Source organism: Streptomyces sp. TSRI0281, assembly GCF_001905125.1.
GTDB lineage: Bacteria > Actinomycetota > Actinomycetes > Streptomycetales > Streptomycetaceae > Streptomyces.
The window spans coordinates 1-57,671 of record NZ_LWLE01000020.1 but is presented as its reverse complement, the minus strand read 5'-3'; the positions used below and the strand labels follow the sequence as shown (position 1 = coordinate 57,671).

General features: G+C 70.9%; 47 protein-coding genes and 3 pseudogenes (1 of these 50 running past the window's edge). 29 read left to right on the top strand and 21 right to left on the bottom strand.

The features are described 5' to 3' along the window. The 4 genes and pseudogenes from A6A29_RS43365 to A6A29_RS24470 all read left to right on the top strand — a co-directional run. Positions 1-336: pseudogene (locus A6A29_RS43365) on the top strand (GNAT family N-acetyltransferase) (its annotated part extends 45 nt beyond the left edge of the window); the annotation flags it as partial. Between the two features lie 255 nt (positions 337-591). After that, complete coding sequence (locus A6A29_RS24480; RefSeq protein WP_107468315.1) at positions 592-1,512, top strand: DUF5829 family protein; 921 nt, start codon at positions 592-594, stop codon at positions 1,510-1,512. Between the two features lie 300 nt (positions 1,513-1,812). After that, positions 1,813-3,285, top strand: a complete 1,473-nt coding sequence (locus A6A29_RS24475; RefSeq protein ID WP_073722854.1) for an AlkA N-terminal domain-containing protein — start codon at positions 1,813-1,815, stop codon at positions 3,283-3,285. Between the two features lie 20 nt (positions 3,286-3,305). Then, the gene (locus tag A6A29_RS24470; protein WP_073722852.1) at positions 3,306-3,824 is read left to right on the top strand and encodes a methylated-DNA--[protein]-cysteine S-methyltransferase; all 519 of its coding nucleotides are present in this window, start codon (positions 3,306-3,308) and stop codon (positions 3,822-3,824) included. A gap of 236 nt (positions 3,825-4,060) precedes the next feature. On the opposite strand, the gene A6A29_RS24465 is transcribed toward A6A29_RS24470, so the two are convergent. Further along, positions 4,061-4,645 (bottom strand): TMEM165/GDT1 family protein, encoded by a 585-nt coding sequence (locus A6A29_RS24465; protein ID WP_073722850.1) that lies wholly within the window; start codon positions 4,643-4,645, stop codon positions 4,061-4,063. 336 nt (positions 4,646-4,981) lie between these two features. Here A6A29_RS24465 and A6A29_RS24460 point away from each other — a divergent pair, with 336 nt between their 5' ends. Further along, the gene (locus A6A29_RS24460) at positions 4,982-5,386 is read left to right on the top strand and encodes a (2Fe-2S) ferredoxin domain-containing protein (RefSeq protein ID WP_073722847.1); all 405 of its coding nucleotides are present in this window, start codon (positions 4,982-4,984) and stop codon (positions 5,384-5,386) included. A gap of 92 nt (positions 5,387-5,478) precedes the next feature. Here A6A29_RS24460 and A6A29_RS24455 read toward each other — a convergent pair whose 3' ends face one another. Together A6A29_RS24455 and A6A29_RS24450 are read right to left on the bottom strand one after the other, a co-directional pair. After that, positions 5,479-6,762, bottom strand: coding sequence for a hypothetical protein (locus A6A29_RS24455; RefSeq protein ID WP_073722845.1), 1,284 nt, complete (start codon positions 6,760-6,762; stop codon positions 5,479-5,481). A gap of 197 nt (positions 6,763-6,959) precedes the next feature. Next, entirely contained in the window at positions 6,960-7,454 is a 495-nt protein-coding gene (locus A6A29_RS24450; RefSeq protein WP_073722843.1) for an NUDIX domain-containing protein, read from the bottom strand. Between the two features lie 134 nt (positions 7,455-7,588). Between A6A29_RS24450 and A6A29_RS24445 the strand changes: the two genes are divergently transcribed. Next, positions 7,589-8,704, top strand: a complete 1,116-nt coding sequence (locus A6A29_RS24445) for a glycerate kinase (protein ID WP_073722841.1) — start codon at positions 7,589-7,591, stop codon at positions 8,702-8,704. A gap of 19 nt (positions 8,705-8,723) precedes the next feature. Here A6A29_RS24445 and A6A29_RS24440 read toward each other — a convergent pair whose 3' ends face one another. Next, entirely contained in the window at positions 8,724-9,551 is an 828-nt protein-coding gene (locus A6A29_RS24440; RefSeq protein WP_079182993.1) for a PucR family transcriptional regulator, read from the bottom strand. A gap of 503 nt (positions 9,552-10,054) precedes the next feature. Between A6A29_RS24440 and A6A29_RS24435 the strand changes: the two genes are divergently transcribed. From A6A29_RS24435 to A6A29_RS24415, 5 genes are all read left to right on the top strand, one after another. After that, positions 10,055-10,852: an ABC transporter ATP-binding protein gene (locus A6A29_RS24435; protein ID WP_073722839.1), complete on the top strand. Its 798-nt coding sequence runs from the start codon at positions 10,055-10,057 to the stop codon at positions 10,850-10,852. Next, positions 10,849-11,661, top strand: a complete 813-nt coding sequence (locus A6A29_RS24430; protein WP_073722880.1) for an ABC transporter ATP-binding protein — start codon at positions 10,849-10,851, stop codon at positions 11,659-11,661. The genes A6A29_RS24435 and A6A29_RS24430 overlap by 4 nt, the downstream gene beginning before the upstream one ends. Continuing rightward, positions 11,658-12,548 carry a branched-chain amino acid ABC transporter permease gene (locus tag A6A29_RS24425; RefSeq protein ID WP_073722837.1) on the top strand — a complete coding sequence of 297 codons (891 nt, stop codon included), beginning with the start codon at positions 11,658-11,660 and terminating at the stop codon, positions 12,546-12,548. Before A6A29_RS24430 ends, A6A29_RS24425 begins: the two co-directional genes overlap by 4 nt. Before the next feature lie 157 nt (positions 12,549-12,705). Then, positions 12,706-13,749: a branched-chain amino acid ABC transporter permease gene (locus A6A29_RS24420; RefSeq protein ID WP_073722878.1), complete on the top strand. Its 1,044-nt coding sequence runs from the start codon at positions 12,706-12,708 to the stop codon at positions 13,747-13,749. After that, entirely contained in the window at positions 13,746-14,999 is a 1,254-nt protein-coding gene (locus A6A29_RS24415) for an ABC transporter substrate-binding protein (RefSeq protein WP_073722835.1), read from the top strand. The genes A6A29_RS24420 and A6A29_RS24415 overlap by 4 nt, the downstream gene beginning before the upstream one ends. A gap of 257 nt (positions 15,000-15,256) precedes the next feature. Here A6A29_RS24415 and A6A29_RS45415 read toward each other — a convergent pair whose 3' ends face one another. Next, a complete protein-coding gene (locus tag A6A29_RS45415; RefSeq protein WP_158074462.1) occupies positions 15,257-15,433 on the bottom strand; it encodes a hypothetical protein in 177 nt (58 codons plus the stop codon). Between the two features lie 81 nt (positions 15,434-15,514). Then, the gene (locus tag A6A29_RS24410; RefSeq protein WP_073722833.1) at positions 15,515-15,760 is read right to left on the bottom strand and encodes a hypothetical protein; all 246 of its coding nucleotides are present in this window, start codon (positions 15,758-15,760) and stop codon (positions 15,515-15,517) included. A gap of 115 nt (positions 15,761-15,875) precedes the next feature. Here A6A29_RS24410 and A6A29_RS24405 point away from each other — a divergent pair, with 115 nt between their 5' ends. Further along, positions 15,876-16,649, top strand: coding sequence for a PIG-L deacetylase family protein (locus A6A29_RS24405; RefSeq protein ID WP_073722831.1), 774 nt, complete (start codon positions 15,876-15,878; stop codon positions 16,647-16,649). An 89-nt stretch (positions 16,650-16,738) separates the two neighbouring features. On the opposite strand, the gene pssA is transcribed toward A6A29_RS24405, so the two are convergent. From pssA to ccrA, 7 genes are all read right to left on the bottom strand, one after another. Beyond that, a complete protein-coding gene (gene pssA, locus A6A29_RS24400) occupies positions 16,739-17,602 on the bottom strand; it encodes a CDP-diacylglycerol--serine O-phosphatidyltransferase (RefSeq protein ID WP_385730684.1) in 864 nt (287 codons plus the stop codon). Beyond that, a complete protein-coding gene (locus A6A29_RS24395) occupies positions 17,589-18,236 on the bottom strand; it encodes a phosphatidylserine decarboxylase (protein WP_073722827.1) in 648 nt (215 codons plus the stop codon). The genes pssA and A6A29_RS24395 overlap by 14 nt, the downstream gene beginning before the upstream one ends. Positions 18,237-18,416: 180 nt before the next feature. After that, on the bottom strand, positions 18,417-19,622 hold the full coding sequence (locus tag A6A29_RS24390) for an acyl-CoA dehydrogenase family protein (RefSeq protein WP_073722825.1): 1,206 nt from the start codon (positions 19,620-19,622) through the stop codon (positions 18,417-18,419). A 27-nt stretch (positions 19,623-19,649) separates the two neighbouring features. Next, a complete protein-coding gene (locus A6A29_RS24385) occupies positions 19,650-20,153 on the bottom strand; it encodes a MaoC family dehydratase (RefSeq protein WP_073722823.1) in 504 nt (167 codons plus the stop codon). 2 nt (positions 20,154-20,155) lie between these two features. Then, on the bottom strand, positions 20,156-21,130 hold the full coding sequence (locus tag A6A29_RS24380; protein ID WP_073722821.1) for an HpcH/HpaI aldolase/citrate lyase family protein: 975 nt from the start codon (positions 21,128-21,130) through the stop codon (positions 20,156-20,158). After that, positions 21,127-23,139 carry a protein meaA gene (locus A6A29_RS24375; protein ID WP_073722819.1) on the bottom strand — a complete coding sequence of 671 codons (2,013 nt, stop codon included), beginning with the start codon at positions 23,137-23,139 and terminating at the stop codon, positions 21,127-21,129. The genes A6A29_RS24380 and A6A29_RS24375 overlap by 4 nt, the downstream gene beginning before the upstream one ends. Positions 23,140-23,149: 10 nt before the next feature. Next, positions 23,150-24,523 carry a crotonyl-CoA carboxylase/reductase gene (gene ccrA / locus A6A29_RS24370; protein ID WP_073722817.1) on the bottom strand — a complete coding sequence of 458 codons (1,374 nt, stop codon included), beginning with the start codon at positions 24,521-24,523 and terminating at the stop codon, positions 23,150-23,152. A gap of 307 nt (positions 24,524-24,830) precedes the next feature. Between ccrA and A6A29_RS48200 the strand changes: the two are divergent. Next, positions 24,831-24,926: pseudogene (locus tag A6A29_RS48200) on the top strand (hypothetical protein); the annotation flags it as partial. Here A6A29_RS48200 and A6A29_RS46915 read toward each other — a convergent pair. The 3 genes from A6A29_RS46915 to A6A29_RS24355 form a co-directional block, all read right to left on the bottom strand. Continuing rightward, the gene (locus A6A29_RS46915) at positions 24,881-25,678 is read right to left on the bottom strand and encodes a GNAT family N-acetyltransferase (RefSeq protein ID WP_073722815.1); all 798 of its coding nucleotides are present in this window, start codon (positions 25,676-25,678) and stop codon (positions 24,881-24,883) included. The pseudogene A6A29_RS48200 and the gene A6A29_RS46915 sit on opposite strands and share 46 nt — an antisense overlap. Positions 25,679-25,800: 122 nt before the next feature. Continuing rightward, positions 25,801-26,619, bottom strand: coding sequence for a TetR family transcriptional regulator (locus A6A29_RS24360; protein ID WP_073722813.1), 819 nt, complete (start codon positions 26,617-26,619; stop codon positions 25,801-25,803). A gap of 91 nt (positions 26,620-26,710) precedes the next feature. Further along, the gene (locus A6A29_RS24355) at positions 26,711-28,492 is read right to left on the bottom strand and encodes a 3-hydroxyacyl-CoA dehydrogenase family protein (protein ID WP_073722811.1); all 1,782 of its coding nucleotides are present in this window, start codon (positions 28,490-28,492) and stop codon (positions 26,711-26,713) included. A gap of 372 nt (positions 28,493-28,864) precedes the next feature. Here A6A29_RS24355 and A6A29_RS24350 point away from each other — a divergent pair, with 372 nt between their 5' ends. Continuing rightward, on the top strand, positions 28,865-29,437 hold the full coding sequence (locus A6A29_RS24350; protein WP_073722876.1) for an adenylosuccinate lyase: 573 nt from the start codon (positions 28,865-28,867) through the stop codon (positions 29,435-29,437). 82 nt (positions 29,438-29,519) lie between these two features. Here A6A29_RS24350 and A6A29_RS24345 read toward each other — a convergent pair whose 3' ends face one another. Together A6A29_RS24345 and A6A29_RS24340 are read right to left on the bottom strand one after the other, a co-directional pair. Next, the gene (locus A6A29_RS24345; protein WP_073722809.1) at positions 29,520-31,112 is read right to left on the bottom strand and encodes an alpha/beta hydrolase; all 1,593 of its coding nucleotides are present in this window, start codon (positions 31,110-31,112) and stop codon (positions 29,520-29,522) included. Between the two features lie 158 nt (positions 31,113-31,270). Continuing rightward, on the bottom strand, positions 31,271-32,311 hold the full coding sequence (locus A6A29_RS24340; protein WP_073722807.1) for an Rv2578c family radical SAM protein: 1,041 nt from the start codon (positions 32,309-32,311) through the stop codon (positions 31,271-31,273). Between the two features lie 150 nt (positions 32,312-32,461). On the opposite strand from A6A29_RS24340, the gene A6A29_RS24335 reads away from it, so the two are divergent. The 3 genes from A6A29_RS24335 (at position 32,462) to A6A29_RS24325 (ending at position 36,621) form a co-directional block, all read left to right on the top strand. After that, a complete protein-coding gene (locus tag A6A29_RS24335; protein ID WP_073722805.1) occupies positions 32,462-32,905 on the top strand; it encodes an SRPBCC family protein in 444 nt (147 codons plus the stop codon). A 224-nt stretch (positions 32,906-33,129) separates the two neighbouring features. Next, on the top strand, positions 33,130-35,577 hold the full coding sequence (locus A6A29_RS24330) for an MFS transporter (protein WP_073722803.1): 2,448 nt from the start codon (positions 33,130-33,132) through the stop codon (positions 35,575-35,577). A 318-nt stretch (positions 35,578-35,895) separates the two neighbouring features. Next, the gene (locus A6A29_RS24325; protein ID WP_073722801.1) at positions 35,896-36,621 is read left to right on the top strand and encodes a class I SAM-dependent methyltransferase; all 726 of its coding nucleotides are present in this window, start codon (positions 35,896-35,898) and stop codon (positions 36,619-36,621) included. A gap of 3 nt (positions 36,622-36,624) precedes the next feature. Here the strand turns inward: A6A29_RS24325 and A6A29_RS24320 are convergent, their stop codons facing one another. Beyond that, on the bottom strand, positions 36,625-37,515 hold the full coding sequence (locus A6A29_RS24320; RefSeq protein WP_073722799.1) for a LysR family transcriptional regulator: 891 nt from the start codon (positions 37,513-37,515) through the stop codon (positions 36,625-36,627). A 126-nt stretch (positions 37,516-37,641) separates the two neighbouring features. Here A6A29_RS24320 and A6A29_RS24315 point away from each other — a divergent pair, with 126 nt between their 5' ends. The 10 genes from A6A29_RS24315 (at position 37,642) to A6A29_RS24270 (ending at position 51,641) form a co-directional block, all read left to right on the top strand. Continuing rightward, positions 37,642-38,649: an aldo/keto reductase gene (locus A6A29_RS24315; protein ID WP_073722797.1), complete on the top strand. Its 1,008-nt coding sequence runs from the start codon at positions 37,642-37,644 to the stop codon at positions 38,647-38,649. Between the two features lie 470 nt (positions 38,650-39,119). Then, positions 39,120-39,953 (top strand): M55 family metallopeptidase, encoded by an 834-nt coding sequence (locus A6A29_RS24310; RefSeq protein WP_073722795.1) that lies wholly within the window; start codon positions 39,120-39,122, stop codon positions 39,951-39,953. Continuing rightward, the gene (locus A6A29_RS24305) at positions 39,946-41,289 is read left to right on the top strand and encodes a M20/M25/M40 family metallo-hydrolase (RefSeq protein WP_073722793.1); all 1,344 of its coding nucleotides are present in this window, start codon (positions 39,946-39,948) and stop codon (positions 41,287-41,289) included. Before A6A29_RS24310 ends, A6A29_RS24305 begins: the two co-directional genes overlap by 8 nt. Before the next feature lie 42 nt (positions 41,290-41,331). Then, positions 41,332-43,356, top strand: a complete 2,025-nt coding sequence (locus A6A29_RS24300; protein WP_073722791.1) for a S9 family peptidase — start codon at positions 41,332-41,334, stop codon at positions 43,354-43,356. Further along, entirely contained in the window at positions 43,353-44,342 is a 990-nt protein-coding gene (locus tag A6A29_RS24295; RefSeq protein WP_241838639.1) for a S66 peptidase family protein, read from the top strand. The genes A6A29_RS24300 and A6A29_RS24295 overlap by 4 nt, the downstream gene beginning before the upstream one ends. Before the next feature lie 204 nt (positions 44,343-44,546). Beyond that, entirely contained in the window at positions 44,547-46,337 is a 1,791-nt protein-coding gene (locus A6A29_RS24290; protein WP_073722789.1) for a CocE/NonD family hydrolase, read from the top strand. A 167-nt stretch (positions 46,338-46,504) separates the two neighbouring features. Beyond that, a complete protein-coding gene (locus A6A29_RS24285) occupies positions 46,505-46,744 on the top strand; it encodes a LapA family protein (protein ID WP_073722787.1) in 240 nt (79 codons plus the stop codon). A gap of 131 nt (positions 46,745-46,875) precedes the next feature. Further along, positions 46,876-47,430, top strand: a complete 555-nt coding sequence (locus A6A29_RS24280) for a GNAT family N-acetyltransferase (RefSeq protein ID WP_073722785.1) — start codon at positions 46,876-46,878, stop codon at positions 47,428-47,430. A gap of 343 nt (positions 47,431-47,773) precedes the next feature. Continuing rightward, complete coding sequence (locus tag A6A29_RS24275) at positions 47,774-49,666, top strand: LamG-like jellyroll fold domain-containing protein (protein WP_073722783.1); 1,893 nt, start codon at positions 47,774-47,776, stop codon at positions 49,664-49,666. A gap of 163 nt (positions 49,667-49,829) precedes the next feature. Further along, positions 49,830-51,641, top strand: coding sequence for an acyl-CoA dehydrogenase family protein (locus tag A6A29_RS24270; RefSeq protein WP_073722781.1), 1,812 nt, complete (start codon positions 49,830-49,832; stop codon positions 51,639-51,641). A 137-nt stretch (positions 51,642-51,778) separates the two neighbouring features. On the opposite strand, the gene A6A29_RS24265 is transcribed toward A6A29_RS24270, so the two are convergent. Next, complete coding sequence (locus A6A29_RS24265; RefSeq protein ID WP_073722779.1) at positions 51,779-52,762, bottom strand: helix-turn-helix domain-containing protein; 984 nt, start codon at positions 52,760-52,762, stop codon at positions 51,779-51,781. 364 nt (positions 52,763-53,126) lie between these two features. Between A6A29_RS24265 and A6A29_RS24260 the strand changes: the two genes are divergently transcribed. Both A6A29_RS24260 and A6A29_RS24255 read left to right on the top strand, forming a co-directional pair. Beyond that, positions 53,127-53,939 (top strand): DUF6801 domain-containing protein, encoded by an 813-nt coding sequence (locus A6A29_RS24260; protein ID WP_073722777.1) that lies wholly within the window; start codon positions 53,127-53,129, stop codon positions 53,937-53,939. Between the two features lie 261 nt (positions 53,940-54,200). Next, the gene (locus A6A29_RS24255) at positions 54,201-56,411 is read left to right on the top strand and encodes an NACHT domain-containing protein (RefSeq protein WP_158074461.1); all 2,211 of its coding nucleotides are present in this window, start codon (positions 54,201-54,203) and stop codon (positions 56,409-56,411) included. Positions 56,412-57,350: 939 nt separating this feature from the next. Here A6A29_RS24255 and A6A29_RS47870 read toward each other — a convergent pair. After that, positions 57,351-57,671: pseudogene (locus tag A6A29_RS47870) on the bottom strand (hypothetical protein); the annotation flags it as partial.

Sequence of the window (57,671 nt, the reverse complement as noted above, 5' to 3'; positions counted from 1 at the left end):
CTGTCGGTACGTGACCTGACGCACGAGGACCTGGCGTCGTGCGGATGGTCGGGGTCCCCCCACCATCTGACCGGCGTGGCGAAGCAGATCGAGCGTGCCCGGCTGGGGGAGGTCGACTACCTGGCGATCTGCCCGGCATCGGACGTCCCTGTGGCGAAGGGGGGCATCGACTATCTGGTCAAGGAGGGCGCCGGGACGCTCCGGCAGCTCGCTGTGCACCCCGCGTTGCAGTCGTGCGGCATCGGTACGTTCCTCGTCCGAGCCGCGGAACTGCGGATCAGGAACCGCGGTCTGCGGCAGAGCGAACTGGCTGTGGAGGAGAGCAACCCCCGTAGCTCCGGCGGCCGACAGTCAGGGGGGCTGGCGGCCAGGAGGGTAGGGCGGCAGGGCGGGCAGGCACGCGGGGCGGGGCGACGTGCTGGGCGGGCGGCGTGCGGGGCGGGCCAACAGGCAGGGCAGCGGCGGCGGCCCGGAGCCGCCCTGTCGGCGCCACTCGCCACGCGCCCCGGGCTTCCGCGAAAATATCGGCGGCCGTCCACCGCCCGCCCTACGATTCCCCGCATGCTGCTTCGCCAGATGTTACGGATGACCATGGTTCTCGCGGTGGCCCTCGCGGTGACCCTTCCAGGCGTGATCGAGCACGGTACGGGGACCGCGCGCGCCGAGGGGAGCCGACAACTGCACGACCGGCAACTGCTCTTCTTCAACCACGCCTACGGGGTCTTCGACAGGGAGACCGCCGACGCCATCGAACACTCCGACTACCTCAGGAACTTCGCCAACTTCCAGGTCCGCACCACCACCGGTGCCGATGGACAGACGTGGACCGGCCGCTATCTGATGGGCCGTGAGACATATCTCGAACTGTTCGGAGTGGGCGATCTGCCCGGCCAGGACGGCACCCTCGGATCGGCCGGGATGGGCGTCTCGACCGAGCGGTCCGGAGACCTGACGACGGTGATCCAGCGGCTGCGGGACCAGGGGATCACCGACCCCGTCGAGTTCCGTCAGACACGTGACTTCGGCGACGGTGTCCCGGTGCCCTGGTTCGACGCCGTCTTCACCTCCGCCCAGTACGACGCGTTCGGGGCCTGGGGGATGGAGTACCTGCCGGAGTACTTCGCCGACCCGCGCGGCAACACCGAGCCGGCCTCCTACCCCGGTGACGTCGGCCGGGAGCGCTATCTCTCCGACGACTACCGCGGCCATCTGATGCGTGACGTGGTGTCCATCCGCCTCGCGGTCACGGAAGGGGACCTTGCCCGTACGGTGCCGTTGCTGCGGGCCGGCGGGTTCGTCGTCCGGACCGAGGCGGGCGGGGGAGCCGTGGCCGTACGTGGCGGCACCGAGATCCGTCTCGACGCCGTCGCGCGCGACCGGGCGGGCCTGCGACAGGTCGAGCTGTCGCTGAACCGGTCCGTGGCGGAACCGCACACCGAACAGATCGGCCGGTCGACCCTCGTCGTCGGCCCGGGAAGCCGTGCCGTGTGGACCTTCGGCGACGGGACGTAGGGGGCTCGCGCCCCCTGAACCCGGAGGCGTAGGGGGCCCGCGGGCCCCGCACCAGGAGGCGCGGGGCCCGCATCCGCCCCGCATCCGCCCGGAGGAGAACATGGCAGGCGCCCGCGGTTTCGCGGGCGCCTGCCATGTCACCGTTCACACGCCTGCCATGTCACCCTTCACACAGCCGTCGTGTCCCCCTTCAGACAGCTGCCATGTCACCTTTCACACAGCTTCCGTGTCGCATTTCCGCGCAACCTTGATGTCGGATTTCCGCCAGCCCTGCCCTTGCCGGTGACCGATGCTTGAACCATGCACACCGACACCGAGCGCTGCGTGCGGGCCGTCCAGTCCAAGGACGCCCGCTTCGACGGCTGGTTCTTCACCGCGGTCCTCACCACCCGGATCTACTGCCGTCCCAGCTGCCCCGTCGTGCCGCCCAAGGTCCGCAACATGACCTTCTACCCCAGCGCCGCCGCCTGTCAGCAGGCCGGATTCCGGGCCTGCAAGCGCTGCCGGCCCGACACCAGCCCCGGCTCCCCGGAGTGGAACGCCCGCGCCGACTCGGTGGCCCGTGCCATGCGTCTCATCCAGGACGGGGTCGTCGACCGCGAGGGCGTACCGGGTCTCGCGGCCCGGCTCGGCTACTCCGCCCGGCAGATCGAGCGCCAGCTCCTCGCCGAGCTGGGTGCCGGACCCCTGGCCCTGGCCCGCGCCCAGCGGGCCCAGACCGCCCGCCTGCTCATCGAGACCACCGCGCTCCCCATGGCCGAGGTGGCGTTCGCCGCCGGTTTCGCCTCCATCCGCACCTTCAACGACACCGTCCGCGAGGTCTTCGCCCTCGCCCCCGGCGAACTGCGCACCCGGGCCGCCCGGGGGCCCAAGGCGCCCGCCGCCCCCGGCGTCATCGCGCTGCGCCTGCCGTACCGGGCCCCGCTCAACCCCAGCAACCTCTTCGGGCACCTCGCCGCGACCGCCGTACCCGGCGTCGAGGAATGGCACGACGGCGCCTACCGCCGCACGCTCACCCTCCCGTACGGGCACGGCATCGTCGCCCTGGCCCCGCAGCCCGACCACATCGCCTGCCGGCTTTCCCTCACCGACCCGCGCGACCTCACGCTCGCCATCAGCCGCTGCCGCTGGCTGCTCGACCTGGACGCCGATCCGGTCGCCGTCGACGAGCAGCTGCGCACCGACCCGCTGCTCGCCCCGCTGGTCGACAAGGCCCCGGGAAGACGTGTGCCGCGCACCGTCGACGCGGGGGAGTTCGCCGTACGGGCGGTGCTCGGCCAGCAGGTCTCCACCGCCGCTGCCCGCACCCACGCGGCCCGGCTGGTCACCGCACACGGTGTCCCCGTCGAGGACCCCGAGGGGGGCCTGACCCACCTCTTCCCCACCCCGGAGGCGCTGGCGGGGCTCGACCCCGAGTCGCTCGCCCTGCCCCGCAGCCGCCGTACCACCCTCACCACGCTCGTCACCGCCCTCGCCGACGGATCGCTGCGCCTGGGCAACGACAGCGACTGGGGCCGGGCCCGAGCGGAACTCACCGCACTGCCCGGCTTCGGCCCCTGGACGGTCGAGGTGATCGCCATGAGGGCACTCGGCGACCCGGACGCCTTCCTGCCCACCGATCTCGGCATCCGCAGGGCGGCGGAGCAGCTCGGTCTCCCCGCCACCCCCGCCGCCCTCACCGCACGCGCCGCGGACTGGCGGCCCTGGCGGGCGTACGCGGTCCAGTACCTGTGGACCGTTGACGACCACCCCATCAACCACCTGCCCGCCTGACCGCGAAAGGACCCCCACCCATGTCTGCCGACCACGCGGAGACCAAGCAGCACACGGTCACCGACAGCCCGTACGGCCCCCTGACGCTCGTCGCCACGGACGGCGTCCTGTCCGCCATCTATATGACCGGGCAGCGCCACCGCCCCCCGGAGGAGACCTTCGGCGAGCCCGACCCGCGCCCGTTCCCCGAGGTGAACCGCCAGTTGGACGCGTACTTCGCGGGCGAGCTGACGGAGTTCGACCTGCCGCTGCGGCTGGCCGGAACCCCGTTCCAGCAGAGTGTCTGGGCCGAGCTGCTGAAGATCCCGTACGGGGAGACCCGCTCCTACGGCGAACTGGCCGAACAGCTGGGCAAGCCCGGCGCCTCCCGGGCGGTCGGCCTCGCCAACGGCAAGAATCCGGTCTCGATCGTCGTCCCGTGCCACCGGGTCATCGGTGCGTCGGGAAGCCTCACCGGATACGGCGGCGGGCTCGACCGCAAGCAGCGGCTGCTCGCCTTCGAGAACGGTACGGAGAACGACGTACCGGCGCTGTTCTGACCGGCCCCCCACGGGACCACGGTCCGGGGCCGCGCGGCCCATGACGGGTCACTGCCCACGACCCGTGACCCACGACCCGTGACCCACGACCCGTGACCCACGACCCGTGACCCACGACCCATGGCCCAAGTGCAGAAAAGCCCCAAGCCCCCCACGGCTCAGGGCCGGAGAGGCACCCACGGCCCGGCGGCGGGAGCCGGGCCCCTCGGCCCCGGCTCCGCCGTACGTACGCCGCGTCAGGCGGTGAAGATCTCCACGACCGACCAGATGGCGAGGCCGAGCATGCAGAAACCGCCGATGCGCTGAACGGTCTTCAGCGGCACCCGCTTGGCGATGAAGCGACCCGCCAGCAGTGCCAGCGCGGAGACGGACATCAGGGCGGCGGCCGAACCGATCGCCGTGGACCATGTGCCGTTGCTCGCCGCGAGGTTGGCGGTGGTGATCTGGGTGAGGTCGCCCCATTCGCTGATGAAGACCGCCATGAACGCGGTCGAGTAGACCGGCCAGAAGCCCGTGACGGTCTTGACCTCGCCGTCCTCCTCGTCGTCGCCGCTCCCGCTGCGCAGCAGCATGAACGCGCCGAACGCGAAGAGCGAGGCCGAGACCAGCTTGACGATCCAGTCGGGCAGCAGCCCGATCAGGCTGCCGGCACCGACCGCGATGGCCACATGCACGATGAACGCGGACGACGTGCCGAACCAGACATAGAGCGGACGCATGCGCGTGCCCATGGCCAGCGAGGCGAACATCGTCTTGTCGGGGAGCTCCGCGAGGAAGATCAGCCCGAAGGCGGTAAGGATCGCCAGTGGGTCGAGATGCATTCCGGGTGGCTTTCTGTTGAGAGCCGGGCCCCGGGTCTCGCGAAGCGCCGTTCGGGCTTTTCGGAGGACCACTCGGCCCGGCATGACGGCAGCGCCCGCAGGGCACGGGCGTGTCATACCTGACCGAAGGTCTCGCCCGCCCGTAAGCATCTACGAGCCCGGCCACCGGGAACCCGAGGGCTCCAGTGTGTCGACGACCGGTTTGCGGGGCTACTCCCCTTCGCAGCCATCAACATTACCCCACCCGGTCCGCCGGGGGTGCAGCTGTTCGAGGCGGAGGGCGCTCGGTAGAGTCGCCGGTGATCATCAGCGCCGCCACGACCGGAAGTGCCCCGCATGAGCCGCCGCCCCCGCAAGGCCGCCCCCGCCGAGGGCCCGCCCCGGCCCACCGTCAGTGTCTGCCGGGGCTGCTGCTGCGGGACGGAGAAGATCCCCGGCGTGGACCATGCCGGGCAGCTCGCCCAGTTGCGGGAATCCCTCGGCCCCACCGCCACGGTGCGTGCGGTGGAGTGCCTGGACGCCTGTGAGCAGGGCAATGTCATCGTCGTCCAGCCCTCGTCCGACGGCCGGCGTGCCGGGGGCCGCCCGGTCTGGCTGGGTCTGGTCAACGACCCGGACGCCGTGGCGGACATCGCGACCTGGGCGGCGGCGGGCGGTCCGGGGCTCGCGGACGCTCCGGAGATCCTCGACCTGTACGTCTTCAAGCCCTCGCGCCGCGTCCAGGCGGAACTCGACCACTAAGCCGCATCCGAGAGCCGTATCCGAAAGTCGTGTCCGCAGGCCGTATCTGCAGGCCGTGTCCGCGATGCCCCGGTCGCTGCGCGAGGCAGGTGTCAGACCGCAGGGACAACCGGGCTGAACGGCGACGGGGTGCGCCCGGTCCAGGTGTTGAGCACGGCGGTCGCGGTCTGCTTGGTGACCCCGCCGTCCTGAACCGTGCCGCTGCGCGCCACGTAGAAGCGTCCGTCGTCGAGCGAGACCAGCCCGTACTGGCCGTACTGTCCCGGGGCCGGCCAGCCGTACGTCCCGGTCGGTGCGTCGTGCAGGCCCCCGCGCAGCAGCGGGAGCAGCAGCCCGCGCTCGGGCTTCTGCTGCCCGCGGACGGTGCCCCGTACCGGCTTCTTCGAGCCGTCGAGAGCGAAGACCGTGTAGTTGGGGAAGCCCGGCTTGGTGCCCTTGTAGGCGGCCAGCAGCCAGTTGCCGCTGTACCCGTCGAACTCCAGATTCTGCACGCCGTACGTGGTGTTCCCGGTGTACGCGAAGTACTTGCCGTCGACCCGGGCGGGGCCGCTGGTGTGCGGGGCGGCCTCGGTCAGCGGACGCTCGTACTTCTTCCACCGTCCGATGTCGTACTGGAGCAGGACCTGGTGGTCGTTGTCCGTGCGCGCGGTGTTGGCATACACGCCGTACGCGACGGTCAGCCGCTGCTTCCCGTGCTTCCTGCCGAACTCCGGGCCGAAGGCCACCCCGTCGATGCCGCTGCAGCCGTACCGGTGGTCGGGGGTTTTTCCGGTGTCCCCGTCGAAGACCCCGTCGCCGTTCATGTCGGCCGTGAAGTCCCGTACGACCTCCTTGAGATAGACGGTCGAGACGACACCCGTGGCCTGGGCGTCCATGCCCATGCGGTTGATGCGGTCACCGTCGAGGATCGCGATGTAGAACGACTTCGCGGCCTTGTACTCCAGCGAGCCGTAGACCCTGCCGTCCCGCGCGTTGAAGTCCAGATCGCCGAGGTGGCCGGTGAACCCGGTGACCGAACCCACCGGCCTGCCCCTGAGATCGGTCTTGACCAGCAGATTCGTGAACGAGAAGTACACGAAGCCCTTGCGGCGGTCGATGGCCATGCCCTGGACATGACCGGACTGCCAGGCACCGCCGTCGACCGACGACGGCAACCGGCGCGGAAGGCGCACCCGTTGCTCGTCCGGTACGCCGGTCCGCGCGGCGGTCGAGGGGGCGGGCGCCGGAGCGGATACGGAGTTGAGTGCGGGTACGGGTGCGGGGACGGATGCGGCAGCCGCGGCCGCACCCCCCGCCGTGCCGACAACCGCCGTACAGGCCAGTGCCGTTGTCGCCGTCTTCCACAGGCCGCCGAAATGTCCCTTGAGTCTGCGCATGACCCCTCCGCTGTCGTGGAGCTCGGATGATGCCGGGCGTGGATGCACGACGGACCAATGGCGCGTGAACGAGCGAGTCCGGCGCCCGGCAGCACTCCAGGAGATTGGCATGGGCATGCTGATCGAAGCGAGAGGGCGTGCTGCGTGCGTGTGCTGCGTGCGCGTACCGCGTGCGGGTATCCGAGGTGGGTTCAGGTTCAGGAGACGACCGGCTTGCCGTCCTCCAACTCCACTGTTCCCGCGCCGGAGTTCACCGCCTCCAGCCCCGCCCGTACCCGCAGCCGCAGGGTGCCCGGCAGGTGGTCGTCCAGTTCGGCGGGCTCCACCAGCTTCCAGGACAGGAGTTCCTCCTCCTGGAGCCGGATCGCCGCGAACTGCACCTCGGTCAGCACCCCTCCGTCGTAGAGATACGCGGCGATCGGCGGTCGCGCCGTGCCGCGTGCCCAGTCGACGGCGAGCAGCCGGCCCGGTTCCAGGTCGAGCCCGATCTCCTCGGCCGTCTCCCGGCGCGCCCCCTGCCGAGGGCTCTCGCCGGTATCGGACTCGACCGTCCCGCCGGGCAGGGCCCAGCCGTCCCGGTAGTTCGGCTCGACGAGCAGGACCCGGCCCCGGTCGTCCCGGAACAGCGAGGCCGCGGCTGCCAGGACCCGGGGGAGTCCGGCGATGTACGTGGCGTAGTCAGTGGTGGTCACCCCACGCAGCGTAGTGGGGCGGCCGGGTGCGCTTCCGGACGCCCATGGGCAGATCAGGGGTCCTGCGGATAGGGTCGGGGCGGCGCGACTGCCTGTTCGAAAGCAAGGGATGCAAGGTGACGGACGGAGCAGAGATGGAGACCGCGCGCGTGCTCGTCGCGGCGGACAAGTTCAAGGGCTCGCTCACGGCCGTACAGGTCGCGGAGCGGGTGACGGCCGGGCTGCGGTCCGTCGTCCCCGATGTGCGGGTCGAGACCCTGCCCGTCGCGGACGGTGGCGACGGCACGGTCGCGGCGGCGGTGGCGGCCGGATTCGAGCGCCGCGAGGCGCGGGTGACCGGTCCGCTCGGGGAGCCGGTGACCGCGGCGTACGCGCTGCGCGAGGGAACCGCGGTGGTGGAGATGGCCGAGGCGTCGGGCCTCCAGCACCTCCCCGCAGGGGTGTTCGCCCCGCTCACGGCCACCACGTACGGCTCCGGCGAACTGCTGCGGGCCGCGCTCGACGCGGGCGCCCGGACCGTGGTGTTCGGGGTCGGCGGCAGCGCCACCACGGACGGTGGCGCGGGCATGCTGGCCGCGCTCGGTGCCCGCTTCCTGGACGCGGACGGCAAGCCCGTCGGCCCCGGCGGGGGCGGCCTCGCCGATCTGGCCGAGGCCGATCTGTCGGGGCTCGACCCGCGCCTCGCGGACGTCGACCTGATCCTGGCCAGCGACGTGGACAACCCGCTGACCGGGCCGAAGGGCGCCCCCGAGGTGTACGGGCGGCAGAAGGGCGCGACCGAGGAGGACATCGCGGTCCTCGACGCGGCCCTCATCCACTACGCCTCGGTCCTGGGCCCCGAGTACGCCGTCCTGCCCGGCGCGGGCGCGGCCGGAGGCATCGGCTACGGAGCGCTGGTCGCCCTCGGCGCCCGCTTCCGGCCGGGCATCGAGGTCATGCTGGACGTCCTCGGCTTCGCCCCGGCGCTCGCCCGGGCCACGCTGGTCATCACCGGCGAGGGCTCGCTGGACGAGCAGACTCTGCACGGCAAGGCCCCGGCGGGCGTCGCCGCGGCGGCCCACGCCGCCGGAATCGAAGTTGTCGCGGTCTGCGGCCGGCTCGCCCTGTCGCCACAGGCGCTGGGCACCGCGGGCATCCGGCGCGCCTACGCCCTCACCGAGCTGGAACCGGACCCGGCGGTCTCCATGGCCCAGGCCGGGCCGCTGCTGGAGCGGGTGGCTGCCTCGATCGCCCGGGACTTCCTGAGCTGACGGCGGGCGGCACGTTCGGTCACGGGGGTTCGGGGGCGCGGTCACGGGTTCCCGGGCCCCCGTCCGCGTATGCCGCGTACGCCGCGGGCCGTACGTATCCCGCGGGTCGCGCCGATGGTGGTGGCGGCAGCCGGAACGCGTCCAGCGCCAGCATGACCTCGATCAGTTCGCGCGGCGTCGACAACGAGCGCGACGTCAGCCGCTCCAGCCGCCGCAAGCGGTTGAACACCGTGTTCCGGTGGCAGCGCAGGCGTTCCGCGGTCCGCCCCACCGACCCACCGCACTCCAGCCACTCCTCCAGCGTTCCCACCAGCAGTTCCCGCTCCGCCGGAGCCAGGGCCAGCAGCGGTCCGAACACCTCGGTGACCAGTCGGGTGCTCAGCTCCGGCCGGCTCACCACCAGGGCGGAGGGCAGCCGCTCGTCCAGCCGGACGATCTCGCGCGTCCGCGGGGAGCAGGTCAACAGCGCGAAACCGGCCAGCCTGCGGGCCAGGGCGAGTTCGGCCAGGCCGCCCACCACCGGGCTGATACCGCCCGGACCGGCGTCCCGCTCCGTCAGCAGCGCGGCAGGCCCGGCGAGGCTCCCGTCCCCCAGCGCGACGACGGCGATCTCACAGTCCGCCCGCGTCCGCCAGCACCACCGCATGCCGTCCGCGTCCCCGGCCCACCGCACCGGCTCGTGCCGGGTCGGCCCGCCGTGCCCGGTGCCCAGGACGGCCACCGCGTAGCGCCCCCGCTCGGGCAGCCCCAGGCCCGCCGCCGCGCGCCGGGCGAGGCCCGGCGACGGGCGGCCCTCCAGCAGCGCGTCGAGCAGCGCCCGGACCCGCTCGTCACTGCGCCGCTGCATCCTCTGCTCCGTTCCGCGGGCTCTGCGGCCGCTCATGCCCGGTGAGGATGCCACCGGCGGCGGCGGGAACCAGCCCGCGTCACCGCCCTCTGTGCACGTGCACAACGACGCCCTTCGCTCGCTGGTCACCCGCATCGAGTCGGTCCCGTGCCGTGGACGCACGGCCCGCCCGGTGCTGGTCTGTGGCACCACACGACGCACACCGGCGACGCGACACGTGACATGGCACAGCGCATCGCACACCGCGCACCACACACAGCGCACCCACGACGCGACACGTGACATGGCACCGCGCGACGCACACCCCGCAACGCGACACGTGACATGGCACCGCGCACGAGCACCACGCGAGCACGAGCACCGCGCACGAACGCGACGCCACCACGAGCACCAGCATCAACACCAGCACGAGCACCAACACCAGCACGACGCGACACCAGCACAACATCACTCGAACACGACACGGCATGACACGACACGACAAGGCGGAAGGAGGAGGACGCATGGCAACGCTAGAGATCCGCGCGCTGTCCGTGGGCTACGGCCCGGTACGGGCCCTGCGCGATGTCTCCGTCGACGTGCCGGCCGGCGCGATCACCGCCGTACTCGGTGGCAACGGCGCCGGCAAGACCACGCTGCTGCGGGCCGTATCGCGGACCCTCGGCTTCCACCGCGGGACGGGCACGGGCACCATCCGCTTCGACGGCCGGCCCCTGGACGGGCTGCGGCCCGCCCAGGTGGTGGCCGCGGGAGTGGTCCAGGTGCCGGAAGGGCGACAGGTGTTCGCCCGGATGACGGTGGCCGACAATCTGCGGGCGGGCGCACTGGGGGCCCGCGGCGGCCGCAAGGACGTGACCGCCGCGCTGGCCCGCGTACACGAACTGTTCCCGGTGCTCGCCGAACGCGCGCACCAGCGGGCCGGGCTGCTCTCCGGCGGCGAGCAGCAGATGCTGGCGATGGGGCGGGCGCTGATGGCCGGGCCCCGGCTGCTCCTGCTGGACGAGCCTTCCCTCGGCCTCGCCCCGCTGATGGCGGCCAGGATCGCCGAGACCATCCAGGAGATCAACGCGGCCGGCACCTCCGTCATGCTCGTCGAGCAGAACGCGTCCATCGCCCTGCGGCTCGCCTCGACCGCGTACGTCCTGGACGTCGGCGAGGTCGCCCTGTCCGGACCGGCCGACGAACTCGCCGCGTCCGACGAGGTGCGCCGCCGCTATCTCGGCGTCGTGGACGAGACGGCCGCCGAGGACGCCGACCCGGCGGGCCGGTCCGCGCGCACCCTGAGCAGGTGGTCCGCGTGAGGACCGCACCGTCCGCCACCCCGGCGGCCACCGGGGCACCCGCCCCCACCGCGCTCACCGTCCGCGACGTGACCGTGCGCTTCGCCGGGCTCACCGCCCTCGACGGCGTCTCGTTCACCGTCGAGCCGGGCAGTGTGCACGCCGTCATCGGCCCCAACGGCGCGGGCAAGTCCACCTGCTTCAACGTGCTTTCCGGTGTCTATCGGGCCACCTCGGGCAGCGTCCACCTGGGCACCACCGAGCTGACCGGCCTCCCGCCGCACCGGATCGCCGGACTCGGTGTCGCGCGCACCTTCCAGAACCTGGCGCTGCCACCGCACGCCACGGTCGCCGACAGCCTGCTGCTCGGCCGCCACCGCCTCACCCGCTCCGGGTTCCTCGCCACCGGTCTGCGACTGCCGTCCGCCGCCCGCGAGGAGCGACGCCATCTGGACCGGGTCCGTGAGATCGCCGAATTCATCGGCCTGGAGAAGGAGTTGGAGCGTCCCGCCGGGGCGCTGCCGTACGGACAGCAGAAGCTCGTCGAGTTCGGCCGCGCCCTGTGCATGGAGCCACAGGTGCTGCTGCTGGACGAACCCATCGCCGGGATGACCGCCGACGAACGGCGCCGCACCGCGGCCGTCGTGGCGAATGTGCGCGACAGCCTCGGCATCTCGATCGTGCTGGTCGAGCACGACATGGGGGTGGTGATGCGGCTCGCGGACGCGGTGACCGTACTCGACTTCGGACGCAGGATCGCGGGCGGTACACCCGCCGAGGTCCAGAACGACCCGGCCGTCGTCCAGGCCTACTTGGGGGCACCGGAATGACCACGTTCATCGAACTCCTCCTCGGCGGGCTGTCGATCGGTTCGGTCTACGCGCTGATCGCGCTCGGCTTCGTCGTGATCTTCAAGGCCACCGAGGTCGTCAACTTCGCCCATGCCTCCCTGCTGCTGGCGGGCGGCTACGTCACCGCGGTCCTCCACGACGACATCGGCTTCTGGCCCGCGCTGGGCGTCGGTATCGCGGGTGCCGCGGTCGTCGGCGCCGCGATCGAGTTCTTCGTGATGCGTCGCTACCGGGGCAGCGACCACAGCGTCCTGGCCATCGTCACCATCGGCGTCGACATCCTGCTGACCACCGAACTCACCCGCCGCATGGGCACGGACGTACTGGCGCTCGGCGACCCGTGGGGCGACGAGGTCGTCACCGTCGGCGGGGTCACCCTCGCCCAGACCCGCATCGCCGCGTTCGTCGCGGCCGGTCTGCTCATCACGGTGTTCCTGCTCGCCTTCCGCTACACCTCGTGGGGTGTGTCGATGCGGGCCGCCGCCGAGAACCCGCAGACCGCGGCCCTGATGGGGATCAAGCTCGGCCGGGTCTCGCTCGCCGCGTGGGCGGTCGCCGGAGCCCTCGCCGCCGTCGCCGCGCTCTTCCTCACCGTGTTCCCGACCCCCGGCCTCGAACGGGCCACCTCGCTCGCCGCGCTCAAGGCGTTCCCCGCCGCGATCCTCGGCGGCCTCGACTCCACGACGGGGGCACTCGCCGGCGGACTCATCGTCGGTGTCACCGAGTCGCTCGCCACCGGCTACCAGAGCGATCTCTCCTTCCTCGGCCGGGGCATCGGCGATCTCGCGCCCTATCTGGTGATGGTGATCGTGCTGCTCATCCGGCCCGCGGGACTCTTCGGTACGAAGGAGCTCGCCCGTGTCTGACGCCACCACCGGACCTGCTACCGGACCCACCACCGGACCTGCCGCCGGTCCCACCGCCGGTCCCACCACCCCGACGTCCGTCCTCCCCGCTGCCGAGTCCGAGGCCGCTGCCGAGGCCACGACCGGGAGCGGGACCGCGGGGACCTTCGCCGACCGGCTGCGCCGCCCCCGTACGTACCTCCTGCTCATCGGTTCGGTCCTGCTGCTGGCCTTCCCGTTCTACCTGGACCGCTTCTGGCTCCAGGCCGGGCTCTTCGCGATGGCCGCCGCGATCGGGGCCATCGGTATCAACCTCCTCACCGGAGCCACGGGCCAGCTCTCCATGGGCCACGCCTTCTTCCTCGCCGTGGGTGCGTACAGCTACTGCATCCTGGCGGGGGAGAGCGGCACCGAGAACGGGCACGCGCTCAGCGGCCTCGGTCTGCCGACCTGGCTCGCGGCGATCCTCGCCGTGCTGCTCGCGGGAGCCGCGGGCGGGGTCTTCAGCCCCATCGCGGGGCGGCTGCGCGGCGCGTACCTCGGTATCGCCACCCTCGCGCTGATCTTCATCGGCCAGCATGTGCTGTTCAACGCGGGCTCGCTCACCGGCGGCTTCAACGGCCGCGCCGTACCGCCGCTCTCGGTGTTCGGGTTCACCTTCGACGACAGCGAACTCGTCATCGCCGCCGTACCGTTCCAGTCCGCCGAGAAGCTCTGGTACGTGGCCCTGCTCGCGCTGCTCGTCAGTGGGCTGTTCGCCCGCGGAGTGCTGCGCGGCAGGCCGGGCCGGGCCATGAACGCCATCCGGGACCACCGGATCGCCGCAGGCGTGATGGGCGTGCCGGTGGCCCGCTACCGGGCCGGGGTGTTCGTCCTGTCCTCGATGTACGCGGGCCTGGCGGGCGTCCTGCTCGCCCTGCTCTTCCAGCGGACCGTGCCCGAGTACTTCGGCATGATCCTGTCGCTCGAATACCTCGCCATGATCGTCATCGGCGGGCTCGGCAGCGTCGCGGGGGCGGTCGTCGGCGCGGCCTTCGTCTCCCTGCTCCCGCAGGTGCTCACTCACTACAGCGACTCCCTCCCGCTGGTCTCCGCCCCCGGTACGGGCGGACTCGCACCGGGTGAGGCGTCCCGCTATCTGTACGGCGCCGCGGTGGTCGCGGTGGTCCTGTTCCTGCCCGGCGGCATCGCGCGTCTGAAGAAATCTGGGGAGAAGAAATGAAACTGAGAGCACTTACGGCCGTGGTCGCGGCCCTCACCGTCACCCTTGTGGGATGCAGCGGGAAGGCCACCGAGGGGGACGGCAACGAGAAGGACAAGAGCGGGGTCAAGACCGGCGAGGGGGTCACCTCCTCGAAGATCTCCCTCGGCGCCCTGACCGATATGACCGGGGTGTACGCCTCGCTGGGCAAGAGCGTCACCCAGGCCCAGCAGCTGTGGGTGAAGGAGACCAACGCCGCGGGCGGCATCTGTGACCGGAAGATCGAACTGACCGTCCGTGACCACGGCTACGACCCGCAGAAGGCCATCGCCGCCTACACCGAACTGGAGCCGGAGGTACTGGGCTTCACCCAGTTCATCGGCTCCCCGTTCGTCGCCGCGGTCGAGCAGCGCATCGACGGCCAGGACAAGGGGCTCGTCCTGCCGCAGGCCTGGTCGGCGAGTCTGCTCGGCTCGAAGTACGTACGGGTCATCGGCGCCACGTACGACATCGAGACGATCAACCTGCTCGACTATCTGCTGACCGAGAAGCGCATCGCCAAGGGCGACAAGATCGGTCATGTCTACTTCGAGGGCGACTACGGCGAGAACGCCCTGGCCGGCGCGAAGCACGCGGCGAAGGAACTGGGCCTCAGCGTGTTCGAGCAGAAGATCAAGCCGACCGACAACGACATGACCGCCCAGGTCGCCGCGCTCAAGCAGGCCGGTGTGAAGGCGGTCATCGTGAGCGCGGGCCCGCGCCAGGCCGCCTCGCTCGTCGGTGTGGCGGCCGCCACCGGGTTCGACGTACCGGTCGTCGGCAACAACTCGGCCTTCGCACCGCAGTTGTTGAAGACCCAGGCGGGCCCGGCCCTGCTCAAGGACTACTACGTCGCGGCCTCCACCCTGCCGATCGGTGACCCGGGCGCCGGCCCGTCGAAGCTCGCCAAGGACTATGCGGCCCAGTACCCGAAGGACGGGCTCGACAACGGCGTCGTCGCCGGATACACGGCGGCGTCCGTCTACGGCGAGGCGCTGAAGAAGGCCTGCGAGTCCAAGGACCTCACCCGCGCGGGAGTCGACAAGGCGCTGCTCACGATCAAGGGGTACGGGGCGGACTTCGGGATGTCGCACGACTTCTCGGACCCGGCGGCACCGTCCACCCGGCAGAGCGTCATCATGAAGCCCGACGCCAAGACGCCCGGCGGCCTGAAGGTGATCCGCCCGGCCGCGGTGGCCCCGGCCGCCGAGTCCTTCACGTTGAAGCCGTGACCGGCCGGTCCGTCGCCTCGCAGCCGTGACGCGCCGAGTCCTCCACGTCGAAGCGGTCACCCCCTGACGCACTGACCCCTGACGCGCTGACCCCGCCCCGACCCTGCTCCGATCCGATCGGGCCGTCGAAACGACCCAGTACTTGACGAACGCCCGAACGGGCCCGGCCGACCCCGGCCGGACCCGTTCGGGCGTCCTCGTGCGCGTGCGGCGACGGCCGTCGGCGCGCGACCCGCTCGCGGGGCCGCGCCCGGCGGTCACGGCCTCGCGGGTTCCGTCTCCGTCGCCGGGTCCCGGTCCGGGCCGCTGCCCGGAGCCCCGCCCTCGTCGGCCCTCGCCGTGACCCGGGCCGCCGGGATCAGGGCGGTGGCCACGAGACCGAGCACGACGAAGCCCGCCGCCACATAGCTGCCCAGCGCGAGGCCGTCCGTCATCGCGGAACGCGCGGCGTCGGCGACGGCGTCGGCGACGGAGGCGGAGGCGGAGGCGGCGTCGGCGACGGAGGCGGAGGCGGTCTACGGATGCGCCGCCGGCGGACCGATGGCGGCTCCCGCGCTGTCCGTGACCGTGTGGGTGAGCCGGTCCGCCTCCGCGGCGGGCAGTCCGGCCGAGGACAGCCGGTCGCGCAGCCCGGAGCTCAGGGCGGAGAGGAACACCGTGGTGAGCACCGCGATGCCCAGGGCCGAGCCGAGCTGACGGAAGGAGCTCTGGATGTGCGACGCGTCGAGGGAGTTGGGGCCCTCGGGCAATGCGTCGGCCATTTGGTCTGGACCAAATCGCGGTCGTGATGGTTAGCTCCATTCCGACCGGGCCCGCGTCCGGCCGACCGGGCCCGTCGCGCCCACCACCCCTGCCGCAGCACCTCCGGAGCACCACATGTCCTCCCTGCCCATATCCGAACCACCCCCCTGGCGCACCGTCATCCTCTCGCCGCACTTCGACGACGCCGTGCTGTCCCTGGCCGGACTGCTGCCCGGACTGCCGGGCCCCACCGCCGTCGTCACCGTCCACGGCGGAGCCCCGGACGCCGGCGTCCCGGCCTCCGGATGGGACGACCTCGGCGGCTTCTCCACCGGCGCGGAGGCCCACCGGGTCCGCCGGGCCGAGGACGCGCGGGCCTGCGCGCTGCTCGGCGTCGAGCAGGTGACGATCGACCATCCCGACGGCCCGTACGTCGAGGGCGGGCTCCAGCCCACCGCGCTGGACACCCTGCTCAGAAGCCTCGCCCCCGGCACCCGGGTCCTCACCCCGCTCGGCACCAACCAGCGCGACCACCGGGCCGTACGGCTGCGCGCCATGCGGGTCCTCGCCGAGATGGGAGCCCCCGCACCCTGGGTGTACGCCGATCTGCCGTACACCGGGCACCTGCCCGAGTGGGACACCGCGCAGGCGTGCGAGGCTCTGGCGGAGAGCGAGGCGTACGGCCTCGCGTACCAGGAGCTGCGGCGCGATCACCGTCTCACCGTCCGGCACGAACTGCGGCTGACAGACGACCGCTGGGCGGCGAAGCGGGAGGCGGTCCTGTGCCACGCCTCGCAGCTTGCCGCGCTCGTCCCCGGCCATGGCGACTTCCTGGTCCGGAACGGCCCGCTGCGCACCGAGCGGATCTGGAGCCTGGAACCCCTCGCCCCCGCCGAGCCTGCCCGGTAGCGAGCACACAGACGTACGGCGGACACACGCATGAGGGCCCGGATGCTGGGGAGCATCCGGGCCCTCATGCGTGTGCCTGCGTCCTGTGGCTATGGCAGCTGTGCCGCCCGTGCCTCGCGCCGGTTGTCGCGGAACGTGTTCACGCGCCGCGCCGTCGCGAAGAGCGGGATCACCGCACCCAGCACGACCTGGAGCGCGCAGCCGGTCTGGAGGAGCAGCTGACCGCCGGGGGCGTCGAAGGCCCATGCGGCGAGCAGTCCCATCGCGGCCACGATCCAGCTGAGCATCGCCACCGCGAGAACGCCTCGCGGCTTGGGGTACTCGACCCGGCTCACCATCAGCCACGCCACACCGATGATCGCGAGGAGCGTCGGTACGAAGGGCAGCTCCAGGAGCACGATCGAGACGACCGTCAGCGCCCCGAAGGGGCTCGGCATGCCCTGGAACATGCCGTCCTTCAGCGTCACACAGGAGAATCTCGCCAGCCTGAGCACCACCGCCAGCAGCACCACGATCGCCGCCAGTGCCGATACCCGCTGGTAGGCGTCGTCCGCGACCATTCCGTACACGAGCACGAAGTAGGCCGGGGCGAGCCCGAAGCTGATCAGGTCCGACAGGTTGTCCAGCTCGGCGCCCATGGGGGAGGAGCGCAGCTTGCGTGCCACGAGCCCGTCGAACAGGTCGAAGACCGCTGCCATGAGCATGAGGATGACCGCGGTGGCCGCCGAGTGCCGGGCCATACCGGACTCGTCGCTGCCCGTGAGGTGCGGGATGAGGATGCCCGTGGTGGTGAAGTACACCGCCATGAATCCGCAGGTGGCGTTACCGAGAGTGAGGGTGTCCGCTATCGACAGCCGCATCGAGAGCGGCATGTCCTCCGCGCCGTCGGAGTCGCTCTCCTCGGCGCTCTGCGGCACCCAGCCTGTCTGTGTCTCTGGATCAATCACGGTCAATTCGAGTCACCCCCGCGGTGGTGGCCTGGCCGACCTCGACCGCGACATCGATACCTTCCGGAAGGTAGATGTCGACGCGCGAGCCGAAGCGGATCAGACCGATGCGCTCGCCCTGCTCCACCTTCGTACCCTGCGGGAGGTACGGCACGATACGACGGGCGACCGCTCCGGCGATCTGCACCATCTCGATGTCGCCGAGCTCGGTGTCGAAGTGCCAGACAACGCGCTCGTTGTTCTCGCTCTCCTTGTTGAACGCCGGAACGAAGCCGCCGGGAATGTGCTCGACGGACGTCACGGTGCCGGCCAGCGGCGCCCGGTTGACGTGAACATTCAGAGGGCTCATGAAGATCGCGACGCGGGTGCGCCCGTCCTTCCACGGCATGATGCTCTGCACCACACCGTCGGCCGGAGAGATGACCCGGCCCTCGGTGATCTCGCGCTCGGGGTCACGGAAGAACCAGAGCATGCCCGCCGCGAGCGCGGTGGTGGGCACGGCCACTGCTGCCCAGCGCCCGGACTTGCGGGCCCGGGTGAGGCTGAGAGCGGCGGTGGCGACGGTCGGCAGGAGCCACGGCGATGCTCCGCGTGCGATGCGGACCCCACCGCGTGATGCGGAGGTATGGCTGTCGGGCATGAATGACCTTCGTAGCGGATGATGCCGCGCTGGCAACGGGGGACGGCGGCTTTCCGGCGATGCTATCGGTTGCGAGCCGCAACTGGGCAAGCCAGCAGCCGAGTCGGACAGCTCAGAGGCACCGGCCGAGGATGACAGGGTGTGATGTTCTTCGCGACTAAAACACCTCGAAAGCGACAATCAGCCCTGAAGTCGGTACTCCTCCAGGAGGCGGCGACCAATGATCATTTTCTGGATCTCGGCGGTACCCTCACCGATCAGCAGCATCGGTGCCTCGCGGTAGAGGCGCTCGATCTCGTACTCCTTGGAGAAGCCGTAACCGCCGTGGATGCGGAAGGCGTCCTCGACGACTTCCTTGCAGTACTCGGAGGCGAGGTACTTCGCCATCCCTGCCTCCAGGTCGTTTCGTTCCCCGGAGTCCTTTTTGCGGGCCGCGTTTACCATCATTGCATGGGCGGCCTCGACCTTGGTGGCCATTTCGGCCAATTTAAACTGGATCGCCTGGTGCTGAGCGATGGGCTTTCCGAAGGTGTGGCGCTGCTGGGCGTACGAAACACCCAGCTCGAATGCACGCTGTGCGACGCCGCAGCCACGCGCCGCCACATTTACCCGGCCGACCTCGACCCCGTCCATCATTTGGTAAAACCCCCGGCCGGTGGTGCCCCCCAGCACGCGATTGGCCGGAATACGTAGCCCGTCCATGATCAGCTCGGTCGTGTCGACGCCCTTGTACCCCATCTTGTCGATCTTCCCGGGGATGGTGAGGCCCGGACGGACCTCACCGAAGCCCGCCTCCTTCTCCACCAGGAAGGTCGTCATCGACTTGTGGGGCGCCGTGCCCTCGGGGTGTCCTTCGTCACTCCGGCACAGCACGGCCACCAGATTCGACGTGCCGCCGTTCGTGAGCCACATCTTCTGGCCGTTCAGGACGTACTCGTCGCCGTCCTTGACGCCCTTGGACGTGATGGCGGAAACATCCGAGCCGAGCGCCGGCTCGGACATCGAGAACGCGCCCCGCACCTCGCCCAACGCCATCCTCGGCAGGAACGTGTCCTTCTGCTCCTGTGTGCCGTGCTGCTTGAGCATGTACGCCACGATGAAATGTGTGTTGATGATTCCCGACACACTCATCCAGCCACGGGCGATTTCCTCCACGCACAGCGCATAGGTGAGAAGCGACTCACCCAGCCCCCCGTACTCCTCGGGAATCATCAGCCCGAACAGGCCGAGTTCCTTGAGCCCCTCGACGATCTCGGTGGGGTACTCGTCGCGGTGCTCCAGCCGGGTCGCGACCGGAATGATCTCCTTGTCGACGAAATCCCGGACCGTGGCGAGGATTTCCTGCTGGATGTCGTTCAGACCGGCGGTCTGGGCGAGTCGCGTCATGGCTGCTTCTCCTGTGGCTTCACACGGCTAGTTGGAAGGCGTCGGGCGGCCGGGCTGCTCGCCGCCGCGCTCCTTGATGTACGTCTCGGTGGGAACCATCACCTTGCGGCGGAACACGCAGACCACGGTGCCGTCCTGCTTGTATCCCCTGGTCTCCACGTACACGATTCCGCGGTCGGGGCGGGACTTCGACGGGGTCTTGTCCAGGACCGTGGTCTCGCCGTAGACCGTGTCGCCGTGGAAGGTCGGCGCGATGTGTTTGAGCGATTCGACCTCCAGGTTGGCGATGGCCTTCCCGGAGACGTCCGGCACCGACATACCGAGCAGCAGCGAGTAGATGTAGTTGCCGACGACGACGTTCTTCCCGAAATCGGTCGTTTTCTCGGCGTAGTTGCTGTCCATGTGCAGCGGATGGTGATTCATGGTCAACAGGCAGAAGAGGTGGTCGTCGTATTCCGTGACCGTCTTTCCGGGCCAGTGCTTGTAGACGGCACCGACCTCGAACTCCTCAAAAGTGCGTCCGAACTGCATGATCAGGCCTCCGGCGCTTCGAACGTCGAGGTGCGCGGCATACCGGCCGCACGGCCCTTGCCCGCGATGACGAGGGCCATCTTGCGGCTGGCCTCGTCGATCATCTCGTCGCCGAGCATCGCCGAGCCCTTCTTGCCGCCGGCCTCGGAGGTGTACCAGTCGTAGGCGTCCAGGATCAGTTCGGCGTGGTCGTAGTCCTCCTGCGAGGGCGAGAACACCTCGTTGGCCGCGTCGACCTGGCCGGGGTGCAGTACCCACTTGCCGTCGAAGCCGAGAGCGGCGGCACGGCCCGCGACCTCGCGGTAGGCGTCCACGTCGCGGATCTGGAGGAAGGGGCCGTCGATCGCCTGGAGATCGTGGGTACGGGCGGCCATCAGGATGCGCATCAGGATGTAGTGGTAGGCGTCCGCGCCGTAGCCGGGCGGCTGCTGGCCCACCACCAGGGTCTTCATGTTGATCGAGGCCATGAAGTCGGCCGGGCCGAAGATCAGCGTCTCCAGCCGGGGCGAGGCCGCGGCGATGTCGTCGATGTTCACCAGGCCCTTGGCGTTCTCGATCTGCGCCTCGATGCCGATCCGGCCGACCTCGAAGCCCATCGTCTTCTCGATCTGGGTCAGCAGGAGGTCCAGGGCCACGACCTGCTGGGCGTCCTGGACCTTCGGCAGCATGATGCAGTCGAGGTTCGGCCCGGCGCCCTCGACGACCGTGATGACGTCGCGGTACGTCCAGTGCGTCGTCCAGTCGTTGACCCGCACGACCCGGGTCTTGCCCGTCCAGTCACCCTTGTTGAGCGCGTCGACGATGTGGTGGCGGGCGCCCTCCTTGGCGAGCGGCGCGCAGGCGTCCTCCAGGTCCAGGAAGACCTGGTCGGCCGGGAGGCCCTGGGCCTTCTCCAGGAAGCGCGGGTTCGAGCCCGGCACGGCGAGACAGGAACGGCGCGGACGCAGACGGTTCACGGGCGTCGTGGGCGTGGTCATGCGGGGACCTCCAGAGGGTCGAGCTTGTTCGCTTTCCGGATCTCGTCGACGATACGGCCGATGATCTCCGTGATGCCGAAGTCCTTCGGGGTGAAGACGGCGGCGACACCGGCGCCGATGAGGGCGGCGGCGTCGGCGGGCGGAATGATGCCTCCCGCGATCACCGGGATGTCGGTCGCGCCGGCCTCGCGCAGCCGGTGGAGCACATCCGGAACCAGCTCGGCGTGCGAACCGGACAGGATGGACAGGCCGACGCAGTGCACGTCCTCGGCCAGGGCGGCGTCGACGATCTGCTCGGGGGTCAGCCTGATCCCCTGGTAGACCACTTCGAACCCGGCGTCACGGGCCCGTACGGCGATCTGCTCGGCGCCGTTGGAGTGCCCGTCCAGACCCGGCTTGCCGACCAGCAGCCGCAGCCGCCCCACGCCGAGGTCGCCCGCGGTGCGGGTGACCTTCTCCCGGACGAGGGCGAGCGGGGTGCCCGCCTCGGCGGTGACGGCGACCGGCGCGGACGAGACACCCGTCGGCGCCCGGAACTCGCCGAAGACGTCCCGCAGCGCCCAGGACCACTCGCCGGTGGTGACCCCCGCGCGGGCGCACTCCACGGTCGCTTCCATCATGTTCTTGGTGCCGGCGGCGGCCTTCTTGAGCGCGGCGAGCGCCTCGGTGGCGCGGGCCTCGTCCCGGTTGTCGCGCCACTGGTGCAGGGCGGCGACGACACGGGCCTCGTTCGCCGGGTCCACCGTCATGATCGCGCCGTCCAGGTCGGCGGTGAGCGGGTTGGGCTCGGTCGTCTCGTAGATGTTGACGCCGACGATCTTCTCCTCGCCGCCCTCGATCCGGGCCCGCCGCGCGGCGTGCGAGGAGACCAGCTCGGACTTGAGGTAGCCGGACTCGACGGCGGCCATCGCGCCGCCCATCTGCTGGATCCGGTCGATCTCCGCGAGCGACTCGGTGACCAGTGAGTCCACCTTGGCCTCGATGACATGCGAACCGGCGAAGATGTCCTCGTACTCCAGCAGGTCGCTCTCATGGGCCAGGACCTGCTGGATGCGGAGCGACCACTGCTGGTCCCAGGGGCGCGGGAGCCCCAGCGCCTCGTTCCAGGCCGGCAGCTGGACGGCGCGGGCGCGGGCGTCCTTGGAGAGGGTGACGGCCAGCATCTCCAGGACGATGCGCTGGACGTTGTTCTCCGGCTGCGCCTCGGTCAGGCCGAGGGAGTTGACCTGGACGCCGTAGCGGAAGCGGCGCTGCTTGGGATCGGCGATGCCGTACCGCTCGCGGGTGACGCGGTCCCAGATACGGCCGAAGGCGCGCATCTTGCACATCTCCTCGATGAAGCGGACACCCGCGTTCACGAAGAAGGAGATGCGCGCGACGACGTCGCCGAACTTCTCCTCGGGCACCTGTCCGGAGTCGCGCACCGCGTCCAGCACCGCGATGGCGGTCGACATCGCGTAGGCGATCTCCTGGACGGGAGTGGCTCCCGCCTCCTGGAGGTGGTAGCTGCAGATGTTGATCGGGTTCCACTTGGGGATGCGGCCGACCGTGTACGTGATCATGTCGGTGGTCAGCCGCAGCGAGGGACCCGGCGGGAAGACATGGGTCCCGCGCGAGAGGTACTCCTTCACGATGTCGTTCTGCGTGGTGCCCTGGAGCTTGTCCGGGTCCGCGCCCTGTTCCTCCGCGACCACCTGATAGAGCGCCAGCAGCCACATCGCCGTCGCGTTGATGGTCATCGACGTGTTCATCTGCTCCAGCGGGATGTCCTGGAACAGCCGTCGCATGTCGCCGAGGTGGGAGACGGGCACGCCGACCCGGCCCACCTCGCCCCGGGCGAGGATGTGATCGGGGTCGTAGCCGGTCTGTGTCGGCAGGTCGAAGGCGACCGACAGACCTGTCTGGCCCTTGGCGAGGTTGCGCCGGTACAGCTCGTTGGACGCCTCGGCGGTCGAGTGACCGGCGTAGGTCCGCATGAGCCAGGGCCTGTCCTTGTGACGCTCAGTCATCTGGAGAACCTCAGACGTTCCGGCTGGATCGGACGGTCCGCTCCGCAGGAGCGTCCCGGAACAGGTTGATGGCGTCGATGTGCCGCTCGCGCAGCTCCTCGTCCCGCACGCCCAGACCCTCGCGGGGTGCCAGCGCGAGGACGCCGACCTTGCCCTGGTGGAGATTGCGGTGGACGTCGTGGGCGGCCTGGCCGGTCTGCTCCAGGGTGTAGACCTTGGAGAGCGTGGGGTGGATCTTGCCCTTGGCGACCAGCCGGTTGGCCTCCCACGCCTCGCGGTAGTTGGCGAAGTGCGAGCCCACGATCCTCTTCAGCGACATCCACAGATAGCGGTTGTCGTACTCGTGGTGGTAGCCCGAGGTCGAGGCGCAGGTGACGATCGTGCCGCCCTTGCGGGTCACGTAGACCGAGGCGCCGAACGTCTCGCGGCCCGGGTGCTCGAAGACGATGTCCACGTCCTCGCCGCCGGTCAGCTCGCGGATGCGCTTGCCGAACCGCTTCCACTCACGCGGGTCCTGGTGGTGCTCGTCCTTCCAGAACCGGTAGTCCTCGGCGCTGCGGTCGATGATCGCGGTCGCGCCCATCCGCCGGCAGATGTCCGCCTTCTGGTCGCTGGAGACGACACAGACCGGATTGGCGCCGCCGGCCAGCGCGAACTGCGTCGCGTAGGAGCCGAGGCCGCCGCTGGCACCCCAGATCAGCACGTTGTCGCCCTGCTTCATGCCCGCGCCGTTGCGCGAGACGAGCTGGCGGTACGCGGTGGAGTTGACCAGGCCGGGAGCCGCGGCCTCCTCCCAACTGAGGTGCTGAGGCTTGGGCATCAGCTGGTTGGACTTGACGAGGGCGATCTCCGCGAGCCCGCCGAAGTTGGTCTCGAAGCCCCAGATGCGCTGCTCGGGGTCGAGCATCGTGTCGTTGTGGCCGTCCGAGGACTCCAGCTCGACCGAGAGGCAGTGCGCGACGACCTCGTCGCCCGGCTTCCAGGCGTTGACGCCGGGGCCGGTGCGCAGGACGACGCCCGCCAGGTCGGAGCCGATGACGTGGTACGGGAGGTCATGGCGCTTGGTGAGCTCGCTGAGCTTTCCGTACCGCTCCAGGAAGCCGAAGGTGGACATCGGCTCGAAGATGGAGGTCCAGACGGAGTTGTAGTTCACCGAGCTGGCCATGACGGCGACCAGCGCCTCGCCGGGGCCCAGTTCGGGCACCGGGACCTCGTCCAGGTGCAGCGACTTGCGGGGGTCCTTGTCGCGGGTGGCGAGCCCGGCGAACATGTCCGTCTCGTCCTTGTGCACGGTCACCGCGCGGTACGACTCGGGGATGGACAGGGCCGCGAAGTCCGCGGCGGTGCTGTCCTGCGATTGGATCGCGTCCAGGATTTCCTTCACGGTGTTGCCTCCGGCAAAGCTGGCGTCGAGGGAACGCTTGAGAGGTCCCTGCGGGCAGGGGGAGCGGTGCGGTGTGGAGGTGCTGCCGTCGGTTCGGCGGGTGGTGCTTCGGCTTGCTCTGTGGAGCAGAAGGGTGCCTGTGACGCAGGCGTCCGGGCGCGCCGACACTTGGTTGGCGGGGACAGCCGGCGTGCGTGAGGTCCCAGCACGCCGGCCGCCCGGACACCTTCAACGTATGGCACTCCGTGACACCTGACAAGGCACCGAGTGCCAACAATTTCTCTCACTTGTCATCTGATGGGCACGCATGAGCAATACGATGGGTGTTCCGGGCCGTTCTGTCCTGCTGCCGGGTGGTTACGGCGCCGCGCGGTACACGTACGGCGTCGTGGCGCCCACGGTGATGAAGCCGAGCCTGCGCAGGATCGGGGCGGACAGGTCGGTCGCGTCGACCTGGAGACAGCGGTAGCCGCGCTCGGCGGCGATACGGGTACGGAAGGCGACCAGGGCCCGGTAGATGCCCCTGCCGCGCCACGGGGCGACCGTCCCCCCGCCCCAGAGCCCCGCGAAGCCCGTGCCGGGGTAGAGCTCCATCCGGGCCGAGCTCACCGGCTCGTCGCCCGCCATGGCCAGCACCCCGACGAAGCAGTCCGGGTCCTGTGCCAGCCGGGCCGCCACCTGATGGCGCAGCCCCGGACAGTCCGCGCCGAACGCCCGCTCATGGGCCCGGGCCATCAGCTCCACATCCGCGGCGTCGGTCACCGTACGCAGCGAGATGCCCTCGGGCGGTTCGACGGCGGTGGGCAGCGACTCGACCGGCGCGATCAGCAAGGTCTCCGGCGGCTCCGCGGCGAAACCGGCCGCCCGCAGCCGCCGGCCCAGATCGGCGGGCCGGTCGTGCGCGTACAGCTTCCACTCGAACTCGTCGTGACCGAGCCCCGTGTAGTACGCCACCTGCGCGGCGACGGCCGCGTCCGCCCCCGCGGCGTCCAGCTCCCGGGCGGACCAGACGACGCCGTTCCAGTCGTGTGCGGCACCGACCTGGCGGACGACCGGGCCGTCGCGTTCGACCCGTACACCGGGGCCGTCGGGGCGGGCGTGCTCCCGCATCTCGCGGTCGAACAGGGCCAGCAGGGTGGTGCGGTCATGGTCCATCCGCCCAGCTCAGCACCGGGGGCGGGACCCGGCAACCAGGTTTCGGCGGGCGGTGGGCGAGCTGCCGTCGGCCGGTGGGCGGGGGACACCGGCCGTCCGGAGCCGCGGCAGCGGCCGGTGGGTCAGCGTTCCTTGCTGAGCGCCTGCTGGATCGTGCGCATGACCTCGTCGAGCGGTGCGTCGGTCCGCGCCACGGCGACCAGCACCTCGCCCTCGGCCGCCACCGTCGCGGCGGGCGCCTTCGCGGGCTCGGTCCCGGCGATCCGCCCGGCTCCGATACCCGTCCCGAACGTCTCGCGGACGATCGAGAAGGCGTGGTCGAGCTGGGCCTCCACATCGCCCTGGCCGCCCGCCCGCAGCCAGCGGCGCAGCACATGGTTGTGCGCGGTGACCACGGCGGACGCGGCCACCTCGGCCAGCAGCGGGTCGTCATTGCCCACGTGATGGTCGCGCTCGTCGAAGTGGCCCAGCAGATAGCGGGTGAACAGCCGCTCGTAGCGGGCCACCGACGCGATCTCGGCCTCCCGCAGGGTGGGGACCTCGCGGGTCAGTTTGTAACGGGCCACGGAGACGGCGGGCTTGGCCGCGTACATCTTCATGACTTCCTTGATGCCGCGGCACACGGTGTCGAGCGGATGCTCGTGCGCGGGGGCCGCGTTGAGGACGGCCTCGGCCCTGACGAGGGTGTCGTCGTGGTCGGGGAAGATCGCCTCTTCCTTGGAACGGAAGTGGCGGAAGAAGGTCCGCCGTGCGACCCCCGCGGCGCCCGCGATCTCGTCGACGGTCGTCGCCTCGTACCCCTTCGTGGCGAAGAGTTCCATCGCCGCGGCGGCCAGTTCGCGGCGCATTTTGAGCCGTTGGGCGGCGGCGCGCGTGCCTGCGGCACTTTCCGGGGCGTCGGGCGCGGCGGAGGCACGGGGTGACTTGGCGGGCTGGGACATGGTGTGAACGTACTGCATCCGTGCAGGAGAGCGCGCCTGCGGGGGCGGGCCGCCCGAAGGCCCCAGCAGCCCGCCCCACTCGGCTCCAGGCTCAGCGACGGGCATATTCGCGGAAGCCGCGCCCCGTCTTGCGGCCCAGGCAGCCCGCGGCGACCAGATGCTCCAGCAGCGGTGCCGGGGCCAGGCCCGGGTCACGGAACTCGCTGTGCAGGACCTTCTCGATGGCGAGCGAGACATCGAGGCCGACGACGTCCAGCAGTTCGAAGGGGCCCATCGGGTATCCGCCGCCCAGCTTCATGGCGGCATCGATGTCGTCGAGCGTCGCGTAGTGCTCCTCGACCATCTTGATCGCGTTGTTGAGATACGGGAACAGCAGCGCGTTCACGATGAATCCGGCCCGGTCCCCGCAGTCCACCGGGTGCTTGCGCACCTTCGCGCACACCTCGCGGACCGTGGCGTGCACCTCGTCGGCGGTCAGCACCGTACGGACCACCTCGACGAGCTTCATCGCGGGCGCCGGGTTGAAGAAGTGCATCCCGACGACGTCCTCGGGCCGTGCGGTCGCGCGGGCGATCGCGACGACGGGCAGCGACGAGGTCGTGGTGGCCAGTACCGCGCCCGGCCTGCACACCTTGTCCAGGGTCGCGAAGAGCTGCCGCTTGACCTCCAGGTCCTCGGCGACCGCCTCGACCGCGAGGTCCACGTCCGCGAACGCGTCCAGTGAACCCGCCGCGGTGATCCGGGCCAGTGCCCCGTCCCGTGCCTCGGCGGTCAGCCGTCCCTTGGCGACCGAGCGCTCCAGCGACGTGGCGATCCGGCCCTTCGCCGTGTCGGCCTTCTCCTGGCCGCGGGCCGCCAGCACCACGTCGTAACCGGCCTTGGCGAAGACCTCGGCGATGCCCGAAGCCATCGTCCCGGAGCCCGCGACCCCCACCGAACGCACCGGGCGCCCGGCCACGCCTCCCGCGCCGTCCGCCGGTGTCAGCGCGTCCGGCACCACCGCCTGGCCGCCCGGGGCCTCGTACGTGTAGAAGCCGCGGCCCGCCTTGCGGCCGGTCAGGCCCGCCTGGCTGAGCTGACCCAGCACCGGTGCCGGGGCGTGCAGCCGGTCGTGCGAGGCGGAGTACATGGCCTCCAGGACCGTACGGGCGGTGTCGATGCCGATCAGGTCGAGCAGGGCGAGGGGGCCCATCGGCAGCCCGCAGCCCAGCTTCATCGCCGCGTCGATGTCCTCACGGGAGGCGTAGTTCGCCTCGTACATCGCGGCGGCCTGGTTGAGGTAGCCGAACAGCAGGCCGTCCGCGACGAAGCCGGGCCGGTCGCCGACCGCGACCGGCTCCTTGCCCAGCTCGCGGGCGAGCCGGGTGACGGTCTCGACGGCGGGCGGCGCGGTCAGCACCGAGGACACGACCTCGACCAGCTTCATCGCGGGCGCCGGGTTGAAGAAGTGCAGGCCGAGAACCCGCTCGGGGTGCTGCGACTCGGCGGCCAGCCGGGTCACCGACAGGGCGTTGGTGCCCGTGGCCAGAATCGCGGTGGGGGAGACGACCGCGTCGAGATCCCGGAACACCTGCTGCTTGAGCTCGTACGTCTCCGGCACGACCTCGATGACCAGCTCCGCCTCCGCGGCGGCCCGGAGGTCGGAGAAGGTGCGGAACCGGGAGAGGATGCCCTCCCGCTCCCGCTCGGTGATCCGCTCGCGCCGCACGGCGCGGGCGGTGGAGGCTTCGAGGGAGGCGACGGCCCGGCGGACGGCCGCCTCGTCGGTGTCGATACCGATGACCTCGCGGCCCGCACGGGCCAGGACCTCGGCGATGCCGGTGCCCATGGTGCCGAGGCCGACGACGGCAATGATGCTGAGCGGGGTGTCCATCACGGGACTCCAGGGTGAGTGACGACTGTGAGGAGCACGGCGCGCCGGGAAGGATCGACCGGCGTACGGCGTGCGGAAGGTGCGTGTCGTGGTGCACAGGGCCCGGACACGCGAAGGGCGCCCGGACCGGGAAGGGGCGACGGACTCTGTCCCGGAGTCACGTCTCACAAAGCTGCCGAACCGACAAGCACTCCGGATGGCTGCGTCACCAGGCCACCGGAGCCTGCGGGGGGTGTGTCCCGCTCACATGAGATTAACCGGCGAGTAACGAGCGCGCCAGCCCTGCGCCGGTGTGCACTGGACCACACCGCACGCCCGGGGAGTACGCCGCCGGGGTCCACACGGAGCGTGTCCGCCGATACGCTGAGCGTCATGGATGAGGAGTTCCGGTCCCTCATGGACCGGTTGCGGGACGAGGCGGACGGGTCGGCGGCGTACGACCGGCTCATCGCCACCGACGACGACGAGGAGCTGGCCCGGGTCCTCGTCGAACCAGGACGCCCGCTGTGGGCGCGCGAGATCGCCGCCTTCCGGCTCGGCTGCGGAGGCGACCGGCGGGCCTTCGAGGCGCTGGTCCTGCTGCTCAACCACCGCGACCCCGAACGCTGCGTGTCCGCGGCCCACGCCCTGGAGCGCCTGAGCGATCCCCGTACGCCCCGGGCGGCGGCCGCGCTCGCCACCAACACCCTGCGCACGGCCTACGCCCTGCACCCCGTGCGGCTGCTCACCGCCCTGCGCGCACCCGAGTCGGTCCCCGCCCTCGTCGGCACGCTGGAGCGGCTGCTGGCCCCGCAGGAGCCGCACTGGCGGGTGGCCCTCGCCTGCGTGGAGGGGCTGGGGCGGCTGGGCGACGACCGGGCCCGCCCGGTCCTGCGGGCGGCGCTGCCCCACCCGCGCCTCGCCGACGCGGCGGCCGAAGCCCTCGGCAGGCTTCCGGCCGGCTGATCCGGCGTACCTCGGGGGCGTACGTCCGGCCGGCCCGGTGCGTCATGGCGGACCATCCCGGCGTACACCCCCGGCCGCGCGGTCAGCCGCGGAAGCCCAGCAGGCCGTGGAGCCGGCTGCCCTTGCTGTCGTTCGCGCTCCCCGCGGCCGCCTTCTCGGCGGGCAGCGGCTTCGGGTCGGGCAAGGCGCGGCAGACCGCGTCCGCCTCGGAGCGGCTGCCGTCGCCGCGCGGGACCGTGCCGGTGGCGAGGTAGTCCGCCAGATACGCGTCCAGACAGTTGCTGCCGCTCAGGGTGATCCCGTGGTTGCCGCCGCCCTGCTCCACGACCAGGCTGGAGCCCTTGAGCTTGCGGTGCATGGTGACACCGCCCTCGTAGGGGGTGGCGGCGTCGTCGGTGGCCTGGAAGAGCAGCGCCGGCGGGAGCTTGTGGTTGGTCACCCGTACCGGATTGAGCGGTTCCACCGGCCAGGACGCGCACGGGGCGTTGTACCAGGTGTTGTTCCACGTGATGAAGGGCGCCTTGGCGTTCACCGCGCGGGTGTCGTCGCGCCAGGTGTTCCAGTCCTGCGGCCACGCGGCGTCGCGGCACTGGACGGCCGTGTAGACCGAGTAGCCGTTCTCGCCGCCGGCGCCGACCGCGCCGAAGTTCTCATAGCTCTCGACCAGCGCCTCCTGGTCGCCCTCGTTCACATACGCGGCGAACGCCTCGGCCAGATAGGGCCAGTAGCCGTTGTAGTACCCGCCGGGCATGAAGGTGTCCTCCAGCTCGCCCGGACCGACCTTGCCGCCCGCGGGATGCTCCTTGACCGCGGCGCGCATCGCGTACCAGGCGGCCTCGACGCGCGCAGGGTCGGTGCCGAGCCGGTACGTGGCGTCGTTCTTCGCGACCCAGGCGGTGAACGCCCGGTGCCGGGCGTCGAACGCGTAGTCCTGGCTGAGGTTGTCGTCGTACCAGACCCCGTCCGGGTCGACGATCGAGTCGAGCACCAGGCGTCGCACCCGCTCGGGGTACAGCTTCGCGTAGACCGCGCCGAGGTAGGTGCCGTACGAGTAGCCGAAGTAGTTGATCTGCCGCGAGCCGAGCGCCCGGCGGATCACGTCGAGGTCCTTGGCGGCGCTGACGGTGTCCATGTACGGCAGCAGGTCGCCGTGCTTCTCCCCGCACGCGGCGGCGAAGGACGCAGCCCGGTCCCGCTTGACCCGCTCGTCCCGGTACGACGTCGGCACCGAGTCGGGGCGCACCGGATCGAAGTACTTCGGCACGCAGTTCAGTGCCGGGCGGCTCTTCCCCACCCCGCGCGGATCGAACCCGATCACGTCGTACGTCGCGGCGACCTTCGAGGGCAGCGAGGAGGCCACGAAACCGGCCATCGAGAGTCCGCTGCCGCCGGGACCGCCCGGGTTGACCAGCAGCGGGCCCTGCGAGGTCTTCGCGGTGTGCGGGATCCGGGACAGGGCAAGCGTCACCTGGCGGTCCGACGGGCGGTCATGGTCCAACGGGGAGCGGACCGTCGCGCACTGGAGCGTCGGATAGTCCTCCGTCGCGCAGTCGGTCCACTTGAGCTGCGGGGCGCGTGGCGCGCCCGTGTCGGCTGTCGCCGAGGCCGGCACGGCGCTCACCAGCCCGGCGACCGTCGCGCCGACGGCGACCAGAATTCCTGCACGATTCGTCATACGGCCTCCCGTGGTGGAGGGAACGCGGCTGTGGGTGGCACAGCCCCCGCGGCATGGTCCCCGAATTCAGGCGGAAGCGGACACGTTCTGTCGAGAGTTGACCCGATTGGTCACGCTGACGCCGTGATGCGGCCGCACTGTCACAGGAGGGGCGGATGTCACAGCAGAGTCAGCTGGGTCGGTCCGGGCGCCGGGTCGGCCTGCCCCGGTGTGCCGGACGCGGCGACCCGGCGGGCCGCGCCCCAGTCGGGGGGCCCGATCCCGAACTCGGTGGCCAGCTCGTGCACCTGGCGGGTGATTCGGCGCTGGTACCACGTCGGCGCGTACGAGCCGTCCGCGTACATCCGCTCGTAGCGCGGCACGAGATGCGGGTGGTGGCGGGCGAGCCACTGCGTGAACCACTCCCGGGCGCCGGGCCGCAGATGGAGCACGAGCGGGGTCACCGAGGTCGCCCCTGCTGCGGCGATCGCGCGGACCGTGTCGCGCAGCTGGTCGGGCCGGTCGCCGAGGAACGGGATGACGGGGGCCATCAGGACCGCGCAGCCGATGCCGTTGTCGGTGAGGGTGCGCACCACGTCGAGGCGCCGCTCGGGGGAGGGCGTGCCGGGCTCGACCGTGCGCCACAGCTCGCGGTCGGTGAAGCCGACGGAGACGGACACCCCGATCTCGGTGACCTCGGCGGCCTGCCGCAGCAGCTCCAGATCCCGCAGGATCAGCGTGCCCTTCGTCAGGATCGAGAACGGGTTCGCGCGATCGCGCAGGGCCTCGATGATGCCGGGCATCAGCCGGTAGCGGCCCTCGGCACGCTGGTAGCAGTCGACGTTCGTGCCCATCGCGATGTGGTCGCCCTGCCAGCGGCGGGAGGCGAGCTGCCGCCGTACCAGCTCCGCCGCGTTGATCTTGACGACGATCTGGGAGTCGAAGCCGAGTCCGGTGTCGAGATCCAGATAGCTGTGGGTCTTGCGGGCGAAGCAGTACACACAGGCGTGGGAGCAGCCCCGGTACGGATTCACGGTCCATTCGAACGGCATCCGGGATGCCCCCGGCACCCGGTTCACGATCGAGCGGGCCCGGATCTCATGGAAGGTGATCCCCCGGAATTCAGGGGTGTCGAACGTGCGCGTGGTCACCGCGTCGGCGGCGAAGAGCGCGCTGTTCCCGGTCATTGTGCCGTTCTCGACCAGATTGTCCCAGCGCATGGACGCCTCCTCGGTAGAACTGGGCACAGAATAGAACACTTGTTCCCTTGATCGTGCGGGGCGGCTCGCGGACCCCGATTTTGAGGGGCCGTACCCGAGGTGGTTGGCTCAGCTCACCCCCCCGAACAACCGAGTGCTGGAGGAACAGCCATGGCGCAGGTCGAGGCCACGACAGAGCGGATCATCGCGGCGGACGCGGAGACGGTGTTCGACGCGCTGGCCGACTACCAGGAGGTCCGGGGCAAGGTGCTGACCGGACACTTCAGCGAGTACGAGGTGCGCGAGGGCGGTGACGGCGAGGGCACCCTCGTCCACTGGAAGCTCCAGGCCACCAGCAAGCGGGTCCGCGACTGCCTGCTGGAGGTCTCCGAGCCGACCGACGGACAGCTCGTCGAGAAGGACCGCAACTCCTCCATGGTCACCACCTGGACCGTGACCCCGGCCGGTGAGGGCAAGTCCAAGGCCGTCGTCTCGACCGTCTGGAACGGCGCGGGCGGCATCGGCGGATTCTTCGAGAAGACCTTCGCGCCCAAGGGCCTCGGACGCATCTACGACGAACTGCTCCAGAACCTCGCCACCGCGGTCGAGAAGTAGACCGAACGCGGCCCGGCCGACACCACGTTCGGCCCGGCCGCCCGTTTGACGACCGGCCTCACCGGAACGGGTGGTTTTTCCGGGGTGGCCGGTTGTGCGCCGTAGCGGCTCCGACCGGCGCATAAGCCCTTTGCCCGCGCCGTACGCCCCCCGCTTCGCGTTTGCCCTGCCTCGCTGCTCGATGCGAGAAATGGGCGGCGCAGAGGCGACCAGGGGAGCGTTACGTGGTGGGTGGGATCACGCTGGTGAAGGACGAGCAGGGCGACTCGGCAGGGGGCGCCGACACCAGGACCGTGCTCCCGCCTCCGCCGCCACCCACGACTCCCGGCCCCGGCACCGCGTCGGTCGCCCTGCCCGACGGGATCAGCCCGCGCCGGGTCCGGATGGTCTTCCTCGGGCTGATGCTCACCCTGCTGCTCGCGGCGCTCGACCAGATGATCGTCGCCACCGCCCTGCCGAAGATCGTCGGTGAGCTGCACGGCCTGGAGAAGATGTCGTGGGCGGTCACCGCCTATCTGCTCGCCTCCACCATCGGCCTCCCGATCTATGGGAAGCTCGGCGATCTCTTCGGCCGCAAGGGCGTCTTCCAGTTCGCCATCGTCGTCTTCGTCATCGGCTCCGCGCTCGCCGGCCGGTCACGCACCATGGACGAGCTGATCGCCTTCCGGGCCGTCCAGGGCATCGGCGGCGGCGGGCTCATGATCGGTGTCCAGGCGATCATCGCGGACATCGTCCCGCCCCGCGAGCGAGGCCGCTACATGGGCCTCATCGGTGCCGTCTTCGGCCTCGCGTCCGTCGCGGGCCCGCTGCTCGGCGGCTTCTTCACCGACCACGCCTCCTGGCGCTGGTGCTTCTACATCAACGTGCCCTTCGGCCTGGTCACCCTCGCCGTCATCGCCGTCGTGCTGAAGCTTCCCAAGCCCACCGTCCGCCCCCGGCTCGATGTGCTCGGCGCGCTGCTCCTGGCCGCCGCCTCCACCTTCCTGGTGCTGCTCACCAGCTGGGGCGGGACCGAGTACGCCTGGGGCTCGCGCACCATCCTGGGCCTCGCCGCGGGTGCGCTCGGAACGGTCCTGCTCTTCCTCGCCGTCGAGCACCGCGCCGCCGAACCCGTCATCCCGCTGCGGCTGTTCCGCGACTCGATCTTCAACGTCACCTCTCTCGTGGGCGCCGTCGTCGGTGTCGCGCTCTTCGGTGCCGCCAGCTATCTGCCGACGTATCTCCAGATGGTCGACGGGGCCAGCGCCACCGGGTCCGGGCTCCTGATGCTGCCGATGATGGGCGGCATCGTCGTGGCCTCCGTCGTCTCCGGACAGCTGATCTCCAGGACCGGCCGCTACCGGATTTACCCGCTCGTCGGCTGCGCCGTGTCCGCCGTCGGCATGTGGCTGCTCTCCCGGCTGGAGACCGGCACCTCCCGGCTGGAGTACAGCCTCGCGCAGGCCGTGCTCGGCATCGGGATCGGCCTGGTCATGTCTGTCCTCGTGCTCGCCGTGCAGAACTCCGTGCGGCCCGCCGACCTCGGCACCGCCACCAGTGCCAACAACTACTTCCGGCAGATCGGCGGCAGTGTCGGCGCCGCCGTCTTCGGCACCCTCTTCGCGGGGCGGCTCGCCGACGCCCTCGCCGTACACCTTCCGTCCGGCGCCGACCTCCCCGATCCCGCGTCGATCACCCCGCAGCTCGTCCACGCGATGGAGCCCGCACTGCGTGACGCCTATGTCCAGGCGTACGCCGACGCGATGCCGCGCATCTTCCTCTACCTGGTGCCGGTGCTCGTGCTCGGCCTGTTCCTCGCCTTCTTCCTCAAGGAGAAACCGCTGGTGTCCCACCACAGCCCCGAAACGGCCACCGAGCCCTCGCCGATCCCCGCCGCGCGGACCGACTCCGCTTCCCCGTCCTTCGGTCACCTGTCCGGTGTCCCCGTCTGCGGGAGCGTCCAGCACCCGGACGGTACGAAGGTCCCCCGGGCGGCCCTCACCCTGATCGACGTCCAGGGGAAGCAGGTCGGGCGCGGCGCGAGCGGTGACGACGGGCGGTACGCGCTGAGTGTCCCCGGCGCCGGTTCCTATGTGCTGATCGCCGCCGCGGGCGGGCACCAGCCGCAGGCCGTCAGTGTCACGGTGGGCGAGCGGCCCGTCGAGCTCGACGTGGTTCTCGGCGGCGCGGGACGGCTCGCCGGTACGGTCGTCACGGCCGACGGGGTCCCGGTCCGGGACGCCGCGGTGACCCTCACCGATGTGCGCGGCGAAGTCGTGTCGACCACCCGTAGCGGCCGTGAGGGCGGCTATGTGATCACTGAGCTGGTGGCCGGTGAGTACACCCTCGCCGCCAGCGCCCCGGCCTTCCGGCCCGCCGCGCTGCCGGTCAGTGTGCAGGCCGCCAGGGAGACCCGCCAGGACATCGAACTGGCCGGCGGCGCCGTCCTGCGCGGGGTCGTCCGGGCGAGCGGCGGGCGGCCCGTCGAGGACGCCCGGGTCACCCTGCTCGACGCGGCGGGCAATGTGGTGGACACCCTCACCACCGGGCCGGACGGAGCGTTCCGGTTCGTCGACCTGTCGTCCGGCGAGTACACCGTGATCGCCGCGGGCTATCCGCCGGTCGCGACCGTGCTCCAGGTCGCGGGCGGCGGGCGCACCGAGCGCGACCTCCAGCTCGGACACGAGGACTGACCTCCGGCCCGGGCAAGGACTGACCTCCGGCCCGGATACGAGGACTGACCTCCGGCCCGGGCAAGGACTGACCCTCCGGGACCTGTCCCGGCACCCCGCGCACGGTCGCCATGGCGCCGTGCGCGGGGTTCGTCATGCCGTGCGCGGCGCCCGTCATAACGGCGTGCGCGGGGGCGTACGCGGCGCACGGGGGGCGCCTACGGATCGAACGCGCGGTGAAAGAATGCGCCGGTCGCTTGTCGCTGCAACCGGAGCGCGATAGACCGTCCCTGACGAAAAGTCATGACAGGTTGTGCGGATCGCCCTGGGGAGCGGGTCATGAGCGTGACGAGTCAGTACAAGCGTGCCTGGGAGAGCTTCTGGAGCGAGGCTCCCGACGACCCCGGCGCCGTCTTCTGGGACGCCGAACCCGCCCTCACCTCGGGGCTGCACCTCGCCCGCTTCGAGCCGCACCTGATGGCGGCGGACCTTCCCCTGGTCGACCTCGGCTGCGGCAACGGCACACAGACGTTCTTCCTCGCCGAACGGCTGCCCCGGGTCACCGGCGTCGACCTCTCCGCGGCGGCGCTGGCCCACGCCCGGCGCCGCGACCCGCTCGGGGCGGTGCCGTTCCGCGAGATCGACGCGGCGGACCCGGACGCCGTGCGCCGCCTCCACGGCGAACTGGGCGACACCCATGTCTATATGCGCGGCGTGCTCCACCAGTGCGATCCGGCCGACCGGCAGCCGCTGATCGACTCCATCGCGACCCTGGTGGGGGAGCGGGGCAGGGCCTTCGTCGTGGAACCGGCCGAGGCGGCGGGCGCCGAACTCTCGGTGCTGGCACAGCGACCGGCCGGACCGCCCCCGAAGCTCCGCCCGGTCCTCACCCACGGCATCGCCACCGGCACGGTCCGGGACGCGGCACTGCCCCAGTTCATCCGCACGGCCGGGCTCTCCGTACTCGCCCAGGGCGAACTGCCGCTGCTGACAACGGAGTACGTGGCAGACGGCATCCGTATCGCCCTTCCCTCGAACTGGCTGGTGGTGGGCCGGACGGGGTGACGCTCAGCGCAGGGCGTCCTCCCGCACCAGATGCGTCAGCGCCCGCGCGCCCGGGCTCAGGCCCCGCGCCGCCGGAAGCACCACCACGCTCTCGTACACCGGCGCGTCCGGGCCTTCGAGCTCCCCCGTGACCAGGCCCCGGGCCTCGGGCTTGCGGGTGAAGTGGTGCGGCACCACCGCGATGCCCAGCCCCTCGTGCACCAGCTCCAGCAGACTGTGCACGTCGTTCACCTCCAAGGCCACGCTCCGGCGCACCCGGGCGCAGGCGAACGCCTCGTCCGCCGCCCGCCGCGGCCCCCAGTCCGGATGGAAGTCGATGAAGGACTCACCGCGCAGTTCGTCCCACGCCACCACGGGCCGCCCGGCGAACCGGTGACCGGGAGCGCACAGGACGACCATCGGCTCCCGGGCCAGCGGGATCAGCTCGCCGCGCCACTCCAGCGGACTGACCGTGGCGGCGAACGCGATGTCGAGCCGGCCCTCGGCCACCCCGTCCAGCAGGCTCGTGGTGCCCTCCTGCCGGAGCCGTAGCTCCATGTGCGGATGGTCACGGTGGAAGGCGGCGAGCAGCCGCGCCGGACTGACCCCCGCCACACACTGTTCGACCCCCACCGTCAGGGTGCCGCGCAGCAGCCCCCGTACGGCGTCGACCGCGTCCCGTGCCGCCCGCGCCCCCGCCAGCGTGCGCTCCGCCTCCACCAGCAGGGCGCGCCCCGCCTCGGTGAGGCGCACCGAACGCGTGGTCCGGCTGAACAACGGGGTGCGCAGCTCCCGCTCCAGCGCCCGGACGGACGCCGAGAGACCCGACTGCGAGACGGAGAGGCGCTCGGCGGCGCGGGTGAAGTGCTGTTCCTCGGCGACGGCGACGAAGTGCTCCAGCTGACGCAGTTCCATGATTGAGAAAGGTAGACGATGAATCCCAGCGGAATCTCCGGTTGGACTGCTGGATCGTTCTCCGTCAGCCTGGGCCCTGCGCACCGAGCCCGGAGCGCTCCCTCGGAACTCTCCCGCGGAGCACACATGTACCTCCCGTCCGCCGACCGTTACACCGCCATGCCCTACCGGCGCACCGGCCGGAGCGGGCTGCTGCTTCCCGCGCTGTCGCTCGGCCTCTGGCACAACTTCGGGGGCGACCGGAGCCCCGAGGAGCAGGGCCGCATCCTGCGCAGGGCCTTCGACCTGGGCATCACCCACTTCGACCTCGCCAACAACTACGGCCCGCCGCCCGGCTCCGCCGAGCTCACCTTCGGCCGCGCGCTGAAGACGGACTTCGCCCGGCTCCGGGACGAGATCGTCGTCTCCACCAAGGCGGGCTACGACATGTGGGACGGCCCGTACGGCGAGTGGGGCTCCCGGAAGTACCTGCGCTCCTCGCTGGACCAGAGCCTGCGGCGGCTCGGCCTGGAGTACGTCGACATCTTCTACTCCCACCGCTTCGACCCCGAGACCCCGCTCGAAGAGACGATGGGCGCCCTCGACACCGCCGTACGGCAGGGCAAGGCCCTCTACGTCGGCCTCTCCAACTACTCCGCCGAGCAGACCCGGGAGGCCGCCGCGATCCTCAAGGACCTCGGCACGCCCCTGCTCATCCACCAGCCCCGCTACTCGATGCTCGACCGCCGCCCCGAGGACGGGCTGCTCAGCGCGCTCGACGAACTGGGCACCGGCTCCATCGCCTACTCCCCGCTGGAGCAGGGCATCCTCACCGACCGCTATCTGAACGGCATCCCGGCCGGTTCCCGGGCTGCGGGCGACAGCCCCTTCCTGACCCCGGACGCCGTCACCCCCGAGCTGGTGGACCGGCTGCGCGCGCTCGACGCCGTGGCGAAGGAGCGCGGCCAGTCGCTCGCCCAGCTGGCGCTGGCCTGGGTGCTGCGCGGCGGCCGGGTCACCTCCGCCGTGGTCGGCGCGAGCAGCGTCGCCCAGCTGGAGAGCAACGTGGAGACCGTCCGCAACCTGGAGTTCGCCGGGGAGGAGCTGGCCCGGATCGAGGAGCTGCTCACGGGAACGGGCACGGGCCGGGGCTGAGCGCATCGGGCGGGGATCCCACGACGGCCTGCGTGTCGTGGGCGGTGGAGACTCGCCGTCACCCCCGCCCGACGATCTCCGGAGAAACAGCACGACATGGCCCGCCTCTTCCGCGGGCCCGGCCACGACAGCCCGCCGCCGTCGCACCCCGAGTGGTGCGACGGCGGCCCGCGCGGACTCCTGGACCTGGAGACGCCCCGTCGCCTCGCCACCGACCGCCTGCCTCGACGCTCTCGGCGAGGACGCGTACGTTCTGCGCGTCAGGTTCCCCTCCTGACGGGAAGAGCGTTCCGGGCCCTCGAACGTTCGCCCGGCTCTGGCTCGACCCATCGCCGTCGCGTAGCGTGAGCCAGCGTGAAGATCTGTTGCGCTGTGCCGCGGGCCGATGACGCGGCTCGCCGGAGTGATGGCCGACCGACCGCCGTCACGGCCGGATCGCCCGCCCATGACCTACCGCGGGACGGTGGGGCGTGAAGATCCTCATCAGCGCCGACATGGAGGGCGCCACCGGAGTGACCTGGCCGGCCGATGTGCTGCCCGGCACTCCTCAGTGGGAGCGCTGCCGCTCGATGTTCACCTCCGACGTGAACGCCGCGGCCCTCGGGTTCTACGACGGCGGCGCCGACGACGTGCTGATCAACGAGGCGCACTGGTCCATGCGCAACCTCCTGCTGGAGCGCCTCGACGACCGGGTCCAGATGCTCACCGGCAGGCACAAGTCCCTCTCCATGGTGGAGGGCATCCAGCACGGCGATGTCGATGCCATCGCCTTCGTCGGCTATCACACGGGGGCGGGCGCGGAGGGCGTTCTCGCCCACACCTATCTGGCCAACTCCATCACCGGGGTCTGGCTGAACGGTGTCCGCGCCAGTGAGGGCCTGCTCAACGCGCATGTCGCCGCCGAGTACGGCGTCCCGGTCGTGCTCGTCACCGGCGACGACCTCACCTGTGTGGACGCGGAGGGATACGCCCCCGAGGCGCGCAAGGTCGCCGTCAAGGACTACGTCTCGCGGTACGCGGCGGTGTGCCGCACCCCGGCCCGTACCGCCGCCGACATCAGGGCCGCGGCCAGGGACGCGGCGGCGCTCGCCGTGCGGCACACCCCGGTGACGGACGGCTCCTTCACGGTGGAGCTGGAGTTCGACGCCGAGCATCTGGCCGCCGCGGCGACCGTGGTCCCCGGCGTGGCGCCGAGTGGCGAGAGGCGCGTCGCGTACACCAGCGCGACGATGTACGAAGGTATTCGCACGTTCAAGGCGGTGACCACCATCGTGTCGTCCGCCGTGGAGGAACAATATGGCTGAGGCGCCCGACCCGCTCGGACAGGTGGACGAGCAGGCACTCGACGAAGTGGTGACGTTCACCTCCGAACTCATCCGGATCGACACCACCAACCACGGCGGCGGCGACTGCCGGGAGAGGCCGGCGGCCGAGTACGTCGCCGAGCGCCTGGCGGCGACCGGCCTGGAACCCACCCTGCTGGAGCGCACCGCGGGACGCACCAACGTGGTCGCCCGGATCGAGGGCACCGACCCGTCCGCCGACGCGCTCCTCGTGCACGGGCACCTCGACGTGGTGCCCGCCGAAGCCGCCGACTGGACCGTGCACCCCTTCTCCGGCGAGGTGCGTGACGGGGTGGTGTGGGGGCGCGGCGCCGTCGACATGAAGAACATGGACGCGATGGTGCTCGCCGTTGTCCGCGGCTGGGCGCGCGCCGGTGTGCGCCCCCGCCGCGACATCGTCATCGCGTACACCGCGGACGAGGAGGCCAGCGCCGACGACGGCTCCGGCTTCCTCGCCGACCACCACCCCGGGCTCTTCGAGGGCTGTACGGAGGGCATCAGCGAATCCGGGGCCTTCACCTTCCACGCCGGGGAGGGGCTGTCGCTGTACCCGATCGCCGCGGGCGAGCGCGGCACCGGCTGGCTGAAGCTGACCGCCGAGGGCACCGCGGGCCACGGCTCCAAGGTCAACCGGGCCAACGCGGTCAGCGCGCTCGCCGCCGCCGTCGCCCGGATCGGGGAGCACGAGTGGCCGGTGCGGATCACCCCCACGGTACGGGCCGCGCTCACCGAGATCGCCGCACTGCACGGCATCGACGTCGATGTCGACGCCCCCGGCTTCGACGTGGACGAGCTGCTGGGCAAGCTGGGCCCGGTCGCCTCCCTCCTCGAACCGGTCGTCCGCAACAGCAGCAACCCGACGATGCTGGACGCCGGATACAAGGTCAACGTGATCCCCGGCCGTGCCACCGCCTTCATCGACGGCCGTATGCTGCCGGGCGGCGAGGACGAGTTCCGCGAGACGATGGACCGGCTCACCGGACCCGCCGTCCAGTGGGAGTTCCACCATCGTGAGGTCGCCCTCCAGGCGCCCGTCGACTCACCCACGTACGCCAAACTGCGTGCCGCCGTCGAACACTTCGCCCCGGACGGGCACGCCGTCCCCTACTGCATGTCGGGCGGCACGGACGCCAAGCAGTTCTCCCGCCTCGGCATCACCGGATACGGCTTCTCGCCGCTGAAGCTGCCCGTCGGCTTCGACTACCAGGCGCTCTTCCACGGCGTCGACGAGCGCGTACCCGTCGACGCCCTGCACTTCGGCGTCCGTGTCCTCGACCACTATCTGCGCACCGCCTGACCCGTACCGGGGGGACAGTCCACCGTGACCACAGAGCCGAACGTGTCCACAACGCCCAACGTTTCCACAGCACCGTACGGAACCTGGCCCTCACCGATCGACGCGGCACTCGCCGCCTCGCACGACGGACGCCCGGACCACGTCGGCACCGTCGGCGAGGAGGTGTGGTGGACCGAGCCGCGCCCGGCCCAGGGCGGCCGGCGGGCGCTGGTGCGCCGGCGCGCGGACGGCACCACCGCAGCCGTGCTGCCCGCACCGTGGAACGCCCGCAGCCGGGTCATCGAGTACGGCGGGCAGCCCTGGGCCGGCACCGAGCGCACCGAGGGCGGCCCGCTCGTCGTCTTCGTCCACTTCACCGACCAGCGGCTCTACGCCTACGCCCCCGACGGCCCCGACGAACCCTGGCCGCTCACTCCCGTGTCGGACATCGGCGGCGGACTGCGCTGGGTGGACCCGGAGCTGCACCTCGACCGGGGTGCCCAGGGCGAAGTCTGGTGTGTCCTGGAGGAGTTCACCGGCGAGGCCCCGACCGATGTGCGCCGGGTCGTCGCCGCCGTGCCGCTGGACGGATCGGCCGCCGACGACCGCACCGCCGTACGCGAACTCTCCGACGACCGGCACCGGTTCGTCACGGGGCCGCGGCTCTCGCACGACGGGCGGCGGGCCGCGTGGATCGCCTGGGACCACCCGCGGATGCCCTGGGACGGCACGGTGGTGATGCTGGCCGAGGTCACCGAGGAGGGCACCTTCACCGGCGTACGCCCGCTCGTCGGCGACATCGACGAGTCCGTCTGCCAGATCGAATGGGACCGGGACGGCACGCTGCTGTTCGTCTCGGACCTCGGCGACTGGTGGGAACTCCAGCGCATCAGGCCCGACGCCCCGGCGGGCGGAGCCCTCCCCACCAGCCGGCTCTGCTCCGGCCGGGGCGAGGAGTTCGGCGGGGCGCTGTGGAAGGTCGGGCTGCGCTGGTTCCGGCCGCTGGACAACGGACTGATCGCCGTCATCCACGGCAGGGGCACCACCCGGCTCGGCGTGCTCGACCCGGAGACCGGGGAACTCGCCGATGTGCCGGGGCCCTGGACGGCCTGGGCCGACACGCTCGCCGTGCGGGGCAGCAGGGTCATCGGCGTCGCCGCGAGCCCGCGCAGCGGTGCCGAGGTGGTGGAGCTGGACACCGCGACCGGACACACCCTGATCATCGGCGCACCCCACCGCGACGCGGTCGATCCCGCGTACTACCCCGAACCCCGCGACCGTACCTTCACCGGTCCCGACGGCCGCGAGATCCACGCCCACATCTACCCGCCGCACAGCCCCGACCGCAGCGGGCCGGAGGGGGAGCTCCCGCCGTACGTGGTCTGGGCGCACGGCGGCCCGACCGGCCACGCGCCGCTCGTCCTCGACCTGGAGATCGCCTACTTCACCTCGCGCGGCATCGGTGTCGCCGAGGTCAACTACGGCGGCTCCACCGGCTACGGCCGCCGCTACCGCGAACGGCTGCGCGGTCAGTGGGGCGTCGTCGACGTGGAGGACTGCGCCGCCGTCGCCGAGGCGCTGGCCGCCGAGGGCTCGGCCGACCGGGACCGCCTCGCGATCAGGGGCGGCAGCGCGGGCGGCTGGACCACCGCCGCCTCGCTGACATCCACCGGCCTCTACGCCTGCGGGACGATCAGCTACCCCATCCTCGACCTCGCGGGCTGGGCCACCGACGAGACCCACGACTTCGAGTCGCGGTATCTGGAATCACTCGTCGGACCGTTCGCCGAGGTGCCGGAGCGCTACCGCGAGCGTTCGCCGATGCACCGCACCGACCGCCTCACCACACCGTTCCTGCTGCTCCAGGGGCTCGACGACGTGATCTGCCCGCCCGCCCAGTGCGAGCGGTTCCTCGCGGCCGTCGAGGGCCGCGGCATCGCGCACGCGTACATCGCCTTCGAGGGGGAGAGCCATGGGTTCCGGCGCGCGGACACCATGATCCGCGCGCTGGAGGCCGAACTCTCCCTCTACGCCCAGACGTTCGGCATCGACCGCCCCGACGTCCCGCGGCTGGAGCTGAGGAAGTGACCCCCGAACCGGCGGGTTCCACGAAGCCGCGCGACTCCCGCGCCCCGCTGGAACCCCTCGCCCGGCCCGCCCGGCTGCGACCCGGTGCGCGGGTCGCGGTGGTGGCGCCCAGCGGACCGGTGCCCGCCGACCGGCTGGCGGTGGGCCTCGATCTGCTGCGCGGCTGGGATCTGGAGCCGGTCGTCGCCCCTCATGTCCTTCAGGCCCACCCCGAGTTGGACTACCTCGCCGGAACGGATGAGAACCGTGCCGCCGATCTCCAGGACGCCTGGTGCGACCCGTCCGTCGATGCCGTGCTGTGCGCCCGCGGCGGCTACGGCGCCCACCGCATGGTCGATCTGCTGGACTGGCCGGCGATCCGGGCGGCCGGGCCGAAGGTGTTCGTCGGGTACAGCGACATCACCGTGCTCCACGAGGCGTTCGCCCTGCGGGCCGGGTTCTCCACGCTGCACGGTCCGATGGTCGCGACCGAGGTGTTCCTCAAGGACGCGCCCACCCAGGAACATCTGCGCGCCACACTGTTCGCGCCCGAGTCCGTGCGCACCCTCGGCCTGGACACGGCGGCGGTGCTGGTGCCCGGCCGGGCCCGGGGCGTCACGTACGGCGGCTGTGTCAGCATGCTCGCCGCCGACCTGGGCACTCCGGGGGCCCGGACGTCGGCCCGGGGCGGGCTGCTGGCGATCGAGGACGTCACGGAGGACCCCTACCGGCTCGACGGCATCCTCACCAGGCTGCTGCGGGCCGGGGCGCTCGACGCCATCTCCGGTGTGGTGTGCGGATCGTGGGAGGAGTGCGGCCCCTATGAACAGGTGCGTGCGGTCCTCGCCGACCGGCTCGGCGGCCTGGGCGTACCCGTCGTCGAGGAGCTGGGCTTCGGGCACTCGCCGTCGGCGCTGACGATTCCGCTGGGCGTGCCCGCGGTGCTGGACGCCCCGGCGGACGGTGGCCGCCCCACGCTGACGGTGGAGGTCCCCGCGCTGATGTGAGACCGCGGGGGCCGGGGCCGGATCAGGGGCCGCGGAACGCGGGGTCGGCGCCGCGGGATTCGGGCCGCTGCGGACCCGGCCCCGGCGTGTGTGCAGAGCGTGAACATCTTTCAGGAAACGCTGTCCTGGGCGTTGACGCGGCTATGACGCCTGCCACACCATGGGCCCGGCCCAATACTTACCGGTCGGTAAGGTGTCCTCGGTGTGGAGGTCTACGTGTCAGGTGCTGTCTCCCGGTTCCGCAAGCCACTCATCGCCGTCGCGGGGGCGGCCCTCGCCGCCCCCCTCGCGTTCGCCGGGCCGGCGCAGGCCGATGCCGCCCCATACACCGTCACCCCACTGAAGTTCACCGTTCAGGCCGGTGGTCGCTCCTGCACCGTCGATGCCGACCTCTACCGCCCCGCCGGGGTCGACGCCGCCCACCCGGCCCCCGCGGTCCTCGCCACCAACGGCTTCGGCGGCAGCAAGTCCGACGGCTCGACGGACACCATCGGCAAGGCCTTCGCCGCCCGCGGCTATGTGGGCCTCGTCTACTCGGGCCTCGGCTTCGGCGAGTCCGGCTGTCTCATCACGCTCGATGACCCCGCCGTCGACGGTGCGGCGGCGAGCGGACTCGTCGACTTCCTCGCCGGGACCCGTGCCGCCGACGACGGCACCGAGGCGGACTTCGTCACCAAGGACGGCAAGGGCGACCCGCGCGTCGGCATGATCGGCGGCTCGTACGGCGGCGCCGTACAGATGGCCACCGCCGCCGTCGACCGCCGGGTGGACGCCCTCGTCCCGCTGATCACCTGGAACGACCTCGGATACGCCCTCGCGCCCAACAACACCGGGGCGCGCGCCGGGGTCTCCTCCGACACCCCGGGCGTCTTCAAGTGGCAGTGGACCAACGGGTTCTACCTGATCGGGGAGGGGCAGACCGTCCTGAACCCGAGCCTCGACCCGTCCCGGTTCGGCAGCCTGGACTGCCTGCACTTCGCCGCCCGCGCCTGCGAGACCATCCGGCTGCTCAACTCCGGCCGCTACCCCGCGGACAAGGCCGCCGCGATGCTCGCGTACGCGCGCAGCGTCTCACCCGTCTCCTACCTCGGACAGGTCAAGGCCCCCACCTTGCTCGTCCAGGGCCAGGCCGACAGCCTGTTCAACCTGGACGAGGCCACCGCCACGTACAAGACCCTCAAGGCCCAGGGCACCACGGCGAAGATGATCTGGCAGGCATGGGGCCACAGCGGCGGCCAGACGGACGGCGAACTCGACCTGGGACAGGGCAATCTGGAGACGAGCTACGTCGGACAGCGCGTCCTCGCCTGGTTCGACCGCTACCTCCAGAAGAAGACGGACACCGACACCGGCCCCGCGCTCGCGTACTACCGTGACTGGCGGAGCGGATACGGCACCGCGGCCGCCGTGCCGTCCCTGTCGCAGAAGATGTATCTCTCCGGCGACGGCAAGCTGGTCGACAACCGCTCCAAGGTGATCCGCGGCAGCCGCCAGTACACCAACTGGCTCGTGCCGACCAGCCACTCCGAGAGCTCCCTCGCCGGTGTCATCGGCCTGCCCGACCCGAAGCCGTACGACACCAAGGGCACCTACCTCGGCTGGACCAGCGCCCCGCTGACCTCGCCCGTCGATGTCGTCGGCGCTCCGAAGGCCACCCTGAAGGTCGTCTCGCCGAAGACGGAACGCGTCCAGAACAGCGGGGACGCCGCCGACAAGCTCGTCCTGTTCGCCAAGGTGTACGACGTGGCCCCCGACGGCAGTAAGAAGCTGGTGAACCGGCTGGTCTCGCCCGTCCGCGTGCCCGACGTCACCGTGCCCTTCACCGTGGAGCTTCCTGGCATCGTCCACCGGTACGAGGCGGGGCACCGGCTCGAATTCGTGATCGCGGCCAGCGACTCGGCGTACTTCGGCAACCGGGGCATCAAGCCGGTCACCGTCGTGAGCGCCCCGCAGGACACAGGAGTGCTGGAACTCCCGGTGGTCCCCGCAGGCTGACCGCCGCCCCCGCTGCCCCCGCCGCCTCCCGCCCCGTCGTATCACCCGAACGGCCGTACTGCACCGCCCCCCGGTCCGGGGATGGAGACATCCTTGGACCCGGGGGCGGCTGTCGTACGCGGTACGGCGCCGGGCCGGACACGAGGAGCCAGCGAAAGGGCCTGACCATGAGCCCCAAGGACGTATCGAGCGGCGGCAAGGGCAGCACGGGGCTGTTCACCCCGGCACGCATCGCCGTTGCCGTCGTGGCCGTGCTCGCGCTCGTCTTCATCTGCGTGAACACCGGCGACGTCACCATCCGGCTGATCGTCCCCGAGGTCTCGATGCCGCTCTGGCTCGCCCTGCTGGGCGTGTTCGCGGCCGGGCTGCTCTGCGGCGGCTATGTGTTCCGCCGGCGCACGAAGTAGCGGCGTGCGACGCCGGAACGCGCCGGGCGGCGACCGGTCATCGCACGCGCCCCGGCGTACGCACGCGGATCGGCTGTTCGCCGCGTCGTGCGCACGCGGACCGGCAGGGTGCCGCGTCGTACGCTGAGCGGATGCCCGAGCCGACCGAGCCCCTCCCGCCCGCCGCGTACCTGGCCGAAGGCCCCAGGACGGCGCTGCGGCCCTTCACCCGCGCGGACGCCGAGGAGTTCACCGCCCGCGCGAGGGAGAGCCGCGCCCTCCACCATCCGTGGCTCTTCCCGCCGGAGGACCCCGACGCCTACGCTGATTACGCCGGTCACCTCCGCACGGACCCGTCCCGGGAGGGTTTCCTCGTCTGTGAACGCGCCGCGGGCGGTGGCATCGCCGGATTCATCAACATCAACAACATCGTCCTCGGCGGATTCTGCTGCGGCGCCCTGGGCTACGGGGCCTTCGCGCACGCGGCGGGGCGCGGGCTGATGACCGAGGCGCTGGGCCTCGTCGTCGCCCACGCCTTCGGACCGCTCGGCCTGCACCGCCTGGAGGCCAACATCCAGCCCGCCAACGCGCCCTCGATCGCGCTGGTCCGGCAGGCCGGGTTCCGGCTGGAGGGCCTCTCCCCGGACTTCCTCTTCGTCGACGGCGCCTGGCGCGACCACGAACGGTGGGCGATCACGGCCCGGTGAGGGGCCGACCCTCTTCCCCCGCGGACACGACGCACCGACCCGCCACCGATCCGCCTCCGATCCGCCTCCGATCCGCCTCCGGCCCGTCGCTGTCCTCGGCCAACTGCCGTACGGCGGCGGGTCGGACCGCCGCTCGGGCAACCCGGGCGTCGTTCACCCAGGTCAGCCCTGCCGGCCAGATAAGAGGCGCGGGTCCGCCGCCATCCGGGTGGGGCGACCCGCACACGCGTCTCCTCTTCATGCACTCTTCGCCCATCTGTCGCCGTTACGGCCCGGTTCCTCCCCGCTTTCTGTGGCTAGCTTTCAGTCGCCCCCCGACGCTCGATCCGCCACGGAGAGATCCATGTGTAGCCCGACCCACCGGCCCGACGGTCCGCTGCTGCCCGCCGCCGGCCGCCGTTCCTTCCTGCGTGCCACCGCGCTCACCGGTGCCGCGACCGCCGCCACCGGTCTGCTGGCCGCCGGTCCCGCCGCCGCTCTTCCGCAGCAGGCCACCGCGGCGGGCGCGGGCCGTCATCCGGACCCCGAACACCCGCGGTTCACCGTCGTGGTCATGCCGGACACCCAGTACCTCTTCGACGGGGCCAGCATCCACAAGGCGCCGGTCGAGGCATCGCTGCGCTATGTGCTCGACAACGGGCGCGACGAGAACATCGTCTTCCTGTCCCATCTGGGCGACCTGACCGAAAGCGGTCAGGCGAGCGAATTCGGGGCGATCGGCGAGGCGTTCGAGCTGCTCGACCGGCGGCGGGTCGGCTACAGCGTCGTCGCGGGCAACCACGACATCACGTCGTCCACCGACGACCAGCGTGGCCGCACCCCGTATCTGGACACCTTCGGCCCGCAGCGCATGCGGCGCCTGCCGACGTTCGGCGGGGCGACCCCGGACGGCTACAACACGTACCACCTGTTCCGCGCCGCCGGCCGCGAGTGGCTGGTGCTGGCGCTCGACTGGCGGCCGTCGGCGGCCGGGCTGGCCTGGGCGCGCGACATCATCGCCCGGCACCCGCACACGCCGGTCATCCTCACCACGCACGAGCTCGTGTACGCCGACGCGGACGGCGACGAGGCGGAGTTCTCCGACCACGGCAGACATCTGTGGGACGAGCTGATAGCCGACCACGACCAGATCTTCCTCACCCTCAACGGGCACTACTGGCCCGCCGGACGGACCACCCGCAAGAACGCGGCGGGCAATGATGTGCACCTGCACATCACCAACTACCAGAACCGCTACTACGGCGGCAGTGCGATGATCCGCCTCTACCGCTTCGACCTGGCCAGGAACACCATCGACGTGGAGACGATCTCCCCGTGGGTCCTGGGCCGAGCGGGCGAAAAGCTCAACGATCTGGAGCGCGGCGAGATCGAGCTGACCGGCCCCCAGGACCGGTTCTCCGTCCCCGTCGACTTCACGCAGCGGTTTGCGGGCTTTGCTCCCGTCCCCGTACGCGGCCCCCGCCCGGCCGCGCGCATGCTGGTGCGCGGCACGGTCGCGTACTGGCGCTTCGACGGCGGGCGCCGGGACGGCTCGGCCGCCGACGCCGCCCTGCGCGTCCCCGACCTCTCGGGCCACCGCAACGACCTGGTGCGCCAGGACGTCCCCGGCAGCGGGCCCGACGCACTGCGCTGGTCGACCGCGCACCACCCGGACCAGCCGGGCCACGGCAGCCTCTACTTCGACGGCGGGAAGCCACCGCTGCGGGGCGCGTACCTGCGTACCGTGAACAACGCGCCGATCAACACCCGGACATTCAGGTCCGGTTACACCGTCGAGGCATTTCTCCGCGTGCCCGCCGACTGGGACGCCGGGCACCACGCCTGGGGCGGTGTCCTCGGCCGGCAGGGCACACTCCGCGCGGCGGGCAAGACCGCCGGCGACCCGGAGGAGCCCGTGGCCACCCTGTCCCTGTCGGACGGTCCCGGACTCCAGTGGGCGGCCGCGCCGCTCAACCAGCCAGGGTCCGTCACCCACTGGAGCCACGAGCTGACACGTGACCGGTGGTATCACGTGGCCCTCGTCAACGACGGCAAGCACACGACGATGTACGTCGACGGCTGCGTCGTCGCACGCAATCCCGCCACCCGCACCATCGGGCTGGCCACGGCCGGACTGCCATGGCTGCTCGGCGGCTACGAGTACGGCGGGAAACTCGACCAGTTGATGCACGGCTGGATCGGGGACGTCAGGATCGTCGAACGTGCCCTTCGTGCGAGGGACTTCATGATCGCGTGAGTCGTCCGGGGCCGGAAGGCCGGGGTGCGGGCGGGTGTCCTCGCCCCGGCACCTTCCCGCCCCGTCGACGGGCGGCCGGGGCCGCCACCACGGGCTTTTCGGGTTTTAATCGTGTTGATCATCACGCTGTCGTTACTGACCGTATGGGCTAGCGTGCCGAAGCGTGAATACTCAGAACTCATATGACCGGAGCACTTCCGCAGGTGAAGCGCTTGTTCGGGCCCTTTTCGGCGACCGGCTGGAGAAGGTGCACGAGCCTTGGCGCGATCTGTTCCGCGCCGAGCGGTTCAGCTACCGGGAGGGGCTGACACCGCAGGAGCGCGCCACTCTCTCCTATGAACGGTTACGCGCGGTCAACGATGCGATGGACAGTCCCGAGGAGCTCGTGACCGACGTGGAGCGTCTCAGCGCGTTCCACGAGTGGGCCGGACCCGCCGACCCCGCAATGGCGACCGTGGCGAGTATCCACTACAACCTGTTCCTCGGCAGCCTCCTTGATCTCGGACCCGGGCAGGAGCGCGACCTGCGCGCATACATCGCGATGGCTCGCACGGGGACGTTCCTGTGCACCGAGGCCGGACACGGCAACAGCGCCTCGCAGCTGGAGACGACAGCCGTGTACGACGCGGCGGCCGGCGCGTTCGTCCTGCATACGCCCACACCCGGTGCGCGCAAATTCATGCCGAACACCAGCTCGACGGGAGGGCCCAAGACCGCGGTCGTCGCGGCCCGGCTGATCACGGACGGCACGGACCGGGGAGTCTTCCTCTTCCTCACGCCGCTCAGCGACGACACCGGGAGCCCGCTGCCGGGAGTGGAGATACACAGGCTGCCGCAGACCGCCAGCAGCCCCGTGGACCACTGCGTGACCTCGTTCACCCACGTCCGCCTGCCCCACGACGCACTCCTCCAGGGCGATCACGGGCGGCTGACGCCGGAGGGCGTGTTCACGAGCTCCATCGGCAGCCCCCGCATGCGATTCCTGCGCTCCATAGGCCGCGTCACCACCGGAAAACTCTGCATGAGCGCCTACAGCCTGGGAACCGCCCGCCAGGCCCTGGCCGTGGCCCTGCGTCATGCTCACAACAGGCACACGGCGAGCGTGACCCCGCGCAGGACCGTCCCCCTGTTCGCCCATCGCAGCCACCACACCCCGCTCCTCGACGCCGTTGCCACGACCTACGCCGCGACCCTGCTGCACCGCACGGCCCTGCGGCGGTGGGCAGAGGGAACGGAGGACCAACGCGAAGACGGTGAACGGTTCATCGCCATAGCCAAGGGCTGGATCACGTGGCAGGCACGCGCTGTCATGACCGAGTGCCGCGAGCGCTGCGGTGCGCAGGGACTGCTCCTGGCCAACGGAATCGCCGGTCAGCTGGCGGCCAATGAGGGCACCATCACCGCGGAGGGCGACAACCTGGTCATCTGGGTCAAGGCGGCCGGTGAGATGCTCCTCGGCCACTTCACTCCGGAAGAGGCCGGCTCCACACCGCCGGGGGAGCGCGAACTCACTGATCCGGCCTTCCTCCAGGAGCTCCTGGCGGACATTGAGCGCATCTGGCAACAACGGGCGCGAACACGCCTGCGCGGCGCCGAGCCCGGCAATCCGCTCAACCGCTGGAACGTGGCCGTCACTCCCGCCCTCAAGCTGGTCGACGCCCATGCCCACCGACAGGCCGCCGAAGCCCTGCTGGCCGCCGCCGAGGAAACTCCCGACTCCGAGGCTCAAGAGATTCTGCGGTCTCTGCACCGTCTGTTCGCCCTCCGTCAGATCAGCGGCCACAGCGGAGACCTGCTCGCCGAGGGGCGCCTGACGCCCGACCAGGTCAGGTCGCTCCCCGACCTCGCCGAGGCGTCGGTCGCCGATCTCGAACCGAAGGCGATGACCCTCGGCCAGGGGCTCTTCGTCGCCGACGACGTGCTCCTCCGCTACCCCATCAACCAGCCGGACACCACGGGATGCGGGGTCTCCTGAGAGCCGTTCCCGAGTTGTTCAGTGACTTTCAGCTCTGCCGGGAGGGACGCTCGCCGGCCGATCCGGTGCGCGGACCGGTGGGCCCCGACAGAGCTGAGAGTCGTCGACTCCCCGCTCGGCCGGCCGGCGGCTGTCGATCAACTCGGGCGCGTATCGCCGACGGACTGGGGGCCCGCGTGCCGCATCTCCCGGGGGCACACCCCGAAGCGCTGTCGGAATGCCGTGCTGAGCGCGCTCGAGGAGGAGAATCCCGACGCATACGCCAGCTCGGTGATCGTCATATGCCGGTACGCGGGTGCCGTCAGCCGGTCCCGTACCAACCGCAGCCGTTCCTCGCGGATCAGCTCGCGGGGGGTCGTCCCGGCATGCCGCAGGGCCAGCTGCACCTGGCGCAGCGACCAGCCCAGCGCCTGTGCCACGGTGATGCCGGTCATCCCGGGGTCGGCCGCATGCTCGCGGATGTACCGGCGGACCATCGTCTCCACATCGGTCAGATGGCCCGGGGCAGTGGGGCGGTCGTCTCCTGCGGCGAGCATGCACAGCAGCTCGACCAGCCGGTCCGACACCGCGTCGAACTGGCCCGTGGTGAGGGTGTCGCGCTCCTCGTGCAGTGCGGTCAGCATGTCGCCCACCACCCGGCCCAGGCCGGAGGTCAGGTCGATGCCCGCGGTGAGCGGCGACGACCGGTTCAATCGTCCGTTCACCTCCTGAGCGGCGATCGACATGATGAGCGCCCGCGCGGAGACGTCCTGCCGGAGCTCGAACGGTGTGGCGAATGTGACCAGGCACCCGGCCCCCGGCGCCAGCCGCAACTCCTGGTCGCCCTGCCGCATCACCATCTCCCCGGTGACCGGTAGCAGCAAGCGGTAGTCCTCGTCCGGGGCGTGCCGTGCCTGGCCCGCGGTCCGGGTGTACGTGATCGTGTCCGACCAGAACATGACGAGCTGATGGGTGTCCGTGCACTGGCGGATCGTCCCCGCGTGAAAGTCGTCGGTGCGCGGGTAGCCGTAGCCCATCCGGCTTTGATATGACGTCACGTGCTCGCTCCAGAAGTCGGTGCGCTCGCGCAAGGTCACGTCCCGGGTCGTCGATGAATGCACGACGTAGGTTTCCGAGGACATCGAGGACACCCTTCACCGCAGCCTTCTCATAGTGTGCCCATCCCCGGTCGGTTCTCACGCTCACCGCATCAAGCGTTGCGCACCGTGACAACTTTCTTACGCGCAGGCGCAATTCCCGGCACGCGATCCAGCCCTACGGTCAGTCACAGGATTCGCTGTGCGCCAGGGCAGGGCGGGTCCCCGCCCGACTGAGGTGGGCCGGCTCCGCAACCGTCCCACCTGGGGGAGGAACCCGTGGGTCTTATCCAGAGGCCCATGTACCTGACTGAGGATCAAGATGGCGAGTGACAGGATGATCCAGAACCTGCGTGGGCGGCACCGGACATCCCGTGCCGTCCCGAGCGGTCCATTGACCCGTAGAGCCGTGGGGCTGACGCTGGCCGCAGGGGTCGCGGGCGCGAGCGTGGGAGTGTTCGGAGCCGGACCTGCGGCCGCGGACCCGGTATCGCTCGAACTGCGGTACGTGTGCTCGGTCCAGATGCTCCCCGACCGGGCAGGCACGGTGGAGATCGACTCGGATGTCCCGACGTCGGCTGTGGTCGGCAAGCCCACCTCGAAGTTCGTCATCCATGCGGCGGTGCCGGTGAACGCGGCTGACGCGAAGGGGCTGCGCAGCGCCGGTATCAAGGTCATCAAGGGCACGGTGGACGCGAAGGTCCGCGTGACGGCGCCGGGGGGCGACACCAACCTCAAGGTGCCCTTCCACGTGGCCAGAACCGACGTCCCGGACTCCGGACCGTTCTCGGTCGAGGCGACCGGCGTCGCGCCGAAGCTCACCTTCAGCCGGTCGGGCAGGGCGAAGATCACCGTCGGTGACCTCATCGCGCACGTCACCGCGAGTGGCGGCATGACGGTCCGACTCGACGTGCCGTGCAAGCTGGACAGCGGGCAGAACAACGTCGTGGCATCGCTCGACATCACCGGGACGAGAACGACGACCGGCCCGACCCCGTCCAAGGTGCCGGTAGCGGCCACCTCGGGCACCACTGGGTCACCGAACCCGAGCGAAGGTGCGAGGGCGGGTGCGACCGCGGAAGGCTCGGCCGGCCCCTCCGGCGGCCTGGCCACGACTGGCAGCCAGGGCGTCATGAGTCTGATCCCGCTGGTCGCGGGAACCGTTGTCCTAGGGGCCCTTGCCGTGGCCGCCGCTTTCCGCTTCCGTTCACGCGCCAGGTGACCAGGGCGAACCCTGACATCCGCGGACGAGGACGCGAGAAACCCCGGGGTCCGATTCAGGCGCCGGAAGGGTGCTGCGGTGGCCCGCCGGGAAGCTCACCCTGTGTGATCCGTCGAGCCGGGCGATCCGACGCCGAGTCAATGAGAGGTGCTTCGGGCCAGGTGCCCCGGGAGGGCCGGGGCACCGGTGACAACGGACCCGGTGAACACCGTTGCGGTGTGCGGCTTCCTGAACGACGAAGCCAAGGGTGAGGACAGGCGCATGAGGACGACACGTCACACACTGTGGGGATGGGTGGCGCTCGCCGTGGTGACCGTGGGAGTGGCGGTCACCATCGCCATCCGGGCGGGAACCGGGGATGTGGACCCGGGCGGGCTGGCGTTGGGGCTGGTCAGCCTGATGCTGGCGATAGCGGGCCTGTACCAGGCGACGCTCTCCCAGACCTCGCAGGACACCGACACCGCCGGACTCGCCGACCGCCTCGCCGACCACATCAGGAAACGTGAGGAGGAAGCCCGCCGAAGACTCCTCGGCGGCAGCGACCGCACCATCAACGTCGAGTTCACCTTCCTCCCCTCCCCGGTCCACCACGCCACGGGCGCGGCAGCACCCCGGGGCACGTTGGAAGACATTGCCACCCACTACCGCGATCTCCGGCTCGGCCGCCTCGTCATCACCGGCGCACCCGGAGCCGGCAAGACCGTACTCGCTCTCCACCTCATGCTGCGCCTCCTCGCCGACCGGGCGCCGGGCGCACCCGTTCCCGTACGCCTGTCCTTGTCCACCTTCGACCCCAGGCGGTACCAGCTCGCCGACTGGCTCGCCGACCAGCTCACCCGCACCTACCAGCTACGCCCCGCCGCGGCAGCCGCCCTTGTCACCGCCCGACTGATCCTCCCCGTGCTCGACGGGCTCGACGAAATGGACGCCGGAGAGGCTCCCGGGGACGACTCCCGTGCCGCAGCCGCTCTGGAGGCCATGAACAGCTACCTCCACGGCACCACCAAGGGCCGGCTCGTGCTCACCTGCCGCAGCAGCGCCTACGCCGCTCTCGAAGGTGCGGAACTGTGGGCGGAGGACGCCTCCCGGATCGACATCGCCCCCGTCGACCCGGCCGCGACCGAGGCGTTCGTCGCCGCCCGCGCCCGCAGACCGGCCCGCTGGGAACCCGTCCTGGACGCACTCCGCGCCGCCCCGGAAAGTCCCTTGGCCCAGAGCCTGTCCACACCCTGGCGCCTGACCGTAGCCCTCGCCGTCCACGACGAACGTCACCCCGGCGGTGGCTGGGTCCGCGATCCCGTGGATCTCCTCGCGCTCACCCCGCGAACCCCCGAACAGATCCGGGACCACCTGCTGAATCTGTTCATCCTCGCCGCTTCCTCGACAGGTGGCACCACAGCGCCCTACACCCAGTTGCAGATACGCACCTGGCTGACGGTCCTCGCCCGCTACCTGCACACCAACACCATCAGCCGCCGCGAAGTGGCCGGACGGCAGCTGTCAGGCACCGACCTCGTACTCCATGAACTGTGGCCGCTCACCGGCCACCGCCGCGCCCGCACCGTCCAGGTCGTGCTGACCGTCGCGGTGTGGGCCACCATCGACCTGCCTGCCGCCCTGCTCGACTCCTGGCACGTGTACGCGGCGAACGTGACGCTCATGGTGGTGGGCAGTCTTCTCATCGGAATCCCACCGTGGCCCGTACCGTCCCGGCTGGAACGAGTGAACGGCGGAGGCCCGGCGGCAGGACGCCAGCTCGTGAACGGGCTTGTGGGAGGGCTCTTCTGGGGAGGGCTCATCGTCGTGGTCGACATGGGGAATGTCATCGGGCCGGTGGCCGGGCTCGTGTACGGCCTGGTGGTGGGGCTCGCCGGTGGAGCGATGGTCGGAGTCGGGCTGGCGGGTGTGCTCTCGGACGCACCCGAATTCGGCAGATCACATGGAAACGCGTCGCCGCGCCGCCTGGTGCGGGACGACCTCGCGAGCGGGTTCGCGACCGGCCTCGTGGTCGGCCTCGGGTTCGTGCCGTACTACTGGTTCGCCGGGGGCCCCGTCATCGCGCTCGGGGCAGTGATCATCTACATGCTTCTGTTCGGTCTCGGCGGCGGGCGGGCGCTCGCACTCCTCTACAACCGTCTGTTCAGATGCGGGTACCGGGGCGCGCTCGACTCGCTGTTCAGGCCCTGGCGGGTGTTCGGACCCCTTTTCAGGACCGGCGCCGGCCCGGCCCTCGGCGCTGCGGGTGTCCGCTACATGGCTTTCCTGCTCTGCACCCGCCGCTGGTGGTCCGGCCAACCGCTGCCCTGGCGCCTCGGCCGTTTCCTCGACTGGTGCTGCGACGCGGGTCTGACGCGTACCGCCGGGATTGCCTACCAGTTCCGCCACCGCGAGCTCCAGGACTTCCTCATCCGCGGCCACATGCCCCACGACCCGCCGAACCGCGCCACCTCCGCACAGGCAACACGACACTGAGCGTCTTCCCGAAGGGGGCGTGAAGGCAGCGCGGAGCGAGGCGGAGCGGCCGTCGCCCCGGTGTCATGCCGCGCCCGGCGCCCGCCGTTCCTTGTAGTTCACCTATGTGGCGGAGCACGTGGAACATGTCCTCGCGAGAGGACTCGAAGACGGGAGTTCTACGTTCGCGTCCGCCCTGGCATCGGACCTTCTCGCCAACGACTTCGATGACCCCAGCGGCCACCAGAGCAGGCTTCCAGACACGATCGTTCCAAGCCTTGAAGTGGATTCGATTTCCCTGTGAGGTGAGGACGACGAGCCGGACGGTTACCGGCTTCCGTTGGCGGGCTTCGAGCGCGGTCGCGGGTGGCTCGGGGTTGCGCCACGGGAGCGTGCACTCCGCGGGCGGGAAGCGAGCGAAGTGCTCCCGTGAGCGATGTGCCAGCGCAGGGGACTGAGGGATGTCACGCTCCTTCCCGCCCTTCGGCAGGCAGAAATGGGGTTGTCCCTTGACATCCCAACGCAGTTGACGCCGTATGTGCACAGTCTCAACGGCGAAGTCGAAATCGGTCTCAGCGAGGCCGAACGCCTCACCCTGGCGGAGGCCGAGTCCCAGCCCGTAGTCCATTGCGAACCCCTCCCGATCGGGCAGTTGGGCCCGGACGGCGCTCACGGTTGAGCGTCGCCACGCCTTGGCCTTCCTCTGTGTCCGTTTAGGAGGCTTGACCGTGCGATGAGCCGTGCAAGGGGTCTTCAGCAGGCACTTGTCGTGAACTGCGGCGTTGAAGATCGTGACCAAGTGAACCCAGGTCACCTCGGCGGTGGAGTCCTCGACCTGGGACAGTAATTCCGCCTCGAAGGTGCGTAGGGCCGAGGCGTCGACGTCTCGAAGCGGAAGGTCCCCCATGAGCGGAACGATGTGGTTCCAGACCCGACTGCGCATCGGCGCTGCCTTGGACGGTTCATCTGTTCGACCAGGGCGCGTAGGCGGTTGTCGTTGGCGTGGTGGTTTCGCCAGATGATGTAGCGGCGGATCATGCTGCCCTGGGCTTTGTGGGTGGAGTGGTCGGTGCCGTCGAGGGTGAAGTAGCGCAGGGCGGTGAACTGGGCCTCGATGCGGTTCAGCCAGGAGGAGTTGGTCGGGGTGCAGGCGATCTCGACGTTGTTGGCCTCGGCCCAGTCGGCGACCCGGCGGCACTTCCTGGTGGTCAGGTGCGGGGAGTAGAAGCCCCTATGTTTCGTCAAGCGGCAGAAGGGGGTTGACTCGCGGCCAGGGGTTGG

Coding starts and splice junctions, on each gene's coding strand:
- A6A29_RS24480 (WP_107468315.1), top strand. CDS start 592: ATGGTTCTCGCGGTGGCCCTCGCGGTGACCCTTCCAGGCGTGATCGAG.
- A6A29_RS24475 (WP_073722854.1), top strand. CDS start 1,813: ATGCACACCGACACCGAGCGCTGCGTGCGGGCCGTCCAGTCCAAGGAC.
- A6A29_RS24470 (WP_073722852.1), top strand. CDS start 3,306: ATGTCTGCCGACCACGCGGAGACCAAGCAGCACACGGTCACCGACAGC.
- A6A29_RS24465 (WP_073722850.1), bottom strand. CDS start 4,645: ATGCATCTCGACCCACTGGCGATCCTTACCGCCTTCGGGCTGATCTTC.
- A6A29_RS24460 (WP_073722847.1), top strand. CDS start 4,982: ATGAGCCGCCGCCCCCGCAAGGCCGCCCCCGCCGAGGGCCCGCCCCGG.
- A6A29_RS24455 (WP_073722845.1), bottom strand. CDS start 6,762: ATGCGCAGACTCAAGGGACATTTCGGCGGCCTGTGGAAGACGGCGACA.
- A6A29_RS24445 (WP_073722841.1), top strand. CDS start 7,589: ATGGAGACCGCGCGCGTGCTCGTCGCGGCGGACAAGTTCAAGGGCTCG.
- A6A29_RS24440 (WP_079182993.1), bottom strand. CDS start 9,551: ATGCAGCGGCGCAGTGACGAGCGGGTCCGGGCGCTGCTCGACGCGCTG.
- A6A29_RS24435 (WP_073722839.1), top strand. CDS start 10,055: ATGGCAACGCTAGAGATCCGCGCGCTGTCCGTGGGCTACGGCCCGGTA.
- A6A29_RS24425 (WP_073722837.1), top strand. CDS start 11,658: ATGACCACGTTCATCGAACTCCTCCTCGGCGGGCTGTCGATCGGTTCG.
- A6A29_RS24415 (WP_073722835.1), top strand. CDS start 13,746: ATGAAACTGAGAGCACTTACGGCCGTGGTCGCGGCCCTCACCGTCACC.
- A6A29_RS45415 (WP_158074462.1), bottom strand. CDS start 15,433: ATGACGGACGGCCTCGCGCTGGGCAGCTATGTGGCGGCGGGCTTCGTC.
- A6A29_RS24410 (WP_073722833.1), bottom strand. CDS start 15,760: ATGGCCGACGCATTGCCCGAGGGCCCCAACTCCCTCGACGCGTCGCAC.
- A6A29_RS24405 (WP_073722831.1), top strand. CDS start 15,876: ATGTCCTCCCTGCCCATATCCGAACCACCCCCCTGGCGCACCGTCATC.
- A6A29_RS24395 (WP_073722827.1), bottom strand. CDS start 18,236: ATGCCCGACAGCCATACCTCCGCATCACGCGGTGGGGTCCGCATCGCA.
- A6A29_RS24390 (WP_073722825.1), bottom strand. CDS start 19,622: ATGACGCGACTCGCCCAGACCGCCGGTCTGAACGACATCCAGCAGGAA.
- A6A29_RS24385 (WP_073722823.1), bottom strand. CDS start 20,153: ATGCAGTTCGGACGCACTTTTGAGGAGTTCGAGGTCGGTGCCGTCTAC.
- A6A29_RS24380 (WP_073722821.1), bottom strand. CDS start 21,130: ATGACCACGCCCACGACGCCCGTGAACCGTCTGCGTCCGCGCCGTTCC.
- A6A29_RS24375 (WP_073722819.1), bottom strand. CDS start 23,139: ATGACTGAGCGTCACAAGGACAGGCCCTGGCTCATGCGGACCTACGCC.
- A6A29_RS46915 (WP_073722815.1), bottom strand. CDS start 25,678: ATGGACCATGACCGCACCACCCTGCTGGCCCTGTTCGACCGCGAGATG.
- A6A29_RS24360 (WP_073722813.1), bottom strand. CDS start 26,619: ATGTCCCAGCCCGCCAAGTCACCCCGTGCCTCCGCCGCGCCCGACGCC.
- A6A29_RS24355 (WP_073722811.1), bottom strand. CDS start 28,492: ATGGACACCCCGCTCAGCATCATTGCCGTCGTCGGCCTCGGCACCATG.
- A6A29_RS24350 (WP_073722876.1), top strand. CDS start 28,865: ATGGATGAGGAGTTCCGGTCCCTCATGGACCGGTTGCGGGACGAGGCG.
- A6A29_RS24345 (WP_073722809.1), bottom strand. CDS start 31,112: ATGACGAATCGTGCAGGAATTCTGGTCGCCGTCGGCGCGACGGTCGCC.
- A6A29_RS24340 (WP_073722807.1), bottom strand. CDS start 32,311: ATGCGCTGGGACAATCTGGTCGAGAACGGCACAATGACCGGGAACAGC.
- A6A29_RS24335 (WP_073722805.1), top strand. CDS start 32,462: ATGGCGCAGGTCGAGGCCACGACAGAGCGGATCATCGCGGCGGACGCG.
- A6A29_RS24325 (WP_073722801.1), top strand. CDS start 35,896: ATGAGCGTGACGAGTCAGTACAAGCGTGCCTGGGAGAGCTTCTGGAGC.
- A6A29_RS24320 (WP_073722799.1), bottom strand. CDS start 37,515: ATGGAACTGCGTCAGCTGGAGCACTTCGTCGCCGTCGCCGAGGAACAG.
- A6A29_RS24315 (WP_073722797.1), top strand. CDS start 37,642: ATGTACCTCCCGTCCGCCGACCGTTACACCGCCATGCCCTACCGGCGC.
- A6A29_RS24305 (WP_073722793.1), top strand. CDS start 39,946: ATGGCTGAGGCGCCCGACCCGCTCGGACAGGTGGACGAGCAGGCACTC.
- A6A29_RS24285 (WP_073722787.1), top strand. CDS start 46,505: ATGAGCCCCAAGGACGTATCGAGCGGCGGCAAGGGCAGCACGGGGCTG.
- A6A29_RS24280 (WP_073722785.1), top strand. CDS start 46,876: ATGCCCGAGCCGACCGAGCCCCTCCCGCCCGCCGCGTACCTGGCCGAA.
- A6A29_RS24275 (WP_073722783.1), top strand. CDS start 47,774: ATGTGTAGCCCGACCCACCGGCCCGACGGTCCGCTGCTGCCCGCCGCC.
- A6A29_RS24265 (WP_073722779.1), bottom strand. CDS start 52,762: ATGTCCTCGGAAACCTACGTCGTGCATTCATCGACGACCCGGGACGTG.
- A6A29_RS24255 (WP_158074461.1), top strand. CDS start 54,201: ATGAGGACGACACGTCACACACTGTGGGGATGGGTGGCGCTCGCCGTG.